Origin of the sequence: Niallia sp. 01092 (assembly GCF_052318935.1) — a bacterium.
Taxonomy (GTDB): Bacteria; Bacillota; Bacilli; order Bacillales; family Cytobacillaceae; genus Niallia.
The window spans coordinates 114,704-171,910 of the sequence record NZ_JBQRKO010000010.1; the positions used below are offsets into that span (position 1 = coordinate 114,704).

70 protein-coding genes, 3 pseudogenes and 1 riboswitch (2 of these 74 only partly in view) are annotated in these 57,207 nt (G+C 35.4%); of the genes and pseudogenes, 62 read left to right on the top strand and 11 right to left on the bottom strand.

Going from position 1 to position 57,207, the window contains the following annotated elements:
* From ACTXGU_RS11350 to ACTXGU_RS11430, 17 genes are all read left to right on the top strand, one after another.
* Positions 1–14, top strand: partial view of a YqaI family protein gene (locus tag ACTXGU_RS11350; protein WP_443481721.1) — the end only. 217 nt of this gene lie to the left of the window's left edge; only the last 14 of its 231 coding nucleotides appear in the window; the start codon falls outside the window, past its left edge; its stop codon occupies positions 12–14.
* 11 nt (positions 15–25) lie between these two features.
* Positions 26–181: a DUF6906 family protein gene (locus ACTXGU_RS11355; RefSeq protein WP_443481627.1), complete on the top strand. Its 156-nt coding sequence runs from the start codon at positions 26–28 to the stop codon at positions 179–181.
* A 106-nt stretch (positions 182–287) separates the two neighbouring features.
* On the top strand, positions 288–461 hold the full coding sequence (locus ACTXGU_RS11360) for a hypothetical protein (protein ID WP_443481628.1): 174 nt from the start codon (positions 288–290) through the stop codon (positions 459–461).
* Positions 461–1,345, top strand: a complete 885-nt coding sequence (locus tag ACTXGU_RS11365) for a hypothetical protein (RefSeq protein WP_443481629.1) — start codon at positions 461–463, stop codon at positions 1,343–1,345. The genes ACTXGU_RS11360 and ACTXGU_RS11365 overlap by 1 nt, the downstream gene beginning before the upstream one ends.
* A gap of 16 nt (positions 1,346–1,361) precedes the next feature.
* Positions 1,362–2,102, top strand: coding sequence for a PD-(D/E)XK nuclease-like domain-containing protein (locus ACTXGU_RS11370; protein ID WP_443481722.1), 741 nt, complete (start codon positions 1,362–1,364; stop codon positions 2,100–2,102).
* A complete protein-coding gene (locus tag ACTXGU_RS11375) occupies positions 2,095–2,262 on the top strand; it encodes a hypothetical protein (RefSeq protein WP_443481630.1) in 168 nt (55 codons plus the stop codon). Before ACTXGU_RS11370 ends, ACTXGU_RS11375 begins: the two co-directional genes overlap by 8 nt.
* 101 nt (positions 2,263–2,363) lie before the next feature.
* On the top strand, positions 2,364–2,690 hold the full coding sequence (locus tag ACTXGU_RS11380; RefSeq protein ID WP_443481631.1) for an HTH domain-containing protein: 327 nt from the start codon (positions 2,364–2,366) through the stop codon (positions 2,688–2,690).
* A complete protein-coding gene (locus ACTXGU_RS11385; protein ID WP_443481632.1) occupies positions 2,674–3,189 on the top strand; it encodes a DnaD domain protein in 516 nt (171 codons plus the stop codon). Before ACTXGU_RS11380 ends, ACTXGU_RS11385 begins: the two co-directional genes overlap by 17 nt.
* Before the next feature lie 13 nt (positions 3,190–3,202).
* Positions 3,203–4,051 carry an ATP-binding protein gene (locus ACTXGU_RS11390; RefSeq protein ID WP_443481633.1) on the top strand — a complete coding sequence of 283 codons (849 nt, stop codon included), beginning with the start codon at positions 3,203–3,205 and terminating at the stop codon, positions 4,049–4,051.
* 1 nt (position 4,052) lies between these two features.
* Complete coding sequence (locus ACTXGU_RS11395) at positions 4,053–4,229, top strand: hypothetical protein (RefSeq protein ID WP_443481634.1); 177 nt, start codon at positions 4,053–4,055, stop codon at positions 4,227–4,229.
* On the top strand, positions 4,222–4,488 hold the full coding sequence (locus ACTXGU_RS11400; RefSeq protein WP_443481635.1) for a hypothetical protein: 267 nt from the start codon (positions 4,222–4,224) through the stop codon (positions 4,486–4,488). The genes ACTXGU_RS11395 and ACTXGU_RS11400 overlap by 8 nt, the downstream gene beginning before the upstream one ends.
* A gap of 1 nt (position 4,489) precedes the next feature.
* Positions 4,490–4,756: a hypothetical protein gene (locus ACTXGU_RS11405; RefSeq protein ID WP_443481636.1), complete on the top strand. Its 267-nt coding sequence runs from the start codon at positions 4,490–4,492 to the stop codon at positions 4,754–4,756.
* Positions 4,753–4,953, top strand: coding sequence for a hypothetical protein (locus ACTXGU_RS11410; protein ID WP_443481637.1), 201 nt, complete (start codon positions 4,753–4,755; stop codon positions 4,951–4,953). Before ACTXGU_RS11405 ends, ACTXGU_RS11410 begins: the two co-directional genes overlap by 4 nt.
* A 5-nt stretch (positions 4,954–4,958) precedes the next feature.
* Entirely contained in the window at positions 4,959–5,387 is a 429-nt protein-coding gene (locus ACTXGU_RS11415) for a RusA family crossover junction endodeoxyribonuclease (RefSeq protein ID WP_443481638.1), read from the top strand.
* Between the two features lies 1 nt (position 5,388).
* Complete coding sequence (locus tag ACTXGU_RS11420; RefSeq protein WP_443481639.1) at positions 5,389–6,108, top strand: 2-methylcitrate dehydratase; 720 nt, start codon at positions 5,389–5,391, stop codon at positions 6,106–6,108.
* Positions 6,109–6,232: 124 nt separating this feature from the next.
* Positions 6,233–6,811, top strand: coding sequence for a dUTP diphosphatase (locus ACTXGU_RS11425; protein ID WP_443481640.1), 579 nt, complete (start codon positions 6,233–6,235; stop codon positions 6,809–6,811).
* Positions 6,812–6,830: 19 nt separating this feature from the next.
* Entirely contained in the window at positions 6,831–7,145 is a 315-nt protein-coding gene (locus ACTXGU_RS11430; protein WP_443481641.1) for a hypothetical protein, read from the top strand.
* Positions 7,146–7,205: 60 nt separating this feature from the next.
* Here ACTXGU_RS11430 and ACTXGU_RS11435 read toward each other — a convergent pair whose 3' ends face one another.
* A complete protein-coding gene (locus tag ACTXGU_RS11435) occupies positions 7,206–7,754 on the bottom strand; it encodes a GrpB family protein (RefSeq protein WP_443481642.1) in 549 nt (182 codons plus the stop codon).
* Positions 7,755–7,881: 127 nt separating this feature from the next.
* Here ACTXGU_RS11435 and ACTXGU_RS11440 point away from each other — a divergent pair, with 127 nt between their 5' ends.
* The 37 genes and pseudogenes from ACTXGU_RS11440 to ACTXGU_RS11620 all read left to right on the top strand — a co-directional run.
* Positions 7,882–8,043 carry a hypothetical protein gene (locus tag ACTXGU_RS11440; RefSeq protein WP_443481643.1) on the top strand — a complete coding sequence of 54 codons (162 nt, stop codon included), beginning with the start codon at positions 7,882–7,884 and terminating at the stop codon, positions 8,041–8,043.
* Between the two features lie 20 nt (positions 8,044–8,063).
* Complete coding sequence (locus ACTXGU_RS11445) at positions 8,064–9,059, top strand: DNA cytosine methyltransferase (protein WP_443481644.1); 996 nt, start codon at positions 8,064–8,066, stop codon at positions 9,057–9,059.
* A gap of 87 nt (positions 9,060–9,146) precedes the next feature.
* Positions 9,147–9,515: an ArpU family phage packaging/lysis transcriptional regulator gene (locus ACTXGU_RS11450; protein WP_443481723.1), complete on the top strand. Its 369-nt coding sequence runs from the start codon at positions 9,147–9,149 to the stop codon at positions 9,513–9,515.
* A 536-nt stretch (positions 9,516–10,051) separates the two neighbouring features.
* Positions 10,052–10,216 (top strand): hypothetical protein, encoded by a 165-nt coding sequence (locus tag ACTXGU_RS11455; protein ID WP_443481645.1) that lies wholly within the window; start codon positions 10,052–10,054, stop codon positions 10,214–10,216.
* Between the two features lie 420 nt (positions 10,217–10,636).
* The gene (locus tag ACTXGU_RS11460) at positions 10,637–11,494 is read left to right on the top strand and encodes a DUF5677 domain-containing protein (protein ID WP_443481646.1); all 858 of its coding nucleotides are present in this window, start codon (positions 10,637–10,639) and stop codon (positions 11,492–11,494) included.
* 187 nt (positions 11,495–11,681) lie between these two features.
* On the top strand, positions 11,682–12,086 hold the full coding sequence (locus ACTXGU_RS11465; protein ID WP_443481647.1) for a hypothetical protein: 405 nt from the start codon (positions 11,682–11,684) through the stop codon (positions 12,084–12,086).
* 442 nt (positions 12,087–12,528) lie between these two features.
* A complete protein-coding gene (locus tag ACTXGU_RS11470; protein ID WP_443481648.1) occupies positions 12,529–13,134 on the top strand; it encodes a DUF4145 domain-containing protein in 606 nt (201 codons plus the stop codon).
* 167 nt (positions 13,135–13,301) lie between these two features.
* Positions 13,302–13,820, top strand: coding sequence for a hypothetical protein (locus ACTXGU_RS11475; protein ID WP_443481649.1), 519 nt, complete (start codon positions 13,302–13,304; stop codon positions 13,818–13,820).
* The gene (locus ACTXGU_RS11480) at positions 13,798–15,627 is read left to right on the top strand and encodes a terminase gpA endonuclease subunit (protein WP_443481650.1); all 1,830 of its coding nucleotides are present in this window, start codon (positions 13,798–13,800) and stop codon (positions 15,625–15,627) included. Before ACTXGU_RS11475 ends, ACTXGU_RS11480 begins: the two co-directional genes overlap by 23 nt.
* A gap of 12 nt (positions 15,628–15,639) precedes the next feature.
* Positions 15,640–15,855 carry a peptidylprolyl isomerase gene (locus ACTXGU_RS11485; RefSeq protein WP_443481651.1) on the top strand — a complete coding sequence of 72 codons (216 nt, stop codon included), beginning with the start codon at positions 15,640–15,642 and terminating at the stop codon, positions 15,853–15,855.
* 5 nt (positions 15,856–15,860) lie between these two features.
* Positions 15,861–17,300, top strand: coding sequence for a phage portal protein (locus ACTXGU_RS11490; RefSeq protein WP_443481652.1), 1,440 nt, complete (start codon positions 15,861–15,863; stop codon positions 17,298–17,300).
* Positions 17,284–17,889 (top strand): HK97 family phage prohead protease, encoded by a 606-nt coding sequence (locus tag ACTXGU_RS11495; RefSeq protein WP_443481724.1) that lies wholly within the window; start codon positions 17,284–17,286, stop codon positions 17,887–17,889. Before ACTXGU_RS11490 ends, ACTXGU_RS11495 begins: the two co-directional genes overlap by 17 nt.
* A gap of 1 nt (position 17,890) precedes the next feature.
* Positions 17,891–19,354: a phage major capsid protein gene (locus tag ACTXGU_RS11500; RefSeq protein ID WP_443481653.1), complete on the top strand. Its 1,464-nt coding sequence runs from the start codon at positions 17,891–17,893 to the stop codon at positions 19,352–19,354.
* Positions 19,355–19,376: 22 nt separating this feature from the next.
* A complete protein-coding gene (locus ACTXGU_RS11505) occupies positions 19,377–19,712 on the top strand; it encodes a DUF2190 family protein (protein WP_443481654.1) in 336 nt (111 codons plus the stop codon).
* Between the two features lie 11 nt (positions 19,713–19,723).
* Positions 19,724–19,897, top strand: coding sequence for a hypothetical protein (locus ACTXGU_RS11510; protein ID WP_443481655.1), 174 nt, complete (start codon positions 19,724–19,726; stop codon positions 19,895–19,897).
* The gene (locus ACTXGU_RS11515) at positions 19,894–20,220 is read left to right on the top strand and encodes a hypothetical protein (RefSeq protein ID WP_443481656.1); all 327 of its coding nucleotides are present in this window, start codon (positions 19,894–19,896) and stop codon (positions 20,218–20,220) included. Before ACTXGU_RS11510 ends, ACTXGU_RS11515 begins: the two co-directional genes overlap by 4 nt.
* A gap of 11 nt (positions 20,221–20,231) precedes the next feature.
* Positions 20,232–20,789, top strand: coding sequence for a phage tail protein (locus ACTXGU_RS11520; protein WP_443481657.1), 558 nt, complete (start codon positions 20,232–20,234; stop codon positions 20,787–20,789).
* Positions 20,789–21,286 carry a hypothetical protein gene (locus ACTXGU_RS11525; RefSeq protein ID WP_443481658.1) on the top strand — a complete coding sequence of 166 codons (498 nt, stop codon included), beginning with the start codon at positions 20,789–20,791 and terminating at the stop codon, positions 21,284–21,286. The genes ACTXGU_RS11520 and ACTXGU_RS11525 overlap by 1 nt, the downstream gene beginning before the upstream one ends.
* A complete protein-coding gene (locus ACTXGU_RS11530) occupies positions 21,279–21,602 on the top strand; it encodes a hypothetical protein (RefSeq protein WP_443481659.1) in 324 nt (107 codons plus the stop codon). Before ACTXGU_RS11525 ends, ACTXGU_RS11530 begins: the two co-directional genes overlap by 8 nt.
* A gap of 1 nt (position 21,603) precedes the next feature.
* Positions 21,604–23,049: a phage tail sheath family protein gene (locus ACTXGU_RS11535; protein ID WP_443481660.1), complete on the top strand. Its 1,446-nt coding sequence runs from the start codon at positions 21,604–21,606 to the stop codon at positions 23,047–23,049.
* A gap of 16 nt (positions 23,050–23,065) precedes the next feature.
* Positions 23,066–23,581, top strand: a complete 516-nt coding sequence (locus ACTXGU_RS11540; RefSeq protein ID WP_443481661.1) for a phage major tail tube protein — start codon at positions 23,066–23,068, stop codon at positions 23,579–23,581.
* A 13-nt stretch (positions 23,582–23,594) separates the two neighbouring features.
* Complete coding sequence (locus tag ACTXGU_RS11545; protein ID WP_443481662.1) at positions 23,595–23,915, top strand: hypothetical protein; 321 nt, start codon at positions 23,595–23,597, stop codon at positions 23,913–23,915.
* A gap of 121 nt (positions 23,916–24,036) precedes the next feature.
* A complete protein-coding gene (locus ACTXGU_RS11550; protein ID WP_443481663.1) occupies positions 24,037–28,086 on the top strand; it encodes a phage tail tape measure protein in 4,050 nt (1,349 codons plus the stop codon).
* Positions 28,083–28,358, top strand: a complete 276-nt coding sequence (locus ACTXGU_RS11555) for a phage tail protein (RefSeq protein WP_443481664.1) — start codon at positions 28,083–28,085, stop codon at positions 28,356–28,358. Before ACTXGU_RS11550 ends, ACTXGU_RS11555 begins: the two co-directional genes overlap by 4 nt.
* Positions 28,330–29,328: a phage late control D family protein gene (locus ACTXGU_RS11560; RefSeq protein WP_443481665.1), complete on the top strand. Its 999-nt coding sequence runs from the start codon at positions 28,330–28,332 to the stop codon at positions 29,326–29,328. Before ACTXGU_RS11555 ends, ACTXGU_RS11560 begins: the two co-directional genes overlap by 29 nt.
* Before the next feature lies 1 nt (position 29,329).
* Positions 29,330–29,524: a hypothetical protein gene (locus ACTXGU_RS11565; protein ID WP_443481666.1), complete on the top strand. Its 195-nt coding sequence runs from the start codon at positions 29,330–29,332 to the stop codon at positions 29,522–29,524.
* Between the two features lie 13 nt (positions 29,525–29,537).
* Positions 29,538–30,200, top strand: coding sequence for a phage tail protein (locus ACTXGU_RS11570; RefSeq protein ID WP_443481667.1), 663 nt, complete (start codon positions 29,538–29,540; stop codon positions 30,198–30,200).
* Between the two features lie 5 nt (positions 30,201–30,205).
* Complete coding sequence (locus ACTXGU_RS11575) at positions 30,206–30,514, top strand: hypothetical protein (protein WP_443481668.1); 309 nt, start codon at positions 30,206–30,208, stop codon at positions 30,512–30,514.
* A complete protein-coding gene (locus ACTXGU_RS11580; RefSeq protein ID WP_443481669.1) occupies positions 30,501–31,610 on the top strand; it encodes a baseplate assembly protein in 1,110 nt (369 codons plus the stop codon). Before ACTXGU_RS11575 ends, ACTXGU_RS11580 begins: the two co-directional genes overlap by 14 nt.
* Positions 31,603–32,157, top strand: coding sequence for a phage tail protein I (locus ACTXGU_RS11585; RefSeq protein ID WP_443481670.1), 555 nt, complete (start codon positions 31,603–31,605; stop codon positions 32,155–32,157). The genes ACTXGU_RS11580 and ACTXGU_RS11585 overlap by 8 nt, the downstream gene beginning before the upstream one ends.
* Before the next feature lies 1 nt (position 32,158).
* Positions 32,159–35,128: a pyocin knob domain-containing protein gene (locus tag ACTXGU_RS11590; RefSeq protein ID WP_443481671.1), complete on the top strand. Its 2,970-nt coding sequence runs from the start codon at positions 32,159–32,161 to the stop codon at positions 35,126–35,128.
* Between the two features lie 14 nt (positions 35,129–35,142).
* Positions 35,143–35,484 carry a hypothetical protein gene (locus ACTXGU_RS11595; RefSeq protein ID WP_443481672.1) on the top strand — a complete coding sequence of 114 codons (342 nt, stop codon included), beginning with the start codon at positions 35,143–35,145 and terminating at the stop codon, positions 35,482–35,484.
* Positions 35,484–35,639, top strand: a complete 156-nt coding sequence (locus ACTXGU_RS11600) for an XkdX family protein (protein WP_443481673.1) — start codon at positions 35,484–35,486, stop codon at positions 35,637–35,639. The genes ACTXGU_RS11595 and ACTXGU_RS11600 overlap by 1 nt, the downstream gene beginning before the upstream one ends.
* Positions 35,640–35,704: 65 nt before the next feature.
* Positions 35,705–36,253 (top strand): hypothetical protein, encoded by a 549-nt coding sequence (locus ACTXGU_RS11605; protein ID WP_443481674.1) that lies wholly within the window; start codon positions 35,705–35,707, stop codon positions 36,251–36,253.
* A gap of 93 nt (positions 36,254–36,346) precedes the next feature.
* A complete protein-coding gene (locus ACTXGU_RS11610) occupies positions 36,347–36,763 on the top strand; it encodes a phage holin family protein (protein ID WP_443481675.1) in 417 nt (138 codons plus the stop codon).
* Between the two features lie 56 nt (positions 36,764–36,819).
* A complete protein-coding gene (locus ACTXGU_RS11615; RefSeq protein WP_443481676.1) occupies positions 36,820–37,476 on the top strand; it encodes a M15 family metallopeptidase in 657 nt (218 codons plus the stop codon).
* Positions 37,464–37,523 (top strand): annotated as a pseudogene (locus ACTXGU_RS11620) (hypothetical protein); the annotation flags it as partial. The gene ACTXGU_RS11615 and the pseudogene ACTXGU_RS11620, both read left to right, overlap by 13 nt.
* Before the next feature lie 231 nt (positions 37,524–37,754).
* On the opposite strand, the gene ACTXGU_RS11625 reads toward ACTXGU_RS11620, so the two are convergent.
* Positions 37,755–38,372 carry a LysE family translocator gene (locus tag ACTXGU_RS11625; protein ID WP_443481677.1) on the bottom strand — a complete coding sequence of 206 codons (618 nt, stop codon included), beginning with the start codon at positions 38,370–38,372 and terminating at the stop codon, positions 37,755–37,757.
* A gap of 24 nt (positions 38,373–38,396) precedes the next feature.
* On the bottom strand, positions 38,397–39,395 hold the full coding sequence (locus ACTXGU_RS11630; RefSeq protein WP_443481678.1) for a hypothetical protein: 999 nt from the start codon (positions 39,393–39,395) through the stop codon (positions 38,397–38,399).
* 191 nt (positions 39,396–39,586) lie between these two features.
* On the opposite strand from ACTXGU_RS11630, the gene ACTXGU_RS11635 reads away from it, so the two are divergent.
* Both ACTXGU_RS11635 and ACTXGU_RS11640 read left to right on the top strand, forming a co-directional pair.
* Positions 39,587–39,718: a hypothetical protein gene (locus tag ACTXGU_RS11635; protein WP_443481679.1), complete on the top strand. Its 132-nt coding sequence runs from the start codon at positions 39,587–39,589 to the stop codon at positions 39,716–39,718.
* Between the two features lie 469 nt (positions 39,719–40,187).
* The gene (locus tag ACTXGU_RS11640; RefSeq protein WP_443481725.1) at positions 40,188–40,406 is read left to right on the top strand and encodes a WYL domain-containing protein; all 219 of its coding nucleotides are present in this window, start codon (positions 40,188–40,190) and stop codon (positions 40,404–40,406) included.
* A gap of 61 nt (positions 40,407–40,467) precedes the next feature.
* On the opposite strand, the gene ACTXGU_RS11645 is transcribed toward ACTXGU_RS11640, so the two are convergent.
* Both ACTXGU_RS11645 and ACTXGU_RS11650 read right to left on the bottom strand, forming a co-directional pair.
* Complete coding sequence (locus ACTXGU_RS11645) at positions 40,468–40,608, bottom strand: hypothetical protein (RefSeq protein ID WP_443481680.1); 141 nt, start codon at positions 40,606–40,608, stop codon at positions 40,468–40,470.
* A gap of 156 nt (positions 40,609–40,764) precedes the next feature.
* The gene (locus ACTXGU_RS11650; RefSeq protein ID WP_443481681.1) at positions 40,765–41,733 is read right to left on the bottom strand and encodes a hypothetical protein; all 969 of its coding nucleotides are present in this window, start codon (positions 41,731–41,733) and stop codon (positions 40,765–40,767) included.
* 667 nt (positions 41,734–42,400) lie between these two features.
* Between ACTXGU_RS11650 and ACTXGU_RS11655 the strand changes: the two genes are divergently transcribed.
* Positions 42,401–43,609, top strand: a complete 1,209-nt coding sequence (locus ACTXGU_RS11655) for a right-handed parallel beta-helix repeat-containing protein (protein ID WP_443481682.1) — start codon at positions 42,401–42,403, stop codon at positions 43,607–43,609.
* Between the two features lie 503 nt (positions 43,610–44,112).
* Here ACTXGU_RS11655 and ACTXGU_RS11660 read toward each other — a convergent pair.
* From ACTXGU_RS11660 to fabF, 3 genes are all read right to left on the bottom strand, one after another.
* A complete protein-coding gene (locus ACTXGU_RS11660) occupies positions 44,113–44,211 on the bottom strand; it encodes a YjcZ family sporulation protein (protein WP_443481683.1) in 99 nt (32 codons plus the stop codon).
* Between the two features lie 739 nt (positions 44,212–44,950).
* Complete coding sequence (locus tag ACTXGU_RS11665; RefSeq protein WP_443481726.1) at positions 44,951–46,444, bottom strand: MDR family MFS transporter; 1,494 nt, start codon at positions 46,442–46,444, stop codon at positions 44,951–44,953.
* A gap of 335 nt (positions 46,445–46,779) precedes the next feature.
* The gene (gene fabF, locus ACTXGU_RS11670) at positions 46,780–48,021 is read right to left on the bottom strand and encodes a beta-ketoacyl-ACP synthase II (RefSeq protein ID WP_443481684.1); all 1,242 of its coding nucleotides are present in this window, start codon (positions 48,019–48,021) and stop codon (positions 46,780–46,782) included.
* A 193-nt stretch (positions 48,022–48,214) separates the two neighbouring features.
* Between fabF and ACTXGU_RS11675 the strand changes: the two genes are divergently transcribed.
* From ACTXGU_RS11675 to ACTXGU_RS11685, 3 genes are all read left to right on the top strand, one after another.
* Entirely contained in the window at positions 48,215–49,057 is an 843-nt protein-coding gene (locus tag ACTXGU_RS11675) for a helix-turn-helix transcriptional regulator (protein ID WP_443481685.1), read from the top strand.
* Positions 49,058–49,198: 141 nt separating this feature from the next.
* A complete protein-coding gene (locus ACTXGU_RS11680; RefSeq protein ID WP_443481686.1) occupies positions 49,199–49,780 on the top strand; it encodes a TIGR00730 family Rossman fold protein in 582 nt (193 codons plus the stop codon).
* A 327-nt stretch (positions 49,781–50,107) separates the two neighbouring features.
* The gene (locus ACTXGU_RS11685) at positions 50,108–51,787 is read left to right on the top strand and encodes an ATP-binding protein (protein ID WP_443481687.1); all 1,680 of its coding nucleotides are present in this window, start codon (positions 50,108–50,110) and stop codon (positions 51,785–51,787) included.
* A gap of 129 nt (positions 51,788–51,916) precedes the next feature.
* Here the strand turns inward: ACTXGU_RS11685 and queF are convergent.
* From queF to ACTXGU_RS11700, 3 genes and pseudogenes are all read right to left on the bottom strand, one after another.
* Positions 51,917–52,246 (bottom strand): annotated as a pseudogene (gene queF / locus ACTXGU_RS11690) (preQ(1) synthase); the annotation flags it as partial.
* Between the two features lie 326 nt (positions 52,247–52,572).
* Entirely contained in the window at positions 52,573–52,749 is a 177-nt protein-coding gene (locus tag ACTXGU_RS11695; RefSeq protein ID WP_443481688.1) for a hypothetical protein, read from the bottom strand.
* A 121-nt stretch (positions 52,750–52,870) separates the two neighbouring features.
* A riboswitch (PreQ1 riboswitch) is annotated at positions 52,871–52,914 on the bottom strand.
* 82 nt (positions 52,915–52,996) lie between these two features.
* On the bottom strand, positions 52,997–53,971 hold the full coding sequence (locus ACTXGU_RS11700) for a bile acid:sodium symporter family protein (RefSeq protein WP_443481689.1): 975 nt from the start codon (positions 53,969–53,971) through the stop codon (positions 52,997–52,999).
* A gap of 311 nt (positions 53,972–54,282) precedes the next feature.
* On the opposite strand from ACTXGU_RS11700, the pseudogene ACTXGU_RS11705 reads away from it, so the two are divergent.
* Together ACTXGU_RS11705 and ACTXGU_RS11710 are read left to right on the top strand one after the other, a co-directional pair.
* Positions 54,283–56,611, top strand: a pseudogene (locus ACTXGU_RS11705) (xanthine dehydrogenase family protein molybdopterin-binding subunit).
* Positions 56,608–57,207 carry the 5' portion of an FAD binding domain-containing protein gene (locus ACTXGU_RS11710; RefSeq protein WP_443481690.1) on the top strand. The gene runs 237 nt beyond the window's last position, so 600 of the gene's 837 nt are visible here — the first part of the coding sequence; the start codon lies at positions 56,608–56,610; its stop codon lies off the right edge, out of view. Before ACTXGU_RS11705 ends, ACTXGU_RS11710 begins: the two are co-directional and overlap by 4 nt.

Below are 57,207 nucleotides of genomic sequence, written 5' to 3' on the forward strand. Positions count from 1 at the left end.
AGAAAGCTGAATAGGAGGACAAGCTATGAAACAAGGTAAAAAACCAACTCGTCGTCAAAAAATGGTCATCGAATCAGCTGGATTAAACGTAGAAAATTGGCTTGTGTTTAAAAATGATGGTGATTATATCTCTTTAGTTCACAGGGGGACTGGCGATACTAGAAAGATTACAAAAAATTGAAAAAGACCCACTTGGCAGAGTGAATCTAATCAAACAGTACTACCTCAAAATAATCGTAACCATATTTTATGGTAAATACTTTGCAAAATCAAGAGGAGGTTATAAATTGCCATTTTTCTACACAGGTAATCGTACAGTCTATAGTCCTGAAAACACTAAATTGGAGCAGTTTTATAGCTTCCTAGAAAAGCATAACAGTATTTTTTCTGGAAGCAAGTTTTATGAAGAACTTTTAGATACGTATGAAAAATTAGATGACGAATTGAAGGAGGAAAAATAGTGAACGAACTATCTGAACAATTCAATCAGCAACAGCAACCTAGTGTTTTGGCTCATTCATCCAGTAGTCGTGAAATGGAGGAAGTGAAAGGGCAAATATTTATGGCTAAACAATTTCCACGTAATATTTTTGAAGCTGAGAAGCGCATTCTGGATAATTGCAAACGTCAAGCGTTAGCTGAACAAGCAGTCTATAGCTATCCACGTGGAGGAACTAAGGTAGAAGGTCCATCTATTCGATTAGCTGAAGTGTTGGCCCAAAACTGGGGGAACTTATCATTTGGAGTAAAAGAATTAGAGCAACGTGCTGGTGAATCAGTTGCTATGGCATATGCATGGGATTTAGAAACCAATGTAAGACAAGAAAAGATATTTACTGTTCCGCATTCTCGAAAAGCAAGAGGAAGTATTAAAAAACTTGATGATCCACGTGATATCTATGAGTTGGTTGCCAACCAAGGTTCCCGAAGGGTAAGAGCTTGTATTTTAAGTATCATCCCAGGGGACATAGTAGACAGAGCGATTGAGGAATGTAACCGAACCATGCAAGGGAATAATCCAAAACCGTTTAAAGAGCGTTTGAGTGCTGCATTAAAGATGTTCAAAGAAAAACACCGTGTAACACAAGAACAGATTGAAGAGCATTTCGGATATAACGTATCTGCTTTCACTGAACGTGATCTGAATGATTTAGGCAAGATTTTCAATTCCATTAAAGACGGCATGAGTAAAGTGGATGATTGGTTTGATAAAGCTGCCAAAAACAAAAAAGAGGGCAGCGGTTCCTTATCAGAGTCCTTTAAGGAAAAGGAAGAGGTGAAGTCTGATGACAAAGGAAAAGAAGACAAGCCTCCAGTTGAACAGGGAAAACTATCATTCGATTGAAGCTGATCGTGAATATATGTCAGTTTCCCAGTTTAAAAGCTTTGTAGAGTGCGAGGCACGGACAATGGCGAAGTTGAAGGGTGAATATAAACAGCCCTTCTCCAATGCCTTATTAGTTGGTTCTTATGTACATGCAGCATTTGAAAGTGATGAAGCATTCAAACAATTTGTTGAAGAAAATAACGGAGCAATTTTTAAGCCGCGAGGTGGTAAGTACTCTGACTTTGAAACAGCGGACCGTATGATTGAAACGATTAAGGATGATAAATTTGCTCTCTTTGCTTTAGAAGGAGAAAAAGAAGTTATCTATACAGCCAATCTTTACGGATCTCCTTGGAAAATTAAAGTGGATTCCATTAATCATAGCCGAAGTACCTTTTCTGATTTAAAAACAACACAAGACCTACATAAACGGTACTGGAGTACGAAATATGATGAATGGGTATCTTTTATTGAAGCATGGGATTATGTGCTACAAATGGCTATGTATAAACGGGTTATTCAAGAAAACTTAGGTAGGACTTACAACCCGTATATTGTGGCCGTTACGAAAGAAAGTCCTCCAAATAAAGCGGTTTTGCATTTTGATGAATCTCGTTTTGCTTTTGAGTATGAATATATAGAAATGAAAATGGAACGATTTTTACAACTTAAACAAGAAAAAGTCGAACCAATAAGATGTGGTAAATGCAATTATTGCAGAACGGTAAAAAAGCTGTCAGACACAATGGAAATTGGTGTGTTAATCCATGTATGACTATGACGTTCCTACTCATGTTGTTCTTCCAGAACGACTGTGGGAAGAAGCAAAGGATGCTGAACATCTTAAAGAACTTATTCTTCAATACATGCAGCGTTATCCACAACTTAAAGTTAAAACTGTTCATAACGGTATGGCAGTCTGCAAAAGAAAGTAGGTGAGACAATGCCCGAAGCCTTTTATTTTCCTGTACACACGGGACTCTTTTCACCTCGGCATAAAGAAAATATAGGTAACGCCTTATGGGAGTTTCTCTGGATGATCGCTAAGACAACAAAAGAAGTGAAGGATGATGAAGGAGAAACTTGGGGCATTGTTCTTGGTGGAAAACCTATAAAACTATCTGAAATTGCTGAGGACATTGGTACAAGTGAAAGGACAATCCAAAGAAATATTTCAAGGCTTAAAGATTATGGATATATACAATCTGTTAAAACACCATATGGGGATATTTTCAAAGTGAAAAATTCGAAGAAATTTTATAAAAACAGACATGACAAAAGTGTCGTGTCTGAGGAAAAGAGAGACGACAAAAATGGCATGTCTCTTAAGGAGAGACACGACAAATTTGGTAGAGAGACATGACAAAAGTGTCGTGTCTAATAAGAAAAAGAAAGATAAAGAAATAAAACATGATAAAGAAAACAACAACAAGATAAAAAAAGAAAACGAGGTTGTTATGGTGGAACAAAATCCATTTTTAGAATATGAAAAATCATTCGGTTTTCCATCACCAATGTTAATCGAAGAATTCAATTTTTGGATTGATAATGATAAATCATTTTTCCAAGAACCTGAAGCGATAATTTGCGAAGTGATTAAGGAAGCTAGGAAACATGTTCCTAATAATCCGCCTAGTTATGTGAAGGCAATTATTAAAAAGTATCACGATATGCAGCTATTTACTTTAGCAGATGTACAAGCCTATAACCGCAAGTTTGAAGAAAAACGAACTGGTAAAGCGAAACGGTCAATCTTTGAGCAAGGTGAAGAAAGCAAAAAAAGACAGGCTGCCATTCAATTCACGGAAGAAGATAAACAAAGGCTTATTGAAGAAATTCAGAATGATCCTGATTTGATATAAAGGAGTGGTTCGAATGTCTGAGTTCGTTCACTTATTAGACGTACTAGGAATTAAACGTACTGAAGACTTGCTGTTTAAAGTAAGGCCTTCCCTTAAAGAAAAAGTACAGAATGTTAAAACAATTAAAGAGAACTGTATTAGATGTGGATTACCTAATGTGATGGCATGGACATATGAACAAGATGGACAACAAAAGAGTTATCGGTTTTCTGAGATTTGTTCTGGATGCATAAAAGGAGTACAGGCATCTGAAATCACAAATGAAATGCTCGCTCAAAGAAAACAAACTCTTCATGCTCGTTGGTATCACATTAAGTCAGATGATCAATGCGGCTTTAGAAACTACGAACCTTGCAATCTCATTGTAAGTAAAGCTTTAGAAGAAGCGAAGTGGTTCACAAAAGAGCTTATCAAAGGAGACTTAACCCTTAATTGTTTGATGATGGGGTCAACTGGTACAGGAAAAAGTCATTTAGCTAAAGCTATCGCTAAAACAGCGTATGAAAAGAATTTATCTACAGCCTTTATTGAAGCAACAGAGTTGTTTGAAATGATAAAGAGTACATTTGGTCACGATCGCCATAAAGAGATTCTTATGAATGAATTTATAAGCTTTGATGTGGTTGTAATTGATGATGTTGGATTGGAGACAAAGAAACAAAGTGAAGTGTCCTGGACTGTATCTGAATGGACAAGTTTAATAAATGCTCGTTCTAAAAAATCAACAGTATTCACAACAAATTTAGATGATTCGTCGTTGGGAGAAATTATCGGAAAACGCGCATTCAGCAGAATGTATGACAATACAAAATTTATTGATTTGTTTACGGATGATTACCGAAAAAAGAAAAGGATTGGTTAATATGTGTGAAACATGCGGCGGCAGTAGGGTAATCCATTCCATTGATTCCTTTTCTGTAAGAACATCACCTTGTCCTATCTGTCCTCCAGAAACAGTAGAGGAAAGGAATAATCGGTTGGAATCTTTATATCAAGCATTAGCAAAATATGAAATGAAGATGGTGAAAGAACATGCATAATCAGCAAGAAATTAAAGAGGATTTGCTTTTCTTGCTACAAGATTCAAAAGCAAGGCATAAGCACCTGTTACTGAAAATCTATAAATATATTGAAAAGCAACACAAAGTAATGCGTGAGATGAAAAATAAAACAAGTTTTATCAATTACATGAAAATAGCCAAAGAAAATTTGGCATTGGCAGAACAAGTGAAGCAGCTGGAAGAAGAATTAAAAATTACTAAACAAACCTACGAAGCTTACAAAAAGGCTGTTATGTGATGTGGTTAAACAAAGAAATAGATCATCACCATACAATTATAAAAAAGATAACAAAGCGAGAAGTGACCCAAAGATAACCATCCTTGAAGATTGTGATTTTGAGTTTTATGAAAGTGAACTCATTGAAATAGCAAAGTGGTACACAAATTACAGAGATTTAGAGCCTATTGCCAAGTGGTTAAAGCGTGATCCAGACGAGATTATATTAGCTGTTATCCATTTAGCAAAAGAAAGAAAAATAAACAGAAAGGGTGCGAAGAAATTATGAAATGTTGTTATCCTTATTGTTTTGAAAAAGCAAGCAACACATGGGCACTTGTTCCTTTATGCGTACATCATTATAAGTCTATCAAAGAAGAAACAGACAAATATTATTGTCTAGATAAATCTAAACGTATCCAATATGAACATCGCGATAAATACATGATGATAGTTGAACAAATCCCTTGGAGTAAGGTGGATTGAAAATTATGAGCAATATTTCTTTTACAGTTTATGGGGAACCAGTCGCACAAGGTAGACCACGTTTTAGCAATCAAGGTGGTTTTACTCGAGCGTATGATCCGAAGAAATCAAAGGATTTTAAGCAATATGTAAAGTTAGTAGCATCGGATTATAGACCACCAGCACTTTTAGAAGGTCCACTTGCATTAGAAGTAAAGGTGTTCAAGTCATCTTTAAAAAGTTTTTCTAAGAAGAAAACGATGGCTGCTGAAGCTGGTGAATTAAGACCACTTACCAAGCCGGATGTTGATAATTTTGTCAAAGGAATAAAGGACGCTTTAAAGGCGGTGATATGGAAAGACGATAGCCAAGTTGTTGATTTACATGTTAGCAAGTGGTATAGCCAAAATCCAAGAATTGAAGTAACCATTAAACCAATATTAGGGGGAATGTAACATGTCATATGTAGATTTCAAAGCGTTAATCAAAAAAATCAACCTTAAGCCAAAAGGTGTAAAAGAAATTGTATTAGAAGTGAGTGATTCTGCTTTAAAGGGACACTTGGACAAGCTTGCTGAAATGATTGATGAAAAGGCAGAGATTCAAATTGAATCCACTGTAGTTAGCTATAATGTGACTTTAAACGCTCAAACAAACCGTCCTTTAACAGAATATAAAGTCAACAATGATGGGATTGTGGAACAAGTAAAACCGCAAGCTGAACAATTAGAAGCTGATCTTGATTTGCCGGAAGAAAAGGTTCAGACGAAAGAAGAGAAAAAAGAAATTGATCGTGAACATATTGATCAATTCATTTTAGAAGGATTAGCACCTCATTTAGAAGGATATCCAGTAAACTTTGTTGATATTGTGAAAAGAAAAGTGGAAGGTGATTCTTTTATTAAGTTGTCCAAAGAATTGAAAATTCCTTCAGAAAAAGTTGCTGATTTAATTGACGAGTACCGAAAAGAAGTAGCTCCACTTGCTGAAGCTTGGTGGAATTGGAAAGAAGGAAATGAAGTGGCTGCGGAAACGGAAAAAGAAGAAGTCGAAACAGAAAGTGAAGAAAACGAACAGAAAAATGAAGATAGTGAACAAGATTCTGATGAAAGTGAACAGCAATCAGAAGAAAGTGAGCAATCTAAAGAAGACACTGATCAAGACGGAGCTGCTTAATGGCACGCAAACCAAAATGGACTCTCCTTTTCCGAATGGAGGAGGGGAGAGCCGTTTATCTGTATGAGCCGTTGCGATGGTATGAGTTATGTAAAAAGTTGAAGAAAGGATGGAGAGTTATTAAATGAACTTATCTAAGTTATTTGAAACACAAAAAATATTACGTGAACGAATCAATTATCAAGGTGAAGATCGGTTTGAAAAGTTAATCCTTGCTCTATTGGTGGAGCTTGGTGAATGCGCTAATGAATGGCGTGGATTTAAGTTTTGGAGTAAGGACCAGAAACCGAGAACTAAAATACTTTGTCTTACTTGTCATGGCATAGGTGAAGTTTATCAACCGATTGATGGAATTTATATTAATTGTCCTCATTGTGATGGAGAAGGAATAGAAGAACCAAAAAATCCACTACTCGAAGAATATGTGGACGGATTGCATTTTGTGTTGGAATTAATGATTGAACAAGGAGTTAAGAAGATAGTCTATCATGGTCGTCAATTAGAAGATGTAAATAATCAATTTTTGAATATCTACTACTTGGTATCTGAATTTGAAAATATAAGAACTGAACAAAACTTAATTATCTTAGTTCAATATTTTTTAGGTTTAGGAAATATGCTCGGCTTTACTTGGGAGCAAATAGAACAAGCTTATTTTGAAAAGAATCAAGTGAATCATGAACGCCAGGCGAATGGCTATTAATTAGAAAGGAGACCTAATCATGGAATACTTACAACCAATTGATTATGAAATCGCTGAAGACAATGGAATATCCGCACATACTTTAGAAACACGATTTAGAAAATTGGGATGGACAAGGGAACAAGCTAGAAGTATTCCACCGAAGAAACGACATGATACTGGATGGTCTCAGCATAAAGATATTTGCAAGAAAAACGGCATTAGCTATGTTACCTATATCCATCGTGTGAGAAAACAAAAAATGTCTCCTGAAAAAGCGAGTACCTTGCCTTTACAAGATGTGGGATTGAATTTAGAAAAAGCTCATGCGAGAAGATGGGTTGATGATCTTTAGACAATTACTGTGCAACAAAATTGATTAACAAACAGGTGTATTTGGTTGTCTATATCGTTACTATTTGAATTTAAGAACACGGTTTATAAAGTCTGTTTTTGCTGAAGTATATTCTTCTCGGCTATTACGGAATTCAATAGCAAGTGTTGTTTTTAGATGTGCATATTCCATTGTAAGTTGTTTATTATTTCTCAATATATCACGAAATAATAGTTGCTTATCCCAGCGAACTTCTTCATCAAGTAAAAAGTGAAGATGGGCAACACGTTTTTCATTTTTAACCTTTACAAAGAACCGTTGCCAAGGACGATTATCTAAATGAGGAGGAACGTAATGCCAGTCGAAGTCAGCCAAAAGCAAAGCTATGTCATCTATTTTGTTAAAAGTATAAACTTTTGCCATTAGATCTATGATGGGCTTAGATGGTAATTGAGGGATAGATGTACTGCCGTAATGTTCAATCTCGTGTATTCCTAAGGGAGAGAGAAGTTCATTAAGCATTCTTTTTTCTTGTAATCCCTTGGATAACCAATTTGGATCTGGGCTTGCTATTTCAATTGATTCAGTAGCCCAAACAGGCCAATTATTTTCATCATTTTTTTTAATCATTAAAGAGCTCCTTTTAGTTAGATAGATGTTAATAATTGCAACAGTGATGTCTAAATTTTAGCAGACTCTTCAATCATATTAAAAAGTTTTGCGTCACAGTACGAAAAAACAGGGAAGGATGATGTTATTGTCTGAATACAAAAAACTTCAAATTATAAAACATGCCTTGCAGCATTATATAAAACGACCAGGTGCAACGGAAAAAGATATTCTTGTTGAAAAACGCATACTGGAGAAGGTTACGAATCAAGTTGAGTATTTGAAAGAAAAGTATGGGATTAAACAATAAAACAGGGAAGGAGTGATAATTTGATTAAAATCCTTGAACTGTTTGGAGGTATTGGTGCTCCAAGAAAAGCATTAATTAATCTTGCTGTTAACCATAAAGCAATTGATTATGTAGAAATAGATGAAAAATCAGTTAGAACATATAACGCATTATATGAAAATAAATATCAGCCACAATCTGTTGTTGGATATAATCTTAAACCAGATATTTTGGTTCATGGATCACCATGCCAGGACTTCTCTCGTGCCGGAAAAAGATTAGGTGGCAATGATGAAGATAAAACAAGAAGTTCGTTAATGTGGGAAACATTAAAGATTATAGAAAATCTTGGAGTTTGGAAACCTAGATTCGTAGTCTGGGAGAATGTAAAAGGTGTCTTAGATAAGGATATGATTCATTCTTTCAGCAAATACCTTAATGAAATGACTAGATTAGGATATACGAGTAATTATGATGTTTTAAATGCAATGGATTTTGGCATACCTCAGAAAAGAGAAAGGGTTTTTACCATATCAATATTAGGTAAAGATAAATTTGATTTTTCTAAGTTGAAAAAGAAGCAAATGAGAGATATCAATGAGTTTTTAGAAAAAGATGTGGATGAAAAATATACAATAAAAACTCCATCAATGTTAAGCAGAATTGGTCATAACAATAGTGGTTCCTTTGCCGGGAGATTGCAGCCAATAAAAGATTATGTATGGACTATTACTACAAAACAAAATAGGTGCCCTAACAGTGGAATAGTACCGATTGGAAATGGCAAATACAGATTGCTTACTGAAAGAGAATGTTGGAGATTAATGGGTTTTGATGATGGGGATTATAACAATGTAGTAGCAGAGCATCCAACGAGAAAAGGATGCACAAACGGAATACTTTATAAACAGGCCGGCAATAGCATTGTTGTAAATGTTTTAGAAGCAATATTCGAAGTATTATTGAATGAAGAATTTATAAAAACAGAAGAAGGTTTTGTATCAAATTTTGAAGGGCAATTAGAGATAATATGTTAAATAAAAATAAAAAAACTGAGATTCCTCCCAGTTCTAATTTAATCGGCAAATTAATTATAACACATGGGGGGAGTCGTCTTGAAACAAATGTCCTTCTTTCAAACTGTGGACGACAAAGAGATAAGAAGAGTAGTTGCGCGTCAATTAAAACATTATAAAGCATATAAAGTGGCAGTTGAAAATAAAACAGAACAAGATAAGGAAGGGATAGAACAACTCTTCCCAATGCTTAACGACCATGAAAATGAGAAATTCTTATTTGTTAAACAAATTGACCGTGCTATGGAAAATGCACTGGATGAAATAGAGAGAGATATAATACAACGAAAATATTTAGGAAACCATAGAGTAAAAGATATTGATGTGTATTTAGATTTAGGACTCACCAAAGACCAATACTACATACACAAAAAGTATGCCATAAACCTTATAGCTACAGCACTTAGAATAATCTAGGTGCTGTTCTTTATTTCCCGACAAAAACCCGACAAAATATAGGATAAAACATAGGACAAAACAGGGGACTATTTTAATTTCCTAAAAAGGTAAGATTTTCTTATCAGCTAGTTACTTAGTTGAGGGGAGAAGCGCCTTTCCCTTATCAAGACGTACTCGGGTGTATCGAATGACTATGAAGGTTACCAGCTGAACAGGAGTAGTAACTGGAGTCTAGCAGTATTGCGTGCGATAGCTATGGGGTAGAAAGTTGGTGAGATTCCACTTTCGAGGGAAGGGTGCAATAATGGCCGACTTTTTCCTGAATATCAAGCGTACTCCTGGATGATTCATCGGAAAATGAAACCCTATTTTCTTTGTAAACAGGATGGAACTAATTCTGTTTTGTTTAGATAGAAAATGGCTTGTGTAAAAACCCGTCGTTATTTGTCAATATTAACGATTTTTAATAAATTAATACATTTGTATATGAATCTATTTAAAACGTTATATAATCCAATTCTGTAAGTCTGATAACTATTTAAGAAGGTGATGATATGAAAATAGCCAATCATCTTAATGCAGACCAGCTGAGACAACTTGAAAAGATGAGAAAGAAGAAAAAGAAACGTAATAAGCAGCCAAAAGAAGAAAAGGTAATTTGGGTTAATATAATGGGAATGGATAGGGATAGGGATAGATATAAGCGTGGTCGTGGATGAGCTATGGAGAGAAAATGATAATTCATAAAAAATATGTTGACCCTTAAAACAAAATAAATTATATTTTTGATGGCAACTGCATACATTGTAGAGAAAAGAAAAAAGAACAGTGCTTCGGGAGAGCACCGTTCTTAAATAATTACTGTTTGACTTTAATATAGATTATGGTGATGTTAATATTACTCGGGGATAAAAGCTTACCCATAATTTTCAGTATTAAAGATATCAAACGCATAATTTATTACCTGCCTTTTTTATTTTTTTATGACAATGAAAGTATATTCAAATAAAAGGCAGATAGAACAAAATGGGCATCTATTAATTATGGATGCTATTTTTGTCGTTATTTGACGAAAGATAGGGTATTGTACCTATTTTCTCACTAGTTCATAATTAATTGGACGAAGGGAGAGAGTACTTTTGGAAATATTAAATTTTAGTCCTATAAATAGTAAGTTAAAACCATTTTTTAATGATTTTGTAATCACATATTTAGATGACTTTTATATTAATACAATTAAAGAAATAGAGCCTAAAAATGAAATACAAGAAAGAGCATTGGTTCTATTTATAAAAACAATTAATAGTTTAAAATCAATTAATACATTATTTAATACAGGAGATGTAGTATCAGCAAGAATCCTTATGAGAAGCTTGTTTGAATTAGTAGTATTAATTAAAAAGCTTAAAAATGATGCTAATGAATTTATACGTTATTCAAAAGCTTATGAAAAATTTAAGACTATTGAAATGAACAAATATAATTTAGAAAATGTAGATAAGCCAGATTTTATGCATTTTTTTAGTAAAGAAGAGTTAGAAAATAATATAGAGAAGTTGAAGAATGAAATAACTGCTTTAGGTTTTACTCCTACTTGGAATGCTAATACAGGAAAACCTAAAGTAGAAAAGTATTTTGAAATAAAACAAATGGCAATTGATGTAGATATGGAGTATTTATACAAAACAACTTATAAAAATCTTTGTTTAGATACACATACTTCTTCAGGTCATTTCAATAAGTATTATTTTTTAAATGATTCTGGAGAAAAAATTGTTAATTTGCACCCATATTTATATGAATTGGATTTAATGATATTTTCATTAATCGGTTTATTATTTGATTTTTTTCCAGATTTTAATAAATTGTTAAACATAAAAGAAAAAACTATAACTGAAATTCAGTATAATAAACTATGTCATATATCTTATGGATTGATACCTTTAATTACATTACAGGGTCAATTTAAAAAGGAAGGAATAGGCCTTATGCTGTAAGAAGTACTCGTTTTATGGGTGCTTTTTCTTTTGAGGAGATTTAGTTTATTTTGTTTTAATAGATTTATTATACATTTAAAAAGGATGGAGCATGAGTATTGCGTAATTTGTCGGTAATTGGCGAACGATAGGATCTTGTACCTATTTTACCTTTCTCTGATAATTAGGAGGAAGGGAGGTGGATGATATGTCAATAACAAAACAGAATTATGCTAAAAAACTTTCCGAATTGGGCGAACAATTAAAAAAGGTTGCAGAAGAGTATGCGGAAATTCCTAAAAAGTTTCAATTAAGAACTCAGGAAGATGTAGATAAGTTAAAGAAAGCTTGGCTTCTTAAAACTGATGATTTCAGGATTATTCAAAGTGAAATCCATATACTTGAGATTCCAACAGGATTTGAAGCAGATGGACAAAAGTTAAGAGATACTTATCAGAAATATGTTGATTATATAGAAGAAAAGACCATGAAATTTGGTTTAGAAGCTATGAAAAGTGGAGAAATCGATTTAATACAAAAACTAGAGATTGAGGCATCCCAGGAAATAAAAAGGTTAACAAGTAAATTAGCAAAAGATATGTTCGGTCAGTAAAGTATTCCTTCGGGAGTGCTTTTTCTATGTCAAAAACCAAAACGTTGATATAATCATTTATTACTTTTAGTAAGTGATATTACTTACTTTAAATAAGTTGATAAATAACTAACGAATACTTAAAGATACTCAAAATATCTACTAGATACTATACGAAATGTTTTTTATCATGATTTCAGGGTGTTTACAATAACTGGATTGTTTCTGCATACATTAACTAGGGTTATTGTTAACATTAACAATCGTTCTGCTGACATCATGTAAACATTAACTATGGTTTATGTATGCATTAAGTACACAAAAGAAAAGAAAAGAAAAGAAAAGAAATAATATATATGTAGAGCAAGCATTTAAAGTGCAGTTATTGTCGTTATTTGGTGAACGATAAAGAATTGTGTACTTGCTTCCTTTCTTTGATAATTAGGTGGAAGGGAGAGGTTTTATGGCAAAAATATTAGATGGAGAATGGAAAAATGTTTCCTTAATACAAGGAGTATCGTATTTATGTGGCCATTGTGGGAAGGATATTGGCCCTTCGATAGGGTATGAATGCGTAACTGACAGATATACAGGTGCAACATCAGGGGAAATATACATATGTCCTAATTGTAATAAACCCACTTATTTACTCAAGGATGCCTTTGGAGGAAGGATAATGGAGCAAGTGCCTGGACCAATGTTAGGTCAGGATATTGAGTTTCTTCCAGAGAATATTAATAGTATTTATAATGAAGCTAGAAATTGTATAGCTGTAAATGCTTATACTTCAGCAGTATTATCTTGCAGGAAATTATTAATGAATATTGCTGTATCAAAAGGTGCAGAAGAAGGAAAAAAATTCATACAATATGTTTCCTATCTTAAAGATAATCATTATCTTCCACCCGAAAGAGATTCGTGGGTAGATCATATTAGAAAAAAAGGAAATGAAGCAACTCATGAATTACCAAATTCAACTAAAGAAGATGCAGAAGAATTACTAACATTTTCTGAAATGTTATTGCGTTTTGTTTATGAAATGCCAGGTAGAATGGCTAAGCACACATAAAGTATTGACTCAAGATATCCATATTCATATTGGATGTCTTTTTATTGTTGAAAAGTCTTCGGGTCCTTCTGACGGGGGTGCCTCCATGCGGGGCTGTCGACTCCCGGGATTTGGCTCGATATTATAAAAAAATTTAACTTCGGAACTTCGGAAATGGGGGTGGATTTATGGATGGTTATAAGAGGGTAGATGACAAAGTTATTTTGTCCACAAAAGAATTATGCAAGCTTTTGGAAATCAGCGACAGAACGCTTACTGACTGGAAACGTCAAGGGTTAACTCAACATAGCCGAGGCTGGTGGGATTTGAAATTAATCCTCAAATGGAGAGGGGAAATGTACAGTGGAGATTCCGAAGTAAGCAAGTCCGTAAACTTGCAACAAAAAAAGCTCGAAGCCGAAGTTGCATTCAAGGAAGCTCAATCAGAAAGGACCAGGTTAAATACCGATATTGCAAACGGAAAATACATAGAGAGAGAATTAGTCGAGATTGAGTTGTCTCGATTTTTTCTTATCTTTAAAAAATCAGCCATGTCGTTACCAAGGAAATTAACGGGAGAAATCGGATCCCTAGTTGAGCCAATTGAAGCAAGGAGAATAGAAAAGGGTTTAACTGAAATAATCAACGATGCACTTGAGCAGATGAGTGTGGATGGTGTTTATAGTGCAAAGAAGAAAAGAAAATAAACTACCAGATTTTATTACTAACCCACTCAAATATTTAAGACCTCCTGAGAATTTGTTGGTAAGCGAATGGGCTGAAAAATATAGAAATCTTGATGCAAAGTCATCTGCCATTCCTGGTAAGTGGAGCAACTCTATAACTCCGTATTTGCTTGATATTATGAATGAGTTTAATAACGCGGAAATTGAAGAAATCACTTTTATAAAGCCTACGCAGGTTGGAGGGACAGAAGCTCTTCACAATATGTTAGGTTATATTGTTATGCAGGATCCCGGTCCGGTAATGATTGTTTATCCAACCGATACACTGGCTGAAAGTGTTTCAGAAAATCGAATACAGCCTATGTTTTTAAACTCGAGTAAATTAAAAGAGAAATTCAAAAAAAATGCCTCGAGTAAATTAGAGCTGCAGTGTGATGGAATGTACATCACGTTAAGCGGCGCCAACTCACCTTCATCACTAGCCAGTAAACCTATTCGTTTTTTGTTTTTGGATGAAGTGGATAAATATCCGGGTGCAAGCAAAAAAGAAGCAGATCCTATCAAGCTGGCAAAAGAGAGGACGAAAACATTTACCAACAATAAAAAAATATTTCAAACATCCACTCCTACTTTGAAAACGGGGCATATTTGGAAGGCGAAAGAAAATGCTGATGTCGTAAAACATTTTCGAGTACCTTGTCCTCATTGTGGTGAATATATTGAATTGTTATTCAAGCAAATCAAATGGCCAAAAAAAGAAGGCATGAGTGATGCTGACAGAGCTGAATTTGCAAACTATGCTTGCCAAGAATGTGGCTGTATTATCACGGATAACCATAAGCAGCAAATGCTCCGTTATGGAAGATGGGAAGTTGTTGAACAGAAAACACAATTTCCCCGAAAAGTTGCATATTGGATGAACACCTTATATTCTCCTTTTGTCCGTTTTAGTGAGATTGCAAAAGAATTCCTAGGAACAAAGGATGATCCTGAAGCTTTCCAGAACTTTGTAAACTCATGGCTAGCTGAGCCGTGGGAAGACACGAAATTAAAAACGAATGCAGATATGGTTCTGGAAAGGCAAACAGAATGTGAGGAATTTGAAGTGCCTGAATGGGCGGTAATGCTAACAGGTGGAGTCGATGTCCAAGAAACAAGTTTATATTGGACAATTCGAGCATGGGGCACGTTTTTAACTAGCCAAAATATTGCTCATGGGCAGGCTTTAAGTTTTCGAGAAATAGAAAATGTCATGAATGCCGAATATAGAAATAAAAATGGTGAAGCATTTATGGTTAACTTGTGTGGAATTGACTCAGGGGACCAAACGGATGAAGTATATGATTTTTGTGCATTGAATAGTGAATGGGCCATACCAGTAAAAGGGGTAGCAAGCGGTTATGCTCATTTCAAAATTAGTACCATTAATAAAGCTACATCCAATGCACATGGTACAAGGTTGCTCTTAGTTGATGGTGGAAAGTATAAAGATATGATTGCCTCGAGAATGAGGAAGCCAAATGGTCAAGGTTCCTGGATGGTATATAAAGATTGTGACCGAGAATACGCGGAGCAAGTTACTGCTGAACATAAAATAAATAGTAAAGGCAGCGGCGGCAAAATAACGCAAGTATGGGTCCCTAAAACAAGCCATGCGGACAATCATTATTTAGATACAGAAGTTTATGCTCTAGCTGCAGCGGACGTTTTACATGTTCGTAATATTCATTTAATGCAGGAAGAAGAAGAGCCTGATCCAGTTCCACAAGTGAACACACAAGCTATGGAAGCCAACGATGCCTGGTTAAAAAACAAAGAATGGTTTTAGGAGGAGAGCAAATTGACGTTAGAAGAACAGCTGCAGCAAATCAATGAAGCTATTACTGCTATAGAAATTGGTGGGCAAGAATATCAAATTGGCACAAGGCGATTGAGACGAGCAGATTTATCTTTGCTTTATAAAAGACAAAAGGAACTGCAGGATCAAATTAATTATGAAAATGATCAAAGCTCTGGGTTATCCAACACGTTTGTGAGCGTCTTTGATAGGAGGTGATAAATTTGAATTGGTTAGAAAAGGCGATAGCTTTTGTCTCACCAAGTGTTGCATTTAGACGTGAAGCATGGCGGAAAAGTTACGAAGAATTAAGAGGTTATGATGCTGGTGCAAACGACAGGTTAAATGCTGGATGGAATACAGTAAATGCATCTGCAGAACAAACGGATAGGATTCATCGAAATACTGTTCGATCAAGGGCTAGGGATTTAGAACGAAACTCAGATATTCAGGAAAGTATCGTTGGTGCTTTTGAAAGAAATATTGTTGGAATCGGCTTTAAGCTGCAAGCAAAGACAGATAATGAAGAGCTCAATACGCAAATCGAGGTACTTTGGAAAGAATGGTGTAAACCAAGAAATTGTGATGTAACTTTTCAACAAAGCTTTAGTGCGATGTGTCGAATGGCTGTTAGGCGTAAAAAAATTGATGGAGGCATTGTCTTTATCAAGAGATATACAAAAGGCGGAGTTGTTCCCTTTTCTATACAAACTCGTGAAGTAGACGATTTAGACACAATGCAAACTGGCAGAAATGATTTAAGAATTGTCAATGGCATTGAATACAATGAATTCAATCGTCCAATTGCATACTATTTTAAGCAATATGATGTCACTGGTTACTATTCGGGTAAATCCGAAAGAATTGTAGCTGATGATGTCATTTTTTTATGGAATAAAAAGCGACCTTCTCAAATTAGAGAAATGTCCGAAATGTCTCCAACCATTACGAGAATTAAAGATGTAAATTCTTACATGGAGGCAGTAAGCGTGAAAGAAAGAGTTGCTGCCTGTTTGTCTGTATTTATTAGACGTCAAAGTCCCACGCCTGGCGGATCTATTGGCAGGCAGGGGAAACAAAGCAACGCTAGCTATGAAGGGAAAACACTTAGCCCAGGCATGATTATGGAATTAAACCCAGGTGATGATGTATCCGTGGTTAATCCACCAGCACAAGGAGCGAGCGCAGCCGACTTTGTTCGATTACAACAAAGATTAACAGGAAGTGGCCAAGGTATTTCCTATGAAGCAACGGCAAGGGATATGTCTCAGGTGAACTATAGTAGTGCCCGTCAAGGTCTTCTTGAAGATCAAAAAACATATCAGATTGAGCAACAATATTTTGTGGACCATCTGTTAACAGAAATCTATGAAACTTTTTTAATTTCTGCAGTTTTAAGCGGCGCAATTGCCATAAAAGATTTCTGGATTAACAAGAAAAAATATATGCAGCATGAATGGACACCTCCTGGAAGTAAGTGGATTGATCCGATTAAAGAAGCAAATGCAAATAAGGTTTCTTTAAATACTAATCAAACTACTTTAGCTGAAATTGCTGCATCATCCGGTCAAGACTGGAAAGAAATTATTGATCAACGTGCTAGAGAATTAGAATATATGCGCCAGAAGGGGGTGAATATTGGTGACGATGCAACGAAAAAATAAACAATTATCGTTAAGCCGAGATTATAGTATTAATCTCCGAGCTGTGGATGAGGAAAAGAGGCAAGTTGAATTAAGTTTTTCTAGTGAAGAGCCATATGCCCGTTGGTTTGGAATAGAAATTTTAAGCCATAATGACGGCGCAATGGATCTTAGTAGATTAAAAGAAATTGGCTGCCTTTTGTTTAATCATGACAGAAATAAAGTTATTGGAAGAATTGATGATGCCTGGTTAAAAGATGGAAGAGGTCATGCATTAGTAACTTTTGATGAAGATGATGCTAGTGATGTTATCTTTCAAAAGGTAAAAAGCAGCACATTGAAAGGTGTTAGTGTTGGTTATCGTGTGGACAGCTGGGAGGAAGTATCTGCAGGGAAAACATCAAGTGATGGAAAACATACTGGCCCGTGCAGTATTGCATTAAAATGGCTGCCTTACGAAATTTCCATTGTATCGATTCCAGCAGATGCCACTGTTGGAGTGGGAAGAGAAATGGAAGGTTATCATGAAAAGCCAAATGAGCGGTCTGAACCATTGTCCGTTTATTTTAGACAAATTCAATTAAACAGCAATTATTTAGGAGGCATATAAGATGACATTAGAACAAATGTTAGCAAGACAACAAGCAATTGTGAACGCAGCTAAAGTCCAACAAAGGGATTTATCAGAAGCAGAGAAAAGTGAATTTGACAATCTACAAAGAAGCATCGATGCAATTAGAGCTAGTGCAAGTAATACACTAACTGGAAATTCAGGAACACCTGAACCAGTAAATGTTGAAGATCTGCAAAGACAGGCTATGGAAGCTGAGAGACAGCGAACTATTGATATTGATAGTTTGTGCAGAAGTTTTGGATATGATGCTCAAGAATACATCAAAGAAGGAAAGTCCTTGGATGAAGTTCGAGCACTTATTCTTGAAAAGCAAATAGCTGAAAAGAAGCCATCTAGTGTAGGCATTATCCAGGATGAAGGGGATAAATTCCGTGCTGCAGCAAAAGACGGGTTATCTTTACGTGTAGGTCTACAAGTTGAAAAGCCAGCACCTGGCGCAACAGAGCTAAGAAACCTATCATTACGTGAATTAGCAAAAGAAACACTACGTTTAGAAGGGGTTGCTAATGCATCTCGATTAAGTGACGACGAGCTTTTACGTCAATATATGACTCCTACAAGCTTATTTACAGGAATCATGGACCAAACAGCAAGAACGGTTTTTGAAAAAGCCTATACTGAAGCGTCTACCACATACCAATTATGGACGAAACGTGGAACCTTAAAAGATTTCCGTCCAACTAAGACGTATCAAGTTGGAACTGCAGGGGAATTGTTACTTGTGCCAGAAAACGGCGAATTAAAGCATGATGCTCCAAATGCTGAAGCAGGTCCGCAACGTCAGCTGTTAACATTTGGTCGTCAATTTACGATGTCACGCCAGGCATTTATCAATGATGATGTGGACTTTATTTCCACAATTCCTGCTTTGTACGCTCAATCAGCACGATTAGGTATAAACCGTTTAGTTTATCAATTACTTGCGAAAAACCCGGCTATTTGGGACGGTAAACAGTTATTTTCATCAGATAATGGCAATATTTCAAGTGTTGGTTCAGCGCCATCCGTTGAAGCATTGTCTGATATGAGAATCAAAATGAGAAATCAAAAAGCTGCAGGAGGAGAGGTGAAGTTAAACATCCCTGCTAAATTTATGTTGGTTCCTACAGCGCTTGAAACAAAAGCAGGGCAATTAATTGGTGCTTCCGTGGATCCAGCACAAACAAATCCAAATATACCTAACCCATTCTTTAATAGCTTTACCATTATCAGTGATGCTGAATTAGATGAGGCAACAGAGAATGGTGTAAAGGAGTGGTATTTGACTGCTGACCAATTAAGAAGCCCAATTCAAGTAGACTATTTGAATGGTGTTGACATGCCAACCATCGTGATGAAGCAGCCACCAGCTGGGCAACTTGGCTATATGTGGGATATTTACATTGATTATGGTGTAACAATTGTAGATTACAAGACTGCCATTAAAAATAATGGCCAATAATTTGAGAAAGGTGGAATAACTTATGTTAAATAATCCTCAAACTTCTTATGTTCAACGTGGGGAATCTATTGATTTTATAAATAGTGGATCAACGTTAATTAAAGCAAACGATGTTGTACCTTTAACAACCAGAATCGGCATCGCGGGGTGTGACATTCCTGTAGGAGCTGTTGGGAGCGTAAATGTAATCGGTGTATATGATATCCCAGCTGTTACAACAGAAGCTTTTGCAGCAGGACAAACGGTATACTGGAAAAACAATGCTTTAACAACGGATTCAGTAGATGCTGTTAATGCAGGTTGGGTAGTAGAAGCAAAAGCTTCATCTAAAGCGATAGCTCGAGTAAAAATTGGATGAGGTGATTTTCTATGAAAATATTAAAAGCCAAAATACCCGTTTTTATTAATGGGGTGATTATTGAACCTGAAAGTATTTTTTCTTGTCCGGAAGAACAGGCTGATAAATTTATTAAAAGTAAGTCAGCTGTGCTTCATACCGAAAAGAAAACTAAAACTACAAATTCTAAGGAACCTTCTGCATGAACTTTAAAGACCAGTTAAAGAAGGATTTAGGAGTGTTCTTTAACAATAATGAATTTGGGGAAGAACACAACGTTAATGGGGTAGTCATTGACATTATTGTAGAAGATGATGATGTGAAAGAACGATCACGAGTACCAGTCGAACTTTATAATATGACACAAGCGAATTATGTAGAGAGCAAAACACTTTACATTAAATGCGAAGATATGGATAAGCCAGAACCAGATGAGACTATTTTTTTAGATGGAGTAAAGTACAAGGTCGACTTTGCTAGTGAAGATAATGGAATGCTTTCTATTCATATTAGCGCGTATCGTTCTTAGGAGGTGACGACTTGATTAATGTAAGTGTAGAGAATCTTGATAGGATACAAGCCGTTCTACATGAGACACCGAAAAAAGTGCCTGTTGCTGTATCTCGGGCGATTAATCGAGCTTCTAGTACCACGAAAACAGAAGCAGGAAGAAAAATACGGGAGAAATACTATGTAAAGCATGGGGATGTCTTAAAAACATTCAGGATATCTAAAGCGAGTCCTGGAAACCTGCATGCTGAAATAAACTCAAAAGGATCTGTTATTCCTTTATATGCGTTTCGGGTATCTCCTAGATCCGTTCAGCTACGCCGACAAACGCCGATTACAGCAGCTGTAAAAAAAGGAGCTGGTGGTCCATTAGGAAGTGCATTTGTTGGCAGGATGGGGAGTGGTCATGCAGGTGTTTTTGCCCGTGTTGGTAAGCCTAGATTGCCAATCAATGAAAAGTATGGTCCATCTATTCCCAAAATGTTGGGGAGTGATTCGGTATCGCAATATGTCGAACAGAAAACACAAGAAAAGCTGGATGAGCGCTTAAATCATGAATTGAGTAGAGCGGTAGAGGGGTCTGGCTAATGGAATATCTTTTAACAAATATCGGGCTTATGGATTGTCTAAAAGACAAGATTAAAGAGGCAATTAAAGATTTTCGAATGAGTACTGGTGAGGGACAAGAAAAAGTTCCTAAAGTGAGCATTCAGTTTTTGGAAGAAAAGCCTGTATCAAGGATGAAAAAGCAGCAAGAAGTAGAAAGAGAAGCAGATTATCCTCATGTCGTTATTCGCTTTTTGGAAGAACGGGAGGTAGAAGGGACACCCGTTGTAGAGGTTCGTATCATTGCAGGCATACATTGTGATGATGTCCAGCAGGCCCATCTAGATTTATTGAATCTATTAAACCGAATCAAGATACATTTAGTTAAAAATAAATTAATGGCATCTTTTAATATGAGAAAAGACTCGTATGTCACTGTTATTCCGGAAGAACAAGAGCATCCTTATTGGATAGGTTTTTCGAATATCCAATATAATTTACAACCAATCAGATTTGAAGGAGATGTTGATTTTGGCTGAAGTGAGCAATCAGAAAAATAATAATCAAAAGCCTGTACCTACAGTTAATAAAACTGCAAGTAAAAAAGAAACAAAGAAAGATTCAGAACAAGTTATTTATTGTGGTCCATCATTGCCAGGTGGCGTACTGTTTCAGCATGCTGTTTTTTTGAATGGAGTACCTGATCACATTGATTTAGAAAAGTATCCGACAATTGAAAAGTTATTTATACCAGTTAGTCAATTGAATGAGTTTGAACAACGCTTGTCTCAGACAGGTAGTGCGGAGCAGGCGTTTTTTCATGCAGTAAAAGAAGAAATGAAGGCGGTGAAGTAAGTTGGTTTATAATCATGGAATTAGATATTCAGAACAATCTACAAGCATTGGAACCCCTGTAGAAGCAACATCGGGTTTAACGGTTGCTGTTGGAACCGCACCAATTAATATGGGGGATTTAACAGCAGTCAATAAGCCGATTTTAGCTTTCTCTATTGCAGAAGCTAAAAAGGCATTAGGATACTCACTGGATTATGCAAAATACACACTTAGCGAAGTAATCAGTACTCACTTTGAGTTATTCGGTGTGGCTCCAGTTGTATTTGTTAACGTGTTAGATCCTGCCAAACATAAAAAGAGTGTTACAACCCCTGAATCAATTACAACTACTAGTAGAATAGGTCTAATTGATCGAACTGGAATATTACTAGACAGTGTAAAAATCACTGTGGACGGTATTTTAGAAGAAATAAAAATTAATGAGGATTACACATTATCTTTTAATGACGAAGGAAAGGTAATAGTGGCTACAGTAGAATCTGGAAAAATCACAAATGATGAAGCAACGTTAAAAGTGATTTACGATTATTTAGATCCTGATATGGTCACAGAAAACGATATTATCGGCGGATACGATGCAGCAACAGGTAAAAATACAGGTTTGGAATTAGTCAACTCAGTTTTTCCAAACTTTCAGTTGGTGCCAGGTATCATTATTGCTCCGAAGTATAGTAAAAATCCTACTGTTGCAGCAGTAATGAGAGCTAAACAGCAAAAAATCAATGGTGTTTTTAATGCTGTCAGCATTGCTGATATCGATAATACTGTAGCAAATGTGTACACAAAAGCACCACAATATAAAAATGAAAAATCATTAGTTAATCCGAGCCAATTAGCAACTTATGCGGATTTAAAATTAGGGTCTCGAACTTATAATTTTTCGTCACAAGCTGCTGCATTAATGGCACAAGTAGATGCAGCAAACGGGGATACGCCACATGTAAGTCCGTCTAATAAATCATTACAAGCAGAAAGCTTAGTAATTAATGGGGAAGAAATGCAGCTAGATCTTGCTCAAGCTAATTACTTAAATGCGAATGGTATTATCACTGGATTGAATTTTATCGGGGGTATGAAGTTATGGGGGAATAGAACAAGTGCATACCCAAGTAACAACGATGTGAAGGACGTGTTTATCCCAATAAAAAGAATGTTCCACTGGATAGGAAACACTATTATTTTATCCTTCTGGTCTAATGTGGACGACCCTACAAATAGACGATTAATTGATTCATTTGTAGATGGCATGAATGTTTGGCTGAATGGTTTAACTCCAGACGTTTTACTCGGAGGAAGGGTTGAATTTAGAAAAGAAGACAATCCTGATACAAATCTTTTAGATGGAAAAGTAGTTTTTCACGTTGCGCTAGGGGCGCCAACACCAGCAGAAGATATTGAATTTAAACTTGAATACGATGTTGCTTATTTTGCAGCATTAGTAGCTTAATTGGAGGGGAAAAACAATGGAAATTCCTGAATTCTTAAATGATTTTAGAATTTATCGAAATGGACACCATACGGTGGGGGTTGCAGATTTGCAACTTCCATCGCTTGAATCAATGAAACAAACTGTATCCGGCGCCGGAGTTGCAGGTGAGTATGAAAGTTCTGTAATCGGACACTTACAGTCTTCCAAACTAACAATCAACTGGAAGACGTTGAATGGTTCTTCTGCTGCATATATGGAGCCGAAAGTCGTTCAATATGATTGCCGAGGTGCTAACCAAGTATATGATCCTAAGTTAGGTGCCCATAGTATTGAGAAGGTGCGAGTAGTGATACATGGTACTTCTGGAAAATTAGACTTAGGAAAAATGAAAAAAGGCGAGGCCTATGAAACATCTACAGAAGTAGAAGTACTTTATTTGAAGGTAGAAGTTGCTGGGAAAGTAAAACTTGAAATTGATAAGCCGAATTATAAATTTGTACTCAATGGTGTGGACTACTTAAAAGATGTTAAAGAAGCATTAGGACTATAAGGAGGAGAAAATTATGTCACAAGTAATTATTTATGATCTGCAATCACCGATTACTATCGATGGGAAAACAATTAAGAAAATTAATTTGGATTTAGATAAAATCGATGGACAAGCGTTATTAGAATTACCATCCATGGATTCTGTTAATACACCGAAAGGAATTATGCAATTAGCAGCAAAATCTGCAGAAATGATTCCAGATGATTTAGCCACTTTAAAAGGGCCAGATGCTTTTGAGGTGATGTCCATTATACGAGTTTTTTTGCACGGGAACTTGGAGAAAACACAGTATGCGGATCAGTTGAAAGAACAAAACGTGACATTAGAAAAATAGCCATTGCGCTTTCAACGAAAATGAATACACCGTATCCACATTTTCTAACATTGCCTTTATCTGAGCTGTTTGAAGTAGTGGATGCGACAATAGAACTGTTTCCCAAAGAAGGTGATTAAAAATGGCTAGAGCATTTACCGTTGCCTTTAACATTACTGGGAACATGGCTAGCAGTTTAACCAATGCTTTTTCTTCTACTTCCAGAAGGTTGGAAGGGTTAAAAAGAGACGCAACAGATTTAAAAACAAGCTTGCGGAACTTGGACAGAGAGTATAGGCAAGGTAATATAGGGCTACAAGAGTACACTCGGGCTCAACAAAGGTTGCACAGTCAGTTGAGCAGGAATATTGCACAGCAAGAGCGATTACAAGCAATTCAGAGTAGACAGCAGAACATTAAAACGGCTGTTTCTTCAACGGCATCTGAAAAATTTCAACAAGTGAAATCAGCAGTAGCAATTCCCGCGGCGGCAATTGGTTTAGCGGGTGGTGCTACTGCTGTTAGTTCTGTAAAAAAAGCAATGGATTTCGAGTCACAACTTTCTAGTATCCAAGCACTTACTGGCATGAGTGATAAGGAATTAGGTTCTATTAAACAGCTATCATTAGATGTAGGTTCTTCAACTAAATATTCCGCACTAGAAAGCGCACAAGGCGTAGAAGAATTATCAAAAAGCGGAATGTCTACTGATACTATTAAATCAGGAGGACTAGAATCAGCACTAAATTTAGCTACTGCAGGTGGCATGGAATTAAAAGATGCAGCAGAGCTAATGTCGAATTCGTTGAACGGATTTAAAAAAGATGGCATGTCAGCAGCGGATGCATCCAACATTCTTGCCGGTGCAGCCAATGCTTCTAGTGCAGACTTAATAGATTTAAAATTTGGACTTGCTTCTGTTGGTCCAGTTGCAGACGGTTTAAACTTATCTTTTAAAGGAACTAATGCAGCCTTGGCCGCATTTTCTAATAATAATTTGCAAGGATCAGATGCAGGTACATCGTTAAAAACTTTTTTATCTAATATCCAACCAAGCACTGAAAAAGCTAGGACTGCATTTGATCAGTTAGGCTTAACATTAAAAGATGGACAAAATATTTTCTTTAAAAATGGTAAGCTAAAAGATATGGCAGAAGTTGCTGGAATCTTACATGAAAAATTTAAGAAATTAAGTGATCAAGAGCGTTCTGCTACATTCTTTGACTTATTTGGAAGTGATGCTGTTCGTGCAGCTAATATCCTCTATAAAGAGGGCGCGGATGGTATCGAAAAAATGTATAAGGAAATGTCTAAAGTAACAGCACTAGAAGTTGCCAAAAAGAAAATGGATAATGCAGCAGGTGCTGTTGAACAATTGTCCGGTGCATTTGAAACCTTGCAAATTATTGGAGCGGAAAGTGCTTTACCACTTGTGAAGAATGCTGCTACTGCTTTGGCCGATAGTTTTGGAGAACACACGGATGATGTGAAAAGGTTTGGTGAAAATCTTAGCAAAGGTTTAGGAGATGTTTTCGAGCCTTTCATTACCGTTAAACCAAAGCTTGATGTCAAAGATGGAACTACTAATGAATTAGCACTAGCTGATTATCAAGAGAAATTAGCTAAATACACCAAGTTTAAGAATATGGACTTTTCCGAAAAGGTCACTTACTCATTAGACACGGCAGTAGATGCGATGGAAAAATGGCTAGATGGTCCAGGTGGAGAAGCTGTCAATACGATATTTACGAAACTAGCGGAAATTGCTGTTAAAGCATGGGGAGCAGCCCTTAAAGCCTCATTAACTGGAGCAATAGAACAAGCGATGGATGGAAATGTTGCATCTGCAATAGGTCTAGGAGTAGCTGCTAATGCACTCACAGGAGGATTATTATTAAAAGGTGCAGGAACTTTAGCAAAAGGAATAGGCCTGTCTATGTTAGTTAAATCGTTAACTGGTGGACTTACAGCAGCTGCAGGTACAAGGGGGTTAGCTAGAGGAGCATCACGCGGAGGCATTGTTGGAGCTGTAGTTAGACCAGTAGCTCGTGGATTAGCTGTTCGTGGTTTAACTCGTGGAGTAACAGCGGGTGCATCAGCAGTTTATAATCGAGTTAGAGGAAGAGCGTCTTCTGTAAATTCCAATGTCACAACAAGATCTGGGCGATATGGTACTACAAACACTCGAACATCTAACACTAATATTCAAACAAGGTCAGCTAGATACAGCACTGTCAATAATTCATCTAACGCTAGATTAGCGTCCACTCAAGTAACGAATAATACTACTAGAGCAAGCCGTTCAATCAGTAATCAAGGAAGTAGAACATTAGGTGTATTAGGAAAAGCAGGTAAAGTGCTTAGTAAAGCTGCATTACCTTTAACTCTCGCCACAGAAGCCTTCAGTATATACAAAGCAAAAGATAAAGTGAAAGCTACTGCAGAGTCTGCTGGAGGACTTAGCGCAAGTTGGGGAGGAGCAAGTGCAGGTGCTGCAATAGGGACAGCAATTTTTCCCGGAGTAGGTACAGCCATTGGAGGTTTACTTGGCGGTTTAGGTGGATACATTGCCGGTAAATGGGCTGCTGGTAAAGCTGTGGATGCTGTTAGAGGAAGCTCTGAACAACCTACAAGTATTCCGGCTAATCAACCAATCAGCCAACTACAAACTAATACGACTGCTACAAATGTAGCTGACGGCTCCATTAATACAATAAACGAAAATGCAGCTCAATTAGCTGCTGTAATGGCTCAGGCACCAGAATGGATAATGCCTTTAGCAAATATAGGTGCAATATCTGAAAATATCGTGGAGAACGCTTCCCTACTAGCTGATATGTTTGCTCAAGCACCGGAGTATGTATCTGGATTTGGTAATATCGATGCACTCACAGATAACATTGTGGAAAATGCATCAATACTTGCAGGTGTAATGGCGCAGGCTCCCAGTTATGTAGCAGGATTAGGGAATTTAGGAGCTATAACCGATAGTTTAGTAATGAGTGCTGCACAATTAGCTGCTGTAATGGCTCAAGCTCCAAGTTATGTTGCTAGTCTAGGCAATATTGGAGCGATTGCTGACAACATTGTAGTAAATGCATCGTTATTATCGGCTTATATGTCACAGGCTCCATCTTGGATACTTCCTTTAGCAAATTTAGGGGCAATTTCCGAAAGCACAGTAGCAAGTGCTGCATTATTGGCAGGATATATGAGCCAATCTCCAGGGTGGATAGTTCCACTTGCAGGTGTACAAATAACAGCAAGCTCTATTATTACTAATGGAAGTTTGCTATCTGGAATGTTATTAATGTCTGCTGTTGCAGTAGCATCTTTTAGTATGGTGCAATCTACAGCATCATCGATTAGTGGAAATGGATCTTTATTGTCGTCAATGCTAGTGGCAGCGGCAAGTTGGGTATCAAGTTTAAACGGCATCCAAACAGGTGCAGCAGCAGTAAAAAGTGCTTTAAATACTTTAGCCAGCCGTATTAACTCGGCAAAAGTACCAAGTATTTCAGCAACATCACCAGGCGGAAAATCAGCGCAAGTCCATATGCATGCACAAGGAGGTATTTTTGACCAGCCTCACATAGGAATGGTGGCAGAAGCGGGTTATGCTGAATCGATTATTCCGATTATACCCGGTAATAAACGCTCTTTAGCACTTTATCAACAGACAGGTGAGATGCTTGGTATTAGTACAAATATAGAAAGCAAAGAGAAAAGTGGATCTAAGTTGCAAAGTATTCCTTCCTTTACAGCTGGGAAAACGGCCAAGATACAAATGCATGCAAAGGGTGGAATTTTCGATCAACCACATCTTGGGATGGTTGCTGAAGCTGGATATGCTGAATCAATCATACCTATCAGACCTGGTGATAGACGTTCTCTTGCTTTGTATCAACAGACTGGAGAACTGTTAGGATTAGGACAAAAAACTTTCAATCAGGAAAATAACAGAACTCAGCTGTTAAGGAGAGAGCGTAATAGAATTGAACTATTTGATAGATCACAGCAGTTATCACAGCAGCTCAATAATTCTCAACAATCTTTTGTTTATGCTCCTGTCATCCACGCTAGTAACAGTAGCAGGGAAGAAATTCACCAGGTGCTAGCTGAAGACAAACCACGATTCGAAGAACAAATGAGGCAGTACGAAAGTCAGAGAAGAAGGAAGTCTTTTAGATGATGAAAACTTATACCACAAAGCACGGTGACACTTGGGACAAAATAGCTTTGGACATGTATGGGAGCGAGTATATGCTCCCTGTTTTGTTAGAAGCGAATCAGAAACACCGTTTAACCATTATTTTTAAAGCTGGAATTGTGTTAAATATTTCTGAAGTAGATCAGGAAGAAGAAACTGAAGACTTGCCGCCTTGGTTATTAGAAGATGCGGATGATATAAGTGCAGATTTGGAAGGTGAAGAAGATGGAGAAGACACCGACGATAACACTTGAAGTCACTTATAAAAATATTCCACTTGCTACAAAAATTAAAAAATGGTCTTATACAGACAACCTTAGCGGATCAGCAGACGATGTAGACATTACATTAGAAGATACACAACATTTATGGATGGGATCATGGACACCAAGAAAAGGGTCAACAATTAAAGCATCTATCGTTAATAGAGATAATCGAAAAATGGTGTATTCAAAAGGTTTGTTTGAAATCGATGAATTAGAAGTTGAAGGTCCGCCCAGTGAAGCGACTATTCGAGGAATATCTGTTCCGGATTCTTCACCTATGCGAGAAGAAGGAAGGCAGCGGGCGTGGGAAAAAGTAACCTTAAAAAAAGTAGCTGGTGATATTGCCCACCGGAATCGATTAAAATTAGTTTACGATGTTGATGAACCCATTAAATATGATCGTGTAGAGCAAGCTGGTAAATCGGACGTGGCCTTTTTAATGGAACTGTGCGAGGATGATGGGCTTGCTTTTAAAATATCAAACAAGCAAATTATCATTTTTGACGAGTCGGTGTACGAAGTAAAGCCGAGTAAACAAACAATTAAACGAAGTGATTCTCGTATCTTGAGGTATAGAGGTAAAACAAGCAATCACGGAACTTATAAATCTTGCAAAGTAACATATCGAAAGAAAGATATGAAAAAAACGTATAGTGATACTTTTACAGATCCGCATGCTCCTTCCGGAGTAAAAAGAGTCTTGATTGTCCAAGAAGATGTGAAGGATGAAGCAGCTGCTTTACGGCGTGCAAAGGCACGTTTACGAAATGCAAACAAAGATGCTATAACAATGTATTTAATTATGAGAGGATACGTTAATTATTACGCTGGTATGACGGTTGATCTATCTGAGTTTGGTACATTTAACGGCAAATATATTATCACTAGCATAACGTCATCAGGCGGTAAATCTACCACAACGTCTTTGGAATTGAGGAAGTGTCTAAGGGGGTATTAAATTGTTAGATATCGGTGTTGTATCTTCTGTTTCCACTACAAATAAAACAGCAAAGGTCATTTGGAGCAACCGTGAAAATGTTGTTTCAGGTGATCTTTTTATTTTGGATCGAGGAGATGACTGGATGCCCAAGGTGAAAGATCCAGTTGTTTGTCTATGTTTTGACAAAACCGGTTTTATTTTAGGTAAATATTAAAAGGAGTGACATCATGGCTATTATAGGCTCATTTGCAGGTGTTGCTTTTGAAGTAAAGAGTAAAAAAATATTAACGTTTAATGAAAGTCAAAGAGAAGGCGCAGCACGGTGGGAAAACCATAATATCATCGGCCGTAAACCGATTCCTGAATTTATTGGCCCCGGACTAGAACAGTTCAGTATGACAATTGTGTTGTCTGTCTATCAAGGAGTAAATCCTGAAAAAGAGTTGGACAAACTCCGTTCTTTTAGAGATACAGGTAAAATATCTACGTTTATATTAGGTAATAAATCTGTTTCTAAAAACCAGTGGAGAATTATTGGTTTAAAAGAATCTAATAAGCACATAGATAATAGAGGGAATCTATTAATTGTTTCTGTGGACGTTAGCATGGAAGAGTATCCCAAAAAATCAATAGTTAAAAAGAGGTCCAAAGCTAAACCAAAAAAGAAAAAAAGGCAGCAGGCTTCTAAAAGAAAATCTAAAGGGACAATAACCATTAAAGTGGGCATGTTAAATTGTCGTTCTTCACCTTCGATTAACGGAAAAATAGTCAAGGTATTAAGAAAGAATCAAAAGTTTACTGTGTATGGAACAAAAAATGGATGGTATGACCTCGGCGGAAGTAAATACTGTTCCGCATCATCTGCCTATGTAACATTTAAGAAAGGGTGAAAGAAATGTACGAAGTATCCGTCCTACAAAAAATAGATTTTGGTGCTACGGGTGTAGCTGCTACATTACAAAATGTAAGGTTTGCTCTTACTACTATATGGGGAACGTGTCCGATGGATCGTAATGCAGGGATAATTCCTCCGGTTGATGATCCGATGGGATACGCCCAAGTAAGAACGTCTTCTCAAATTATAGATTATTTGGAATCCAATATTCCCGAAATTATTGTGGAAGAAATTCGTTATGAAGAAGATCCATTATCGGCGAAACTATCTCCGATAGTGAAGGTGGTGTTAGCCGATGGTTCGATTTAATCTACCGGACATCGATTTTGTCGATGTGGACGCTGAGGAATTAGAGATTATTGGATTGTCGAAATATGAAGAGCTAATGAATACATCTCTCAGCGATGCAGACCCACGACGTAAATTTTTACAAGCTGTTGTTTATATGGCAACTTTAATCGTAAATAACATTGATTACACGGGGAAACAAACGTCTCTCGCTTATGCAGTTGATGACTTCTTGGAACATATAGGCGTTGAAAAAAAGGTTTCAAGATTAGAACCGCAGGCAGCAATAACAACCATTCGTTTTGAGGTAAGTAATCCCGAAATGTTCATTATTCCAAAAGGTTCAAGGGTTTCTGTGAATGAATTAAACTTTGCAATGGATGCTGATACAACAATTCAACTAGGTGCTACATACGTTGATGTTGCAGCAACTTGTGAAGACGCGGGCACTATTGGAAATGGTTATCTTCCTGGCCAAATCACAAATATTGTGGACCCACTTCCGTGGGTGTCAAAAGCTTATAATATTGTGAAGTCTGACGGTGGGGTTGATTGGGAAGATGATGATCGATATGCTGAAAGGATTCAGCAGTCGAATGAAAGGTATTCTACTGCGGGACCTGAAGAAGGTTATAAATATCATGTTCGGTCAACTCACCAAGCTATTTCAGATGTACAAGTCTTAAGTCCTTCAGACGGAGTTGTAGAGATTGTGCCGTTGTTGAAAAACGGTGAGTTACCTTCTGTTGAAATACTGAATCTTGTTTTTAATAAGTGTAATGATAAATATATTCGTCCATTGACTGATAAACTGCTTGTCTCAAAACCAGGTATCGTCAATTATGATATTGACATCACTTACTACTTAACTAGTGATAAAGATGGATTCCAAGTACAGATGCAAGAGATTGTGCAGGAGGTGTGTGATGAATACATCTTGTGGCAAAAAAGCAAGTTAGGGAGAAGCATTGATGCAAGTGAATTAATTGCTCGTTTAAAAAATGCAGGGATAAGTAGAATAATCATAAATTCAGAGCAATTCAAGAAAATAGAAAAGAACCAGGTGGCTTGGCCAGGCAATGTTCTTTTGAATTATGGAGGTTTGATAGATGAATGATTTGATGAATATGTCATTACTAAAAATCCTTCCTCCTAATTTAATTCAAAGCAAAGAAGATCAAGCGATGGCAAAAGCAATTACTGAAATTCTCAAGTATGTTTTTAATAAAACTGAAATTCTCGATCCTTTAAACGAGATTCCAGAAAAGTTATTAGATCTTAGAGCATTTGAGGAACATGTGGACTTTTACGATACATCATTACCAGTTGAAACAAAACGAGAGCTGATAAAAAAGGCTCTCTTTTTTCATCGATCAAAAGGAACAAAAGGCGCTGTTGAGGACTTAATTACGACAATATTTGGGGATGGACAGGTTGTTGAATGGTTTGAGTACGGAGGGCAACCATTTACTTTTAAGGTTGTAACAAATAATCCATCTGTAACAACTGAAAGAGCGCTGCAATTTACTAGAGTAGTTGATTCTGTAAAAAGAAAAACTGCTCGTTTAGAAAAAGTAGAAATAATAGCAACAGAAAATCTTCCATTAAACTTTGCTGGAGCTGTTCATATCGGTGAGAAATTAACAATAAAGCAGGTGATTTAACATGAGTTTTGGAGGATTAGTCTTAACAAAAAAGGGAATAAATCTACAAGGACGAGTACAAACAGGGAAAATATTAAAATTTACTCGGATTGGTATCGGTAACGGTGATATAAGTGGACCTATTGTGAATGTTGAAGTGATGGCAAACGAAGTAAAATCATTACCTATTACTAAATTTAAAAGTATGCTGGATGGAAAGGTAACAGTTGGTACAGTACTTTCCAACCAAGATATCACTAACGGTTTTTATTGGAAAGAGGTGGGTATATATGCATTAGATCCAGATAATAATATAGAAATTTTATATTGTTATGGGTATGCACAAGCGGCAGAATATATCCCTGCTGGATCAAATAGTGCAGATGTTATTGAAAAAATAGTGGACCTAATTATAGTTGTGGGAACCGGGGCAAATATTACTGCATCTATTGAAAAAAGTCTTATCTATGAAACAATTGCAGAATCTGATAGCAAGATAAATATCGTACAAACAGATATTAACAATCATAAAAACGACAAAAACAACCCGCACAACGTTACAAAATCCCAAGTGGGACTAGGTAATTTAGACAACTTTCAGCAAGCTACGAAAGCGGAGTTTAATAGCCATGTTGGAAACAAAACCAATCCACATAATGTTACATCCGAACAAATAAATAAGACTGCTTACCGAGCAGCTAGTATTCCAGGAACATTGTATCCAAAGGGTGTTACAGTTAGTTCTACAAGTACTGGAGTTCAAGATGGATATCCATACGATTTATGTATAATTACGACTATAAATGATGACGTTAATAGAATTTTTCAGTATGCAGTTTTATCTGATGCAGGAGCTAATAAAGTATCATTTAGAAATTATAGAGACGCTGAAAAAAAGTGGAGTGGATGGTCAGAGATCGAAACAACTGCTGGAGCGCAAGCGAAAGCAGATGTAGCTAAAAATGATGCGATTAATTTTGTTAAAACTTTCGGTATAGGTGCTGTGGGGAAACCTATAGATAACCTAGATTTAAACGGTTTAGATAAAGAAAGTGGTTTTTATAAAGGTGGAAATCTTCAAAACGGACCGAAACCACAAGGGTATGTCATTGTTGATGTTTATGATGCAGTTTCTTGTGTACAAATATTCTTAGATACTAATTTAAGCGGAAATATGTATATGAGACAAAAACTAGTTGGCAATTGGGGTAATTGGATTCAAATCGAAACTACTTCTGGTGCACAAGCAAAAGCAGATGCAGCAAAAAATACAGCAATTGATTTTGCTAAAAATTTTGGACTAGGAACAGTATCAAATAACTCTTTAACTGATATGAACAGTTTAGATTCAAATACACCAACTGGTTTTTATATGACTGATTCTGCAACAGCTAATAAACCAATAAGTGGAACTGGTGGAGCTATCATTCATATTAATAGGCAAAACAGACCTGTACAATATTATATTGATTACTCTACATCAAGATTTTTTACACGTTCGTACAATGGATCTTCATGGTTTGCATGGGCAGAAAGTGAAACTGTAACTGGAGCTCAAAATAAAGCCAATACAGCAGAAACAAATGCTAAGAATGCTAGTTTGCCAATAGCAGGCGGAACTTTAACAGGATATTTAGAACTTGCACAAAAAGGAATATATCCAAAGTTAGCCGCAAAAAATGCCACAGATTCTATCACAACATATCCCACGGGATTAACTATTACGTCACTAGCTGGTCAAACAGGGTATCCAGATAGTTATGGTGTAGTTGTTACTTTTTATGAAAGTGTCTCACGAAATTTTCAGATTCATCAACAAAAGAATACGGGAACTTTAAGTTTTAGAACATGGCATGATGGAAATAGTGCTTGGACTGCTTGGAGTACCATAGAAACAACAACTGGTGCACAATCAAAAGCTAACATAGCGGAAATAAATGCAAAGAATGCAAGTGTAGCTAAAACAGGAGATTCTATATCTGGAGATTTATCTATAACTTCACAAAACAATGGCTTGAGTTTCACAAGTGTTTCTAGTGGTTCAACTCCAGCAAACAAAACTGCTGGGAATGCTGTTACTGGTGGATCAGATTATGCTGGGCTTAGCAAATTAAATAATATTGCAGTTCAAACTTGGTATGGTTTCAGTGTTTCACCAACTATATCTGGTCAAGCTGTTGCTCAGGGAGTTCCAGCATTTTCAGTAAATGCAAGAGTTGGTGACGTTTATGCAAAAGGAGATATGTATGCAAAAGGTGATAAGAAAATATGGCATGCAGGTAATGTTGGTTCTGGTTCTGGATTAGATGCTGACAAGGTAGATGGTAAGGATTTTACTGATATACAATCTGATTCACAAGCAAAAGTAGATGCATTAAAAGCTATTACACAAAACTATAAACTGACACAAGATGATGGAACAGGTAAAGTTATTGCAGATACAGGAATAAATAACGCAAAACAAACTGGAGAGTATTATTGCTTAAACGTCAACGATGCGCCAATGCCTAATATGTGGGGACATTTGAGAGTTTCAGTTATTGGAACGGGTGTAATTCAAGAATTTACTCATGATGTATCAAGCAGAAAATATATGAGAAACTTTGTAAATACTACTGGACAATGGACACCATGGGTTGAACTTGCTCAAATTACAGACAGTGGTTGGCAATATTTATTTATCACTAATGGTGAAGGACAACCAGTTGGTGATTGTCAATATAGGATATTAAATGTCGGATGGGCAAAATTTCTTCAATTGCGGGGTGAGATTACAAATTGTACGAGTCCAAATGTTTATTTTAGATTACCGGATGCAGGTATTCCCCCTAGAAATATACCGTATACAATCACAGCTAGAGGCGACTGGTTGGCGAAACAAGGAAGGGCTACTTTATATTCTGATGGTTGGTGGGGATTCAATAGTATTGATGACGGTAACTTTGCATCTTCGATTATATGGGCTCTTGATTGTTTTGTTAGAATAGACTAAAAAGGAGGATAATTATGAAACAATATTTCATTCTTGATCAAGACGGTTTTTTAGATAGAATTGTTTTAATTCAAGAAGGTGAAGAAATACCTGAAAATAGCACAGATATCCTCCCATCGTACAAAGATGGTAAAACATATTACAAACCAAAATTTATTGATGGAGAATGGATTGAGGGAGCTTCCCAAGAAGAAATAACAATTATGATAACTCCTCAAACAGAAAAACCGGTAAGTGTAGACGAACAAAATGCACAATTAGCATTTGAACTTATGTCTGTTCAAGATAAGTTAGATATAGCAGAAAATAGTTATGCAGATTTAATGTTTGCACTAATGGAAAAAGGGGTGTTGTAATGAATTGGTATAAAATGATTAAGTCTTATTATGAGAAAGGATATTGGACTGAAGAACAGGTGATAAAAGCAGTTGAGTGTAAGAAAATTACCGACATACAGTTTAAAGATATCACAGGTAATGAATATGCAGTAGAACAAATAAACGCTGAATAGGCGTATTTTTATGTCTTCAACTTAATATTTGATATACTAAAAGTAAAAAAATAGGAGGTGTAAATGTGAGCTATATAGAATTTTGCGAAATGATAGAATGGGATTACATGTACTTTTTATATATGTATTGTATAAATGAATTGAATAAAAATAATCCGATTAGCTTCCCTTACTGCGGTCATTTAAGTGCAAATTTAATAGCTTCATATTTATCAGTTCATTTTGGTTCATTTTTCAAACATAAAGAATATAGAAATTGGGTACACATACATGGGTGGACTGAAAGTCCGAATGAAATGATTGATTTTACCAGTTTCCATAATGAAATTCCACATGATGCAGCCGAAAAAATAAGGGATAGTAAGAATATACTTTCTTATCAAGAATTTAAAGAGTTAGTACAAAGTATTAGAAAAAATTATCCGATAATTCAACCATTAGGAGAATATGATTGGTTTGTTGATAATGGAGTGGGAGAATATAATGATATAAAACTTTATGGAATAGAATTTGCTAAAAGAATTTCAAAGCCTTATGAAGTTAAAGGATTTTTAAAATATGTAGAAGAGGCATTACCATATATAGAAAAAAAGGTAAAGAACGCTACATTATAATAGGGATCAATGTAGCGATATAACTAAATATTAATCAATCTAGGATTCTCTTCGGAGAGTCCTTTTTTAATACAAAAAAATGGAGGTAAAAGAATGAAACAAAATACAGATTCTTTATATGTTGTAATCCTAGGCGGTGGAATTTCTTCCATCGCTTATTTGCTTGGAGGGCTTGATAAGTTGGTTATTGCATTGGCGGTTTTAATGGGGATTGATTATTTAAGCGGTATAGCTGTTGCTTATTTTTACAAAAAAGATTTGCAATCAAAGAAAGCATTTAAAGGGTTGATGAAAAAAGCAGGTATGATTTCAGCAGTCATTGTTGCTAACCAGTTAGATCAAGTCGCTGGTAGTGGCGGAAGCTTCATGCGTAATGCGATGATTATGTTTTTAATCGGTACAGAGGGAATATCATTCGTTGAAAACCTTGGCTATATAGGTGTTAAGGTACCTGTTCAATTCTCTAGTGTGTTGGAGCAATTTAAAGATAGAGAAGGAAAAGGAAAATAAGCTGCTCATTCGAGAGTGGCTTTTTTATATTCAATAAATTATAGGGAGAGATTGAAATGACATTATCAGTTGATTATTTAATTGAAAAAGCAAATCGTAAATTAAACGTTGCTGGAATGCATAAAGAAGTGGCCGACAAGGTTCGTAAAGTGATATACGAACTACAAAAGCAAGGCATCTATATTTGCGTGGCGCAAGGATTTCGCTCATTTGCAGAGCAAAATGCATTATATGCACAAGGCCGCACTAATCCAGGCAAAATTGTAACAAATGCTAGAGGTGGACAGTCCAACCACAACTATGGTGTAGCTGTTGACTTATGCTTATACACAAAAGACGGAAAAGGTGTTATTTGGACAACTGGTGGCGACTTTAAAAAAGTTGTTGTTGCGATGAAAGCTGAAGGTTTCAAATGGGGCGGTGATTGGAAGTCTTTTAAAGATTATCCGCATTTTGAATTGTATGATACTGTAGGCGGCGAAAAGGCTCCAAATACAACAATTAAAAAAGCATCTACAAATAAGAAAGCAAACACTAAGAAGAAAACTGCAACTGACAATAAAGCAATCGTGAAGTTCCCAGGCACACTAGACATCGGAAGCAAAGGAACGGACGTCAAAAGAGTACAACGCGCTGTTGGCGTAGAACCAGATGCATCTATGGCAAAGGCACAAAGAAAGCTGTACAAGCATATCAAAAGCGTCACAGATTAACAGCTGATGGGGTAGTGGGTAAAAACACATGGACAGTAATGTTTTAATTGCATAAAATAACTCGGATGGGTATAAAATAGTTTTACAGCATGATTAAGCTAAAAAGTCCTTCTCCTATTGAGAAGGGCATCCTTTAATTTATTATATTTAGAACATAATGTTATGTAAGGAATATTAGGTAATTATATTGGGCAGGATTAATTATTAAAAGGCTGTCGAGGTTATTCTCAACAGCCTGATATTTGGGTATACAGTTTTTTTTCTTCAAATTTCTTTCTTTATTTTAAGAATGTTAAAATGAAACCAGTGATAATTAGATTTAATGCACCAATCCGAATAACCCACATCACTATTCTCTCTTTTAAAAATTTTGAAATTTTGTGGGCCAAAACAGTATAGGTTATATCATTTAGGATACCTAGTAACAAATAAGTAGCAGCCAGTATTGTTATTTGATGAATATATGAATATTCATTATTGATAAATTGTGGGAAAAAAGCAGCGAAAAATATAATACTTTTAGGATTTAAAACAGATATCCAAAAGCCCTTTATAAAGGACTTTCTTTTTTCATGAGTATTATTGGTATTGCTTAATCTTTTAGATTTGCCTTTTGATTCAATCCAAACTCTAACTCCTAAATATATTAAATAAAGTGCACCAATTATTTTTAAAGTTAAAAAAGCAATAGGAGAGGAAACTATAATTGCTCCTACCCCAGCAAAAGATAAAATCATTGCTACTAAATCTCCTAAAAAAACGCCTGGAATAATAGATAAAGCATTTCTTTTTCCATCATTTATACTTGTAGTAATAAGAAATGTTACTGCGGGTCCAGGTGCGGATATTATGAATGTAGAAGCAATAATAAACGAAACCCATAATTCAATTGACATGATAAACCTCCAGAATAAATATTTTTAGAAAAAAATATTTTCTAAACCAAATAGTATCTTGGGAAGACTTTCGTAACAATATTCGTTAGGAATATAGGTTGGAGGTAATATAGATAAAAACTTAGATAAATTTTCCTCAGAATCAGAAGCTATTATACTATAAAAGTTTCCACTATTCCAAATCATAGCAGCATGACCAAAATTATCTTTTAATATTTTATTAAATTCATGCAATGTAATTTGTTGGTTATTCATGATTGATAGAATATCTTTCTTTTTAATTTCTAATTCATTCATAGTGAAAAATCGCGATTTAAATTTTTGATCTTTTTGTTCTTCTCGCTTAATATATTCGTCTATATTTTCATGATTAAACTTCTCTATAAATATAAATAATCCATCTTCCTTTAGATTGCTTTTAGCTTTTTTTATCTGCTCGTCCCTATTTTTTCCATACATTTGAAAAGTTGTATCTTCTACTATAACATCAAAACCATTAATAAAAGGAAAGTATTCTTTATTTTTTTTTAATAAATCTTTAGTAACATTAAAATAAGGACCGACATAAAAAGAAGAATGTTCGGGTATTCCATGGCTAAAAAAACTATCTCGATTCTCTTTTGTTGGACTACAAGAAAAAGTTTTGATTTTTCCATTACCTAGTAAGCCAAGTGTTCTTGCCATTGTAGCTTCAGCGGTCCCTAAAGTATATATTGTTACAAATTTTTCATCTGTCTCTTTATTAAAGCTATAATCGAGTAAAGATCTTCCTAATCTGCATTCTTGTTCTAATATGTATGGGATGCTAGAGAAGAAATGTTTATCAAAATTCCCACGAAGTTTATCATGTATTTCATAAAATTTTATAGTTTTTACATCCCCTTTAAATAGTTCTATCGTTCCCCTATATATTTTTTTAGAAGGTATTCCTTTTCGTCCAGATGCTGTTTCAGAAAAAAATTTAGACATTTGATTTAGTCTAGGAAATTCTTCTTTCACTTTAATAATGGTATTTTTACTCATAATTGATATAACCTCCAAAATCCATTTTTGTAAAATTATATCATAATAAATGGTATTTATTTATAAAAAATGTAAAAATGTTGTAAAAAATAGATTGAGAATGTACTAATAACTTTTTTTGTACATTTCGCGAACGAGTAGGAATAAATACCTAAAATAAAGAATCTTCCTAGTAAGAAAGGAGGGATAGAATGACAGAATATGAATACTTGTTACAACTAAAAGAACAATATGAAAATGTCCAAACTTCTACCGACTTGAAAAACCTCATTGATAACTTCCTTGCTGTCTTCCCACAAGATCAAACATCTCTTAAGAAATAATAAGTCAATAACTTCTCAGTCTTATTTCGCAAATTCGAATTAAAGTATCGATGTACCTCATGATAACCCTGATAATAAAAATTATATTGGGTAAATACACCGTCGTTTTCACCTTTTTGTACCTTCATCTTGTTCAGTCTCATCTTGTCATTAATTATCTTAAGGTCTTTCTGGACTTTCAACATGGTATGTTCTATTAGGTCTAGATAGACTTGTCTTAGTTTAAACCCAGGCGTTTTTTCAGCAACCTTACGATCGTATTCCAATACTAATAAAAGCAGCGGTAAATAAATAGCCTGTTCAATTATTTTTCTATGTTCATCCTTTATTTTAGTCATAAAATCAATCCTATTCATTAATAACTACCGACCATTTAATCTTAGAATATCAGAACAATTGTTCGATTTCAAGATTGATTAAGAACGCTTGTTCCTATATAATTATATCCAAAGAAGGAGGTAGTTATGTGATGAATCAACAACTAGAAAAAGCTTTGAAAAATAAGAGAGCAATTGAAATTATTTATGAAAGCAAGAACAATTTCACGAAGAGAACTATTTTAGTAAAAGAAGTAAACAGGACATATATTAAAGCTTATTGTCTAACAAAAAAGCAGCCGCGCATCTTTAAGATCGATTCAATCTTAGCTGCCTCATTTGTTTATACTAAAGAAAAATTATATGCATAACAGAAGCCCAACTCGGTTGAGAAAGGCTGTTTTACTGTAGCTTTAAATTTTATAATTATTACTATTCATTTTCATTGTTTTGCTCTTCAGAAGGTTCTTCAGTTGGATCTGGTTCATCTTCATCAACCCCATTACAACCAAATAGAAATCCTAAGGATAAAATAGAAGATATTAGTAGAAGTAAGTGTTTTTTTCTTTTCAAAGTTTATTTCTCCTTTCAAGAAAATTTTATTCTAACCTAGTATCAACCTGATCCAAAAAATTATACCAATGAAGATATTAAGTAATCCTTATTACGGATACTCTATAATAAATATGTAATAAAACAGCCCAACTCTTTGAGAAGGGCTTTTGTTTATTATTCTGATGGAGAAATACTAACTGTTAATATTCCAGCCATATTACTAGCTTTATAAATAACTCCGTTATATTCATATGTTTCGTCTAAATTAGAAAAATCACCACTGTTAAATTTTAATTTTTTCATTAAAATATTACCACGCTCTTCTGCAGAAAGTTTGGGATTTGAAACAGCGATTAAGTTACCAAAAGCCAATATAATATCTGTATTCTTTCCGTTATCATTTGTAGGTTGCCCCATTATACTAATATATCTCACTTTATTAGTTTTAGGTTCCAAATCACCAAGTACTTGTAAATAATCCGTGATTTTTGCACTTAAAGCTATATTATCTTTTTGATTTGTTGGATCTTCATCTGTGAAATTTGCTATTTTTGAACCTTTTATGTTAGGAACTATTGTTATCCAATCATTTTTAAATTGATCCCACGTAAAATCAAATGATGGTTTATCATCTTCTTTTTCAGTTGCAGTACGCATATCTGATTCATATTTTTTTACTTCTTCCATATTTTTAAAAGTATTAATTTCTGCTATTTTTGCATCAGATATATCAATGTTTTCAGCTACAATATTAGCTACTATATAACCTTCTTTTGTCTTTATCACACTACCTACATTTCCATTACCTATTGAAATGTTTTTCTCTGGAGTAATATTTAATTTTTTTTTGGCTTTATTATATTCTTCAGGGTAATCCATACCCACTTTTATTTCATTTAATACTTGTTTATTCGTAATTTCTTTTTTCTCTTCCTTGGTAGCATTTGCTTCTTTTGAAACAGGTTCTGCTTTTTCTTTTGGTTTTTCTCCATCCACAAAAAATGATGATATGAACATAATCCCTAAACATGTTAATGAACTTAAAAAAATCTTTTTAGCAGGCTTTCTTCTCACCTTTAAAACGATCCCATAAACTAAAGTAATTAAAAAACCTAATGTTGCAATACTCATTATAAAATCCAATGTGGTTCCCCCTAATTAGTCTTTTTCTACTATTTTTATATTTTATAGAAATAGGGAGACCTGTACTATATATTCGACAAAAGTAGACAAATTATTCATTTTAATTTCGCAGTGAATTTTGTTGAGAATGAAACGGTCATGAAAGATTTAAAGGGGCAGATATTAAAGAAGAAAATGGGATGGAGAAATAAAAAAAGGCGCTAATTAAGCGCCCATGATAACACCCATAAAACACCCATGAATGTTTTATATATTTTGATTTGTTTATATGGATGAATCAAGAAAATAAGATAATAATAGTTGTTTATATGTGTTTTAATCCGTTTTTATGTCATTATACATGTTCCGTACGCAAGTACACCCATGGGAGAGAGATCAGTACTTGGAAATGTACTAAGAGAGAGAAGCCTTGGCGCTGTAGGCGCTGGGGCTTTTTTCTATTATGGATGAAAAATGGAGATTTTTATTGATATTTTGTGTTTCCTGAAACTGGCTAATTAGATCTATTAGACGGTTATTAAAATGAGTTAACACATACTTAATAAAGAAAAAACTTTAAGTTGTTGAATAATTGTAATATTTGTGATTAAATTGTAATAAAATAAGTAGTTATTATACGAGTGGATCGATGATATGATGTGTATTAATATGGAAAGAAGGTCTGGAAATGAAAAAGTTATTTTTATTGTTTTTTTCAATATTGTTTTTATTCTTAAGTTATTCTCTTTCACCGCTTGAAGCTAATGCTGCTCAAGAAACATATATTATTACACCTGATACGAAACCACTTGATCAAAGGATAATAACATCAACTTATTATAATAATGATACGAAAGATTATTTTGTTTGGCAATCATATCTACAATTATTAGAGAAGCAAAAAGGCGGCACACTTATTATCGCGCCAGGTACATATACGATTTCAAATGCACTTGCTGTGCCTTCTAATGTCACAATCATTTTCCAAGATGGAACAAATATAATAAAAGGCAATACGACTGGAGTAGCTTCGTATAGACCTTCTGCTTCCCTTTTCCAATTGATTCGACCGTCCCTTATAAATAAAAAAGGTGTAGTTGGTAAGCACGGTGGGGAGAAAAACATCGCTTTTATTGGGGAAGGTAATGTCACAATTGATATGCAGAATACAAAGGATGGCATTGCGATTATTGCAGGACATAATAAAAACGTTGAAATACGTAATATTACTTTTCAAAATATGAATAGCGGCCATTTTATTGAGATGGATGCAACAAAGCAAGCAGTTATTGCTGGTAATCGTTTCTTAGAGTCTATTCCGTCCATGAATTTTGTCAAAGAAGCAATTAATCTCGATACACCAGATCCAACTACCGGTGGATTTAACAGTAAGTGGAGTAAAATGGATCGAACAGCAAATAAGAATATATGGATTGAAAATAATACCTTTAACAATTTAGATAGAGCAATTGGTACGCATAAATTTTCAGAAGGAGAGAATCACACAAACATTGTGATAATAAATAATACGATTGAGAATATGCGTAATGATGCGATTAGAGTAATGAACTGGAAAAACTCGCTTATTAAAGATAATAGAATTAATAATGTTGCCGGAGGTGCAGATGGTAAACGCGGCATATTGGTTAGTGGTTCAAAGAACATGACCATTGAGTTTAATACTTTTGATAACCTTGCTAGACCAATACAATTTATGCCGTGGCAAAACAGTGGACCGGGATCACAATACCCTGTTATCTATGATAAATTATACAAACAAAACATCGAAGCGCTAAAAACTAACCAAGGATTTAATGTGAAAGAAAAATTTACTAGAATTAATAGAGAGTATAATAATTTTTCATCATCTACTACAACGTTTGTACCAATGAACTAGTAGGTTGACTTAAAGAACGTTAACAGGTTCCAAAAGATTAGTACTTTGAAATATATATAAGGCTCTTTTCTTAAAGTTTGTTGTTTTTTATGTAAAAAATGGGAGAAGATTACTCAGCAGACTGAATACACGTAGACTCCTGTGGGAATGCGAGAAAGACGAGACCCCACAGGAGCGTATGCGACGAGGAGGCTCGACGCTCGCTAAACGGACGAAGTGTATTCGGGCTGCGAGTTTAAAAGCAACAATCTATACGAAAACAGCCATTTATAAAAAGAAGCCTTAGCGCTGAAGCGTTAAGGCTTCTTTTTAGAGACCAAAATGAAGTTAGTTGGTTGTTATCTGCTCAAAATATAATTTTTTTGGATGAAATATTGGAAAGATATTAGAAGATCCATAATAGAAAAACAGCCAAATTGGGATATTGATAACCGATTTATATGAAAACATGACTTGATATAACGTATACCCCAATTTGGAATCAAGTTAAGCATTATTGGAGATTAATAGCTTCCTAAAAAAGAAGCACCGACAATGATAAGCAAAATAAATAAAACGACAATAAGCGCAAAGTTATTAGATCTACCGCCATATTCAGACATAAACCACACCTCCTTTATCGTTTTCATAACATGGTATGATTCATTTCCATTTATGTATGGACAAGAATACATATGTAAGTGAAAAAAATAAAAATGGGTGGTTTATGGCTGTAAATGATAAGTGATCCAATCACGTTTTTTGCAAAATTATGAAAAAAGAAAGCCCTCTTACAATGAATGCAGTTACTAACTTCGGCTTTATAGTTTAAATAATGATTAATTTATGGTAGTTAACTCAGAATAATGAACTAATTGTACTTTGAATTTATTGGTAATATCTCTGATTTCACAAAACCCATTAGTATACTGAAAAATAATTCTAAACCTTTTTCCATTGTATAAAACATTATTATGGTTCATAAAATCCTCCTTATAAAATGGATCATAAAGTGAAAATGTTTTAAATTATGTAAATCTCATTATATACTGATTTTATATAAATACTAGGCGTCTAAGTCTCTATTTTTTGTAAATTTTTATTTAGTTTTTGTAAATCCTTCTTAGTGCATGTTCAAGCATGAGAACAATCAAGCGGAAAAGGTAGAGGTAAGGAAGTCACGAAGCCCAGAGCGTTGGAAAGAGCATTGTTAGTACGGAAGTAGAGATGCGGCAGCTATGGTTCCTAGACTTTTTGAACTATATTTAATAGACAAAAGGCCTATTCCATCATCAGAAAAACCGACTAATAGAATAGGTCTTATTAAATTAAGGAGATTTTACTAATTTTATATAAGAGGTGTCAATTTTGTTGACTTAGTTTCGAATCTCCTAATTTATCTTTTGTCATAAAGAATATACAGATTAAAGAAATGAAAAGTGGTATAAACGTCCATAAAAAAGTAGTAGTGATGGAGTTTGATAATACTTCTGTGATTTCCTTTAAAATATTTGCTGGGATATGCGCACGTGCTTCTGGAGATAAGATGCTGCCGCTAGTTGCGTTATCTCCTTTATTAAACATTTCTGGTAGACCGGAAGTGAAATTATTTCTCTGAATGACGCCAAATATGGTAATACCTAAAGTCATTCCTAATGAACGTAAAAAATTGCTTGTAGAGCTTGCAATTCCTCGTTCTTGTGGCAATGCTTTTTGCAACGTAGCCATGCTGAGTACGGAGAACGAAGGACCAACCCCTAACCCAATTAGGATCATATATAAAATAACAAGCCATCTCGGCGTTGATGGATCCAATGTACTTAACAGTAACGTGCCAATTCCCATTAGTACAGCTGATGAAACCATAATCTTTTTATAGGCGAATTTATTTGCAAGTGCACCACCTAAACCTGCAGCGACACTAGTTGCTACCATCATTGGCAAAAGCAGTAATCCTGAATTTGTTGCAGTACCACCTTCTACACCTTGGATATAAAGTGGGATATAAATAGTTGACACCATAAATACTGCACCATAAAACATGCCCGTTAACACACTGGTAGTATATAATCGTTCTTTAAATAAATTAAAGGGTAATATCGGATCTTTTACCTTTTTTTCCACTAGTAAAAATAGAATCAAACAAATAATAGATGCAGCAAATAAGGAGAGAATTTGCCAAGAATCCCAACTATATGTATGGCCGCCTAATTCTAATGCAAACATCAATGATACAGAAAAACTAATAAGTAAAATAGAACCAATCCAGTCAATATTTTGAACAGTATGGAATTTAGATTCTTTGTAAAAAACAAGAATTAGCACTAGAGCAATAAGACCGATTGGAATATTAATAAAAAATATCCATCGCCAATGAAAATGATCGGTTATAAAGGAACCTAACAACGGTCCAGCGATACTGGATAAACCAAATACTGCACCAAAAATGCCGCTCATTTTTCCCCGTACTTCTTTTGGAACAACATCCCAAATAATAGTGAACGCAATAGGCATTAGCGCACTGCCGCCAATTCCCTGTATCGCGCGAAAAATACAAAGCTGCACCATCGTTTGCGCAGTTCCACAAAGAATGGAACCAAAAAGAAAGAGTAAAATGCCAAACATAAAAAACTTCTTACGTCCATACATATCCGACAACTTGCCGAAAATAGGCATTCCAGCCATTTCTGCCACTAAATAAGCAGATGTGACCCAAACATATTTGTCCATACCGCCTAAGTCACCGATAATGGAACCCATGCTTGTAGCTACAATTGTGTTGTCTAAGCTCGCAACAAAAATACCAAGCATGAGTGCACTCATTACTGGTACAATTTTTGTTTCTTTATTCATAATAGAGACCTCTTTTCTGTCACTAGGTGAAATATAATTTGAGTCTAACACTGTTAAATTACTTAGTAAAGCAAATGTGCATCAACTAATATACAATAGAAGTAAAGAGGTAGTGAAATTGCAAAGGATGAAGTTCCATATGTATACCATCATATGTTATCCCTAAAAGGGGGGCTAATAATGAACAAAATTTTTTAGTCGGGCTGCGGATCGTATTAAAAGGAATAAAGGCTGAGATGGAGGAAATTGAATGAACGGAGGAGGCAAGTTATTATGCCTCCTGCTACTTTTAAGCTTTGCATACTTTTTTATCTATTGATAGATTTAAACTTTGCCATTTATTCTTCAAATTTTTTAATAATAATAGCTGAATTATGTCCGCCAAAGCCAAAAGAGTTTGAAAGTCCGATTGATAAGTTGTTCATAATCCTAGCACCTTCAGGAACATAGTCTAATTCACATTCTTCGTCAGGTGTATTCAAATTAATAGTCGGTGGGATGATTCCATTCTGCAAGCTTTTTACTAATGCAATAGCTTCGACAGCACCCGCTGCTCCAAGCATATGGCCAAACATTGATTTGTTGGCTGTTACAGGAATTTGGTAAGCTTTTTCCTGAAATAGCTTTTTAATTGCCATCGTTTCTGAGCGGTCGCCAGTTGGTGTACTTGTCGCATGGGCACTGATGACATCTATATCATGTATGGTCCTATTTGCACTGTGAAGCGCTTTTTTCATCGCAAGGTAGGCACCTCTTCCTTCGGGATGGGGTGCTACCATATGAAATGCATCCGAACTAGAACCATAACCAATCATTTCTCCATATATAGGTGCCTTTCTTTTTTTTGCATGTTCGTAAGATTCTAACACAAGAATGCCGGCACCTTCACTCATTACAAAGCCATCTCTTTCCTTATCAAAAGGGCGGCTTGCTTGCGAGGGCACTTCATTATTGGTAGACAATGCTTTTGCGTTGCTGAAGCTTGCTATTGATAATGGCGAGATAGCCGCTTCTGCACCGCCGCTAAAAATAATATCTGCGTCTCCGTTGCCAATTGCTTGAAAAGCTTCACCAATGGAAGTATTTCCGATTGAACAAGCTGTAACAGGAGACATGGACGGTCCTTGAGCTCCTAAGCGAATGCTGATTTTAGCAGCAGCAGCATTCGATATCATCATAGGCACTAAATTTGGACTAACTCTGTTAGATCCTCTGTTATTTAACGTATTAACATTATCAATCAGAGTATTTAATCCGCCAATTCCTGAGCCAACAAATACTCCAATACGTTCTGGATTGGTATTTTCTAGTTGTAATTGAGAATCTATTAACGCTTGTTCAGCTGCAGCTAACGCAAATTGTGTAAATCGATCTAATTTTTTGGCTTCTTTTGCTCCAAAAATTTCATGTGCATCAAACGATTCTACTATTCCAGCTATTTTTGTTTTCAACTGCGATGTATCAAAAATGTTGATCTCCTTAATTCCAGATCTACCATTTACTAAAGCATTCCAAAAACTATTAACATCATTTCCTAATGGAGAAATAATCCCCATCCCTGTAATAACTACTCTACTCATTAAAATTACCTCCGTTTTGAATGGATAGTATCATTATTAACGATAATTTATCCTATTACAAGTTGTAGTTTATCCTAGTATAATGAGTAATAGATTATTAATAAGAGTGTATGTTCGAAAACAAGGACATCAGGGAGATGTTAAATCAGCTATGCTTCCTGGAATTTTGAACAACCTATAAAAGGAGAAAAAAATGAATCAAGAAGGAAGATTACATGCACTTTCCGAATTTTTGAAAACAAAACGATCGAAAATTACCCCTCAAATGGTTGGTTTACCTGTTGGCATTAGGAGAAGGACACCTGGTTTACGGAGAGAAGAAGTGGCGCAGCTAGCTGGTGTTAGCACAACATGGTATACGTGGCTAGAGCAAGGAAGGGATATTAAAGTCTCTGTTTCTGTATTAGAGAATATTGCAGATGCTCTTCAATTAAATAAAGATGAACGGAAATATTTGCACGGCTTAGCAATGGAAGAAGGGGATAAATCAGTCTATATTCAAGAGGAAAGTCCCATCATTACACCATCTTTACAAAAAATAATAGATGAACTTCAATATTGTCCAACTATTATTTCCGATAGACGCTGTTATATCGTTGGATGGAATGAAGCAGCAGCTCATATTTTTTTAGATTTTGGGAAAATCCCTTTAGAAAAAAGAAATCTGCTTGAATTGCTTTTTTCACGGAAAGAATTACGAGCGCTTGCTGTTAACTGGGAGCATTTCGTAAAAGGGTTTATTGCCATTTTTCGAACGTATTATGGACAATATGTAGCAGATGATTGGTATACAGCGTTTATTGAAAAAATGGAACGAGAATATCCAGATTTCAGTAAATTATGGAATGAAAGTGAAGTCAGTTCTGCTCCTGAAGTATGGATTGAGTTTCGCCATGCTAAGCTTGGAAAATTAATATTTAGTCTTACATCTTTTCAAGTCCAGGGCAACCATGATTTAAGATGCAGTGTATATACACCAGAGGAAGGCACTTCAACAGAAAACAAATTAAAAAGTGTTGTTAAAGATAAAGAATAGATGTTCGTTCATTGGAAGCAGCAAGAGAATAAATTTGTTATGTGTTAAGTAGGAGAAAAAATATTGCAGTGAAATTAGGACTATTTGAACAATTCCGTTTATAATATATAGATAAACAGTTGCCATAGGAGGAGATACCAGATGAAAAGAATAGCTGTTTTCTGTGGTTCAAGTAATGGGGCATCCCCAATTTATTTAGAAGGTGCGAAAGCTTTAGGGAGAGAATTAGCAAAAAGAAGTCTAGAACTTGTATATGGAGGATCGAGTATAGGTTTAATGGGTGCTGTTGCGGATGCAGTTCTACAAGCAGGTGGAAAAGCAATTGGTGTTCTGCCCAATTTTTTAGCGGAGAAAGAACTTGCTCATAAAGATTTAACGGAATTAATCGTTGTTGATTCCATGCATGAACGTAAAGCAAAAATGGCTGAATTAGCAGATGGCTTTATTACACTACCAGGTGGTGCTGGAACTTTAGAGGAATTCTTTGAAATATACACTTGGGCCCAATTAGGTTTACATCAAAAACCATGTGGTATTTTAAATACCAATCATTATTACGATCCTCTTATCCGATTAATCCACCATATGGTTGATGCTGAGTTTCTGCAAGAAAAATTTCGCAACATGGCTCTTGTAGATGCTAATCCGGAAACACTGCTTAATCAATTAAATACATATACACCACCAACGGTTAAAATTTTTCTAACCGAAAATCAAACATAAGCTGCCGTGTAAGGAAATAAGCAGAAAACCCGCATATTGCGGGTTTTTGTTTAAAGATAAATAGATTCTTATGAATAAAGAATAAATTTATTGGACTAGATTCAAGAAAAAGATTTCCATTTCATGTATAATTGTACCATAGGTGGTTGTTCAAAAAGTCTGGTAACAGTAGCAGTCGAATCTCTTCATTACGTGACCGCATCAGTTCACAGGCAAGCACCACACCAACGCTTCTGGCTTCGTGACTTCCCTGCCTCGAACTTCTTCGCTTAGATTATTCTCTTTTTGAACACGCGCAATAAACTAGGGTGTAAACGGAGGTGTACTATGAATAACCATACCGAGCAACGAAGTAAAAAACAGCTTATCGATTATAATGCAAGAAAAGGACATATATTATATATTTATGAAGATATCTCGAAATATATGGAGAATACAGTTGATTTTATTTTGCAGGCATTAAAAAATAAACATCAGCTATTACTGATTGAAAAAGAAGAAGTTTATAAGGAGGTTTTCGATACACTTACAAATCTTGTTCCTCCTAATGAACTGGAATCTATTTATTTTCTAACTGATCAATGTTTTTTACAACTGTGCGATGGAACAAGCTTTGAAAGCCTTCAAGCTTATTTCAAACAAACCTTTAATAAGGGGAAATGGGAAGAGAAAAAAGTTGACAGTTGGATACATATATCTATGAATGAGCACACAAGACCTAGTTATAATTTAAATCAAATTGGAAGAATATTAACAGAAAAAGATAGTGTAGGTGAAAGTAACGCTGTTTTTGCTTTAAATGGAGAAGAAGTTTCTGCAACGTATCAAAATAAACTAGTAACTGCATATCCATACTTTATGACAGATGATCAAATAATAGAATCTTTATTTTATATGCACGCAAATAATCCATCATTTACGGTATATAAAGAAAAACAAGAATTAGAAAGTATCATAAAAGCTACAAGGCATCAACTGGAATCGTTTATTATGCGAAATTTAGATCCAATAGTCATATTAAATAATAAGGATATAGTTTTGACAGTAAATGAAGCGTTTGAAAAAACCTTTGGGTGGAAACCACAAGAAATAGTTGGAGTAAATTCTTTGCATTTACCACATATACCAAAAAGTGAAATGGAGGAGGTTTATCAAAATAGATGTAAAACATTTATAGGAGAAAACGTAGAAGAATATGAATCAATCAGAGTAAACAAAGAAGGAAATCAACTTTATGTGCTGATATCTTGTTTACCGCTTAGAGATGAATATGATAAAGTAAATGGCCGCGCAGTTATTATTAGGGATATAACAGAAAAAAAACAAGCACAAGAATTATTAGTAAAAGCAGAAAAATTATCGATTGCAGGAGAGTTGGCAGCAGGAATAGCACATGAAATAAGAAACCCAGTTACAGCGATCAAAGGCTTTTTGCAACTGATGGAACAAGCGGAAGAGAAAAATAAAGTATATTATGAAATAATGGAGGCAGAAATAGAAAGAATTGAATTAATTCTTAGTGAGTTGTTAATTCTCTCCAAACCACAAGCAGTTCATTTTGAATGGACAAATATTTATGAATTAATACAAGATACGGTCATTTTGTTAGAAGCGGAAGCAATTATGAAAAATGTTCAAATCGATTTGGAAATTGAGTCTGATAAATTTTTTATTAATTGTGAAAAAAACCAAATAAAACAAGTATGTATTAATTTTATAAAAAATGCGATTGAGGCAATGAAAAATGGAGGCAAATTGACCATTCAGCTTAAAAAGACAAATGCACAAGAAGTGTTAATCGTCTTTATAGATGAAGGCTGCGGCATTCCTGATTACGTACTGTCTAAATTAGGTCAACCTTTTTATACAACAAAAGAAAAGGGAACAGGTTTAGGTTTTATGGTCAGTAAAAAAATTATCGAAAATCATAAAGGGACCGTTTCTATTAGCAGTCAAGAAAATATTGGTACAACCATTGTTGTGAAAATTCCTTTATCCCACTCTTAACTCATGTCTAGTCTCCGCCATTTAACAAGGTAAAAGCAGATTCAAACCTAATTAAGGCGACGCAGCTCAGACCCCTTTTCGATAAAAAAAGATGCAGATTATTCAATCAGTCTGCATCTTTATATACATTTAGCGATTATCTATTTTTTCTGGATATAAATCATGATTCATTAATCGATGGGATGCCATCTCTTCATATTTTGTTCCTGCTTTTCCATAGTTGCAGTATGGATCAATCGATAATCCTCCACGAGGAGTGAATTTCCCCCAAACTTCAATATAACGTGGATTTAACAGTTTGATTAAGTCATTCATAATAATGTTGACACAGTCTTCATGAAAATCGCCATGATTACGAAAACTGAATAAATATAATTTTAATGATTTACTTTCGACAATTTTTTGATCCGGAATATAACTGATATACATCGTTGCAAAATCAGGTTGACCAGTGATTGGCACTACTTATGAGCAAGGGCACTTCCGCTTTTCTTATAAGTAGGTGGACTATATCATATTCTTATGCTTCTGCGATAAAACATAAGAACCCTCGCGCTTCCATCCATATGGATGTACTCTACTCTCTTTTGCAAATAATACTACAATATCGCTTCTTATTTGCACGATTTCGATAGTCTCTGCACCTTCTCCATATTAGAAGTTGTTCAAAAAGACGGAAGGATTTTTGAACAACTTCTAATAAGAGCTTGGCTCAGGATTAGAAATTTCTTTCCTTCCCTGAATTCACGAGGTTTAAGCGACAGTGTTGCCACTGAAGTGTGCCCTTATTGACACAGACTGGTAAATTCCGGACAGTTGAATTTAACAAAATAATCACGATTTACATGCAAATTATCAACAGATTCTAAAATATCAGGATTGTATTCATAAACATATTTTGTTCCTTGGTTTCCTAATAAGGTTAAATCTTCTAAACCTTCTTCTGTTTTTCTGCCAGACATAACATAACCTCCAATGATTGTTTGTACACTAAAAAGAGGCAAATTTAATAGCTATAAAAAAGTTATCATGGAACAAAAGAAAAAAGCCATCTCCATCATGGACATGGCTTTTTATTGACATGTGTCCATAGTTTTTTATAGAGGGTCGCTATGAACCTCTTCCTTGTACATATTACATATTTATAAAGAAATGATATAGGAATTTCGCTAGAACGTCAACAAGATTTCCCTTCCAGGCTACATTCCATTATTTAATGGAATGTATATCTTGATTGATGCTTTCATCCTTTTCGTTTTTGTCTTTCATCCTGCTGAAAATATTAGCAAGTAGAGAACCGGATAGATTATGCCAAACGCTGAAAATAGCACTTGGTACTGCTGCTAAAGGCGAGAAATGGGCGGTAGCGATGGCTACTCCTAAGCCGGAATTTTGCATGCCGACTTCCATGGCAACAGCCTTTTGTTTTGCTAAATCCATTCCACATAAACGGGCAAAGAAAAAGCCAATCAAAAATCCAAGTAGATTATGCAGGATAACAACTCCAAAAATAAGCAGACCTGTTTGCGCAATTTTGTCAGCGCTGCCTGCTACTACTGCTGAAACAATTAATACAATAGCAAGAACAGAAACGAGCGGCATTGCTTTTGCACCTGCTTTTGCCTGTTTGCCAAAGAACTTTTTAATGATTGCACCAAGAACTAAAGGAACAATAACTACTTGTACAATTGAAAGGAACAAAGAAGCAACGCTGATATTAACCCATTTGCTTGCAAACAGAAGAATGAGCAGCGGCGTAACAATTGGTGCAAGAATGGTAGAAACAGAAGCAATCGCAACAGCCAGCGCTACATTTCCTCTTCCTAGAAACACCATAACATTAGAAGCGGTGCCGCTTGGACAGCAGCCTACTAAAATGACACCAACAGCTACTTCTTTTGGTAAATCTAGACCAATAGCAAGTATAAAAGCAAGCAGAGGCATGATAACAAAGTGTCCAATAACCCCAAGAGCAACATCCTTTGGTCTTTTTACAACTTCTTTAAAATCCGACGCTTCGAGTGTCAGGCCCATTCCAAACATAACAATTCCTAATAAAGGAACGATATATTTTCCAAGACCAATAAAGTGATCTGGCAAGTAAAAAGCAATAATAGCAAAGATTAATACCCATAATGTAAATGTTTTTCCAGCAAAGTTGCTGATTTTCTCGATGAAACCCATAAATAAATAAACCTCCAATAAAACTTTTTGTCAAATTATCTTACACAATAATCATTCATTTATACTAGTGTAAACATTAAAAAAAATCAATATGTTTTTAATCTACTATTTGCTGGCTTTTTGAGTTTTTCATTATCTAATAATTTTAGACTTTTTCCTTTCCTATTTTCATATAATTCTGTAATACAATGCTTTAATTTGTAAAACGTATAATTCTTTAAAAAAGATGAAGGAAGTAAACAATCAATTCTAAAGAATAAATGGTCTGCTGTTAAATTTTCCTTATGGCATTTGGTAATTCCAGTCAGGAGATGAATGTATTGACGATAATCGGAAAAAGTATTCTACGCAAAGAATCTTGGGATAAGGTTACGGGAAAAGCAAAATATACGGGTGATTATATAACAACGGATGCTTTGCATGTTGAATTGATAAAAAGTACATATGCACATGCAAATTTAATCAAGATCGACATAACAAAGGCGAAAGATGTGAAAGGTGTACGGGCCATCATTTTAGGTGGAAACCTCCCGTTGATTGGAGAAGAAGTGATGGATCGTCCCCCTATCGCTGTAAATAAAGTTCGTTATTATGGAGAAGTGATAGCCTTAATTGTAGCTGATTCTGAAAGTCTTGCAAAGCTTGCTGCAAGTAAAATAGCAGTGCAATATGAACCGCTTTCAATTGTTAAGTCTGGTCTAGAGGCAATTCAGTCGAATGCTCCCATTATCCATGAAGATATTGAAAAATATATAAAAGATGAAAGTATTTATCCGCAGCCTGGAACGAATATTATTAATCATGCAAAAATTAGAAAAGGGAATATGGAAAAGGGATGGTGAGAAAGTGACATTGTCATAGAATTTACTTTTTTTATCCCATTAGCTGACCATTGTGCCATGGAAACACGGTCAGCTATATGTAAAATTGATGCAAACGACAAGGTTCATATTGTTACGAGTTCTCAGGCTCCATATATGGTGAAAAAAATTATTAGCAGAGATTTTGGCATAGATCCAGGAAAAGTGGTGGTAGAAACCCCTATAGTTGGAGGAGGATATGGGGGAAAAGCATCTGTTCACTTGGAAATATTTGCGTATATTGCATCAAGAGCAGTAAACGGCAGAAGGGTAAAAATTGTTAACACACGAGAAGAGGATATATCCGTATCCCCTTTACATATTGGCTTGAATGCGACGATAAAGCTTGGCTGCACAAAGTCAGGCAAGTTAAAAGCTGCGCATATTAACTATATTTTTGATGGAGGTGCATATGCTGATAAATCTCCCCATTTATGTACTGCAGGAGCAGTTGATTGCACCGGACCTTACCAATTAGAAAATATTTGGTATGATTCCTTCTGTGTGTACACGAATCATCCTTATGCTGCCCCATTTCGTGGGTTTAGTCATGGCGAAGTGCATTTTGCTTTTGAAAGGGCGATGGATCTATTGGCAAACAAAGCTAATTTAGATCCTCTCGATTTAAGGCAATTAAACGCTATCCATCCGGGAGATACAACACCTACCAAGTAATCTTAAATAATAGCAATGTTGGTAATTTAGATGAATGTATTGATCGATTAAGAAAATGGAGAACTGGGAAGAAGGAAGAATAACGGAATTAGGAAATAATAAAATAAGAGTAAAAGGAATTAGTTGTTGTTGGAAAAATTCAACAATAGGTCCTGACGCAGGTTCTGGTGTAACTTTAACCTTTAATTCGGATGGAAGCATCAATTTAATGTCAGGTTTAGTTGAAATCGGAACAGGCACAAAAACAGTTCTTGCCCAAATATTAGCAGAAAAAATGAAAATGAGTGTTGATAGAATATATGTTCGAATGACGGTGGATACACAAATTGAACCAGAACATTGGAAAACAGTAGCTAGCAGAGGAACTTTTATGGCTGGAAGAGCGGTGTTATCAGCAGCAGATGATGCAATCAAACAATTGAAGAAAATGGCAGCAATCGTTTTAAGAGTGCCAATAGAAGATTTAGAAGTAGGAAATGAAAAAGTATTTGTATCAGATAATCAAAATCTATATGTAAAAGTTAAAGATATTGCTTATGGGTATATTTATCCAAATGGCAATGCTATTGGCGGGCAGATTATTGCAAAAGGAAATTATATGCTCCGCGGCCTGACAAAACTTGATCCAGAAACAGGTGCAGGCACCCCTGAACCTGAATGGACAGTTGGAGCGCAGGGAATAGAAGTTGAATTTGATAAACATACATGTACATATTCGATTGTGAAGGCAATAACGGTTATGGATATCGGAGAAGTATTAAATTATAGTGGAGCTATTGGACAAGTAAAAGGTGCAATGAGTATGGGGATTGCTTGGGCTGGTAGAGAAGCTTTTTATTTTGATGAGTATGAAAGGTTAAAGAATCCACAGCTAAGAACATATAGACCACTTAGGTTTGGAGAGCATCCAGAATATATCGTTGACTTTGTGAAAACGCCTCAACTTGATGCTCCATTCGGCGCAAGAGGTGCTGGGGAGCATGGAATAATAGGAATAGCCGCAGCATTAGGAAATGCCTTATCATCTGCTGCAGAAGCTCCGTTAAATTCCTTGCCCCTTATTCCAGAAACAATATGGAGAGAAAGGAGGAGGAATACTAATTGAATTTTGATTATTTTCTACCTGCAGATTTAGAGGAAGCTACATCTTTATTCCATACTTTAAACAAGGATAAGAAGCACCCATTGTATTTTAGTGGTGGAACGGAAATATTAACATTAGGTCGGTTAAATATGGTACAGACAAATGCTGTTATTGATATAAAAAAGTTAGATGCATGTCTTGTACATCAGCTTGAAGGAGACTATTTAGTTTTTGGATCTGCCTTAACGTTAACGGAAATTGAGGAGAAAAATCTATTTCCGTTATTAACAGAAGTTTCCAAAGAAGTGGCGGATCTAACAGTAAGAAATAAAATAACACTTGGCGGCAATATATGTGGTGCAATTTTTTATCGAGAGGCAGTTTTGCCATTGCTTTTAACAGACAGTATTTTATTGATCAAAAGGGATGAAACCGTGCATACAGAAATGATTTCTTCTATTTTTAAAGAAAAATTACGTATAAACAAAGGAGATTTGTTTGTTCAAGCGTTGATCGAGAAAAAGTATATTACAGCTCCATTTGTAACGGTAAAAAAAAGACAGCAATGGGAAACAGGTTATCCTCTAATCACAGCAGCAGCATTAAAAATAAACAAT

Excerpts from the sequence above, each read along its gene's own strand:
- ACTXGU_RS11370 (WP_443481722.1), top strand. The coding sequence starts at position 1,362 with ATGTCAGTTTCCCAGTTTAAAAGCTTTGTAGAGTGCGAGGCACGGACA.
- ACTXGU_RS11510 (WP_443481655.1), top strand. The coding sequence starts at position 19,724 with ATGAAAATATTAAAAGCCAAAATACCCGTTTTTATTAATGGGGTGATT.
- ACTXGU_RS11400 (WP_443481635.1), top strand. The coding sequence starts at position 4,222 with ATGCATAATCAGCAAGAAATTAAAGAGGATTTGCTTTTCTTGCTACAA.
- ACTXGU_RS11375 (WP_443481630.1), top strand. The coding sequence starts at position 2,095 with ATGTATGACTATGACGTTCCTACTCATGTTGTTCTTCCAGAACGACTG.
- ACTXGU_RS11610 (WP_443481675.1), top strand. The coding sequence starts at position 36,347 with ATGAAACAAAATACAGATTCTTTATATGTTGTAATCCTAGGCGGTGGA.
- ACTXGU_RS11640 (WP_443481725.1), top strand. The coding sequence starts at position 40,188 with ATGAATCAACAACTAGAAAAAGCTTTGAAAAATAAGAGAGCAATTGAA.
- ACTXGU_RS11505 (WP_443481654.1), top strand. The coding sequence starts at position 19,377 with ATGTTAAATAATCCTCAAACTTCTTATGTTCAACGTGGGGAATCTATT.
- ACTXGU_RS11685 (WP_443481687.1), top strand. The coding sequence starts at position 50,108 with ATGAATAACCATACCGAGCAACGAAGTAAAAAACAGCTTATCGATTAT.
- ACTXGU_RS11595 (WP_443481672.1), top strand. The coding sequence starts at position 35,143 with ATGAAACAATATTTCATTCTTGATCAAGACGGTTTTTTAGATAGAATT.
- ACTXGU_RS11540 (WP_443481661.1), top strand. The coding sequence starts at position 23,066 with ATGGAAATTCCTGAATTCTTAAATGATTTTAGAATTTATCGAAATGGA.
- ACTXGU_RS11590 (WP_443481671.1), top strand. The coding sequence starts at position 32,159 with ATGAGTTTTGGAGGATTAGTCTTAACAAAAAAGGGAATAAATCTACAA.
- ACTXGU_RS11425 (WP_443481640.1), top strand. The coding sequence starts at position 6,233 with ATGAACTTATCTAAGTTATTTGAAACACAAAAAATATTACGTGAACGA.
- ACTXGU_RS11585 (WP_443481670.1), top strand. The coding sequence starts at position 31,603 with ATGAATGATTTGATGAATATGTCATTACTAAAAATCCTTCCTCCTAAT.
- ACTXGU_RS11570 (WP_443481667.1), top strand. The coding sequence starts at position 29,538 with ATGGCTATTATAGGCTCATTTGCAGGTGTTGCTTTTGAAGTAAAGAGT.
- ACTXGU_RS11630 (WP_443481678.1), bottom strand. The coding sequence starts at position 39,395 with ATGAGTAAAAATACCATTATTAAAGTGAAAGAAGAATTTCCTAGACTA.
- ACTXGU_RS11515 (WP_443481656.1), top strand. The coding sequence starts at position 19,894 with ATGAACTTTAAAGACCAGTTAAAGAAGGATTTAGGAGTGTTCTTTAAC.
- ACTXGU_RS11560 (WP_443481665.1), top strand. The coding sequence starts at position 28,330 with ATGGAGAAGACACCGACGATAACACTTGAAGTCACTTATAAAAATATT.
- ACTXGU_RS11415 (WP_443481638.1), top strand. The coding sequence starts at position 4,959 with ATGAGCAATATTTCTTTTACAGTTTATGGGGAACCAGTCGCACAAGGT.
- ACTXGU_RS11465 (WP_443481647.1), top strand. The coding sequence starts at position 11,682 with ATGTCAATAACAAAACAGAATTATGCTAAAAAACTTTCCGAATTGGGC.
- ACTXGU_RS11455 (WP_443481645.1), top strand. The coding sequence starts at position 10,052 with ATGAAAATAGCCAATCATCTTAATGCAGACCAGCTGAGACAACTTGAA.
- ACTXGU_RS11600 (WP_443481673.1), top strand. The coding sequence starts at position 35,484 with ATGAATTGGTATAAAATGATTAAGTCTTATTATGAGAAAGGATATTGG.
- ACTXGU_RS11475 (WP_443481649.1), top strand. The coding sequence starts at position 13,302 with ATGGATGGTTATAAGAGGGTAGATGACAAAGTTATTTTGTCCACAAAA.
- ACTXGU_RS11435 (WP_443481642.1), bottom strand. The coding sequence starts at position 7,754 with ATGATTAAAAAAAATGATGAAAATAATTGGCCTGTTTGGGCTACTGAA.
- fabF (WP_443481684.1), bottom strand. The coding sequence starts at position 48,021 with ATGAGTAGAGTAGTTATTACAGGGATGGGGATTATTTCTCCATTAGGA.
- ACTXGU_RS11395 (WP_443481634.1), top strand. The coding sequence starts at position 4,053 with ATGTGTGAAACATGCGGCGGCAGTAGGGTAATCCATTCCATTGATTCC.
- ACTXGU_RS11575 (WP_443481668.1), top strand. The coding sequence starts at position 30,206 with ATGTACGAAGTATCCGTCCTACAAAAAATAGATTTTGGTGCTACGGGT.
- ACTXGU_RS11635 (WP_443481679.1), top strand. The coding sequence starts at position 39,587 with ATGACAGAATATGAATACTTGTTACAACTAAAAGAACAATATGAAAAT.
- ACTXGU_RS11675 (WP_443481685.1), top strand. The coding sequence starts at position 48,215 with ATGAATCAAGAAGGAAGATTACATGCACTTTCCGAATTTTTGAAAACA.
- ACTXGU_RS11450 (WP_443481723.1), top strand. The coding sequence starts at position 9,147 with ATGTCCTTCTTTCAAACTGTGGACGACAAAGAGATAAGAAGAGTAGTT.
- ACTXGU_RS11655 (WP_443481682.1), top strand. The coding sequence starts at position 42,401 with ATGAAAAAGTTATTTTTATTGTTTTTTTCAATATTGTTTTTATTCTTA.
- ACTXGU_RS11410 (WP_443481637.1), top strand. The coding sequence starts at position 4,753 with ATGAAATGTTGTTATCCTTATTGTTTTGAAAAAGCAAGCAACACATGG.
- ACTXGU_RS11495 (WP_443481724.1), top strand. The coding sequence starts at position 17,284 with ATGCAACGAAAAAATAAACAATTATCGTTAAGCCGAGATTATAGTATT.
- ACTXGU_RS11660 (WP_443481683.1), bottom strand. The coding sequence starts at position 44,211 with ATGTCTGAATATGGCGGTAGATCTAATAACTTTGCGCTTATTGTCGTT.
- ACTXGU_RS11380 (WP_443481631.1), top strand. The coding sequence starts at position 2,364 with ATGATCGCTAAGACAACAAAAGAAGTGAAGGATGATGAAGGAGAAACT.
- ACTXGU_RS11430 (WP_443481641.1), top strand. The coding sequence starts at position 6,831 with ATGGAATACTTACAACCAATTGATTATGAAATCGCTGAAGACAATGGA.
- ACTXGU_RS11545 (WP_443481662.1), top strand. The coding sequence starts at position 23,595 with ATGTCACAAGTAATTATTTATGATCTGCAATCACCGATTACTATCGAT.
- ACTXGU_RS11580 (WP_443481669.1), top strand. The coding sequence starts at position 30,501 with ATGGTTCGATTTAATCTACCGGACATCGATTTTGTCGATGTGGACGCT.
- ACTXGU_RS11420 (WP_443481639.1), top strand. The coding sequence starts at position 5,389 with ATGTCATATGTAGATTTCAAAGCGTTAATCAAAAAAATCAACCTTAAG.
- ACTXGU_RS11355 (WP_443481627.1), top strand. The coding sequence starts at position 26 with ATGAAACAAGGTAAAAAACCAACTCGTCGTCAAAAAATGGTCATCGAA.
- ACTXGU_RS11615 (WP_443481676.1), top strand. The coding sequence starts at position 36,820 with ATGACATTATCAGTTGATTATTTAATTGAAAAAGCAAATCGTAAATTA.
- ACTXGU_RS11700 (WP_443481689.1), bottom strand. The coding sequence starts at position 53,971 with ATGGGTTTCATCGAGAAAATCAGCAACTTTGCTGGAAAAACATTTACA.
- ACTXGU_RS11695 (WP_443481688.1), bottom strand. The coding sequence starts at position 52,749 with ATGTCTGGCAGAAAAACAGAAGAAGGTTTAGAAGATTTAACCTTATTA.
- ACTXGU_RS11625 (WP_443481677.1), bottom strand. The coding sequence starts at position 38,372 with ATGTCAATTGAATTATGGGTTTCGTTTATTATTGCTTCTACATTCATA.
- ACTXGU_RS11390 (WP_443481633.1), top strand. The coding sequence starts at position 3,203 with ATGTCTGAGTTCGTTCACTTATTAGACGTACTAGGAATTAAACGTACT.
- ACTXGU_RS11680 (WP_443481686.1), top strand. The coding sequence starts at position 49,199 with ATGAAAAGAATAGCTGTTTTCTGTGGTTCAAGTAATGGGGCATCCCCA.
- ACTXGU_RS11555 (WP_443481664.1), top strand. The coding sequence starts at position 28,083 with ATGATGAAAACTTATACCACAAAGCACGGTGACACTTGGGACAAAATA.
- ACTXGU_RS11525 (WP_443481658.1), top strand. The coding sequence starts at position 20,789 with ATGGAATATCTTTTAACAAATATCGGGCTTATGGATTGTCTAAAAGAC.
- ACTXGU_RS11550 (WP_443481663.1), top strand. The coding sequence starts at position 24,037 with ATGGCTAGAGCATTTACCGTTGCCTTTAACATTACTGGGAACATGGCT.
- ACTXGU_RS11500 (WP_443481653.1), top strand. The coding sequence starts at position 17,891 with ATGACATTAGAACAAATGTTAGCAAGACAACAAGCAATTGTGAACGCA.
- ACTXGU_RS11470 (WP_443481648.1), top strand. The coding sequence starts at position 12,529 with ATGGCAAAAATATTAGATGGAGAATGGAAAAATGTTTCCTTAATACAA.